Origin of the sequence: Rathayibacter sp. KR2-224, assembly GCF_049446075.1 — a bacterium.
Classification (GTDB): Bacteria; Actinomycetota; Actinomycetes; order Actinomycetales; family Microbacteriaceae; genus Humibacter.
The window spans coordinates 1,195,735-1,252,634 of sequence record NZ_JBMSEB010000001.1; the positions used below are offsets into that span (position 1 = coordinate 1,195,735).

A 56,900-nucleotide genomic window follows, 5' to 3' on the forward strand; every position below is an offset into this window, starting at 1 on the left:
GGTGTCGAACGGCACCATTCCCTGCGACCAGCGGGATCCCTCGAAGTTCGGGTACGAGCCGCGCTCCTTGGCCAGGTCGACGGACTCCTCGATCGCGTAGTACGAGATGCGCTCGGCGATCTCGTCGATCAGGTCGTATGCCTCCTCGGACTCGTAGCTGAGTCCGAGCCGCTCGACGACATCCGTGAAGCCCATGATGCCCAGGCCGACCGCCCGGTTGTTGATGTTCGCGTTGTCTGCCTCGGGCACCGACGACATCGTGATGTCGATGAGGTTGTCGAGCTGACGGATGGCCAGTCGAGCGCTGCGCTCGATCGTGGCCCAGTTGAATGTGCCGTCGTCTTGCAGGTGACGCGACAGGTTGATGGATGCGAGGTTGCAGACCGCGATGTTGTCGATGTCCTGCGGCAGGCAGATCTCGGTGCACAGGTTCGACAGGTGGATGGTGCCCGTGTTGTTGTTCAGGGCGCGGTTGTTGATGGTGTCCTTCCAGGTCAGCCACGGGTGGCTGGTGGTCTGCAGGCTCATCAGAATGTCCTTGAACACGGAGCGAGCGGTCGTGCGCTTGAACATGTGCAGGCGGCCGGCCTCGGCCTCCTCCACGTAGTGGGCGTAGCGCTCGGAGAACGCCTTGCCGTACAGCTCGTTGAGGTCGGCGACCTCGAGCGGGTCGAAGTAGTACCACGGCTCGTCGTGCTGAACGCGCTTCATGAACTCGTCGCTGATCCACACCGCCGTGTTGGCGGTGCGGGTGCGACGGTACGGGTCCCCGGAGTTCTGCCGCAGGTCGAGGAACTCGGGGAAGTCCAGGTGCCAGTTCTCCATGTAGAAGCACAGCGCACCGAACTTCTTGCCGCCCCGGCTCACGGCTCGCAGCACGGAGTCGATGGTGTGCATGAACGGGATGGGCCCGGTCGAGGTCGTGTTGTTGGAGCGGATGGGCGAACCCTGCGCGCGCAGCTTCGTGACCGAGAGGCCGATGCCGCCAGTGCCCTTGGTGATCCACATCACGTCGCGCACGCTCTTGGCGATGTGCTCGATGTCGTCGTGCATCTCCATGACGAAGCAGTTGGAGAGCTGCGGAAACTTGGTGCCGGCGTTCACCAGGGTGGATCCCGCGGCAAGGTAATCGAGGCGCGACATGGTCTCGTAGAACTCGATGGCGATGCCGGTGGCGTCTGCCTCGTTGAGCGATAGGCCCATGGCGATCCGCATCCAGAAGTACTGCGGCACCTCGAGCGGGTCGCCGTTGCGCGCCTTGATGCCGTACCTGTTGTTGAGCGTGACGAGACCGATGTACTTGAGCAGGCCGTCGTTGGCGGGCTCGAGCACCGAGCCGAGGCGGTCGAGGTCGAAGAGGTCGGGGAAACGCGGGTCGAGCAGTTCTTCACGCACGCCACGCTCGACGTATGCGCGGAAGTTCTCACGGTGCAGCCGCTTGAGCTCCTCTGCGCTTTCGTAGTCGCCGAGCACGCGCTTGTAGATGGTCTTGAGCAGGAGGCGGGCGGCGACGGTGTCGAACGCAGGGTCATCTTTGACGTTCTGCAGGGCGACCTGGATCACTGCTTCGTCGAGCTGCTGGGTGGTGATGCCGTCGAACAGGGTCAGCTCGAGTTCACTGGCGATCTGCGTCACCCACGTGATGTTCTCGTCGAGCCCCTCGGCCGCCTTCTCGATCGCCAGGTTGATCTTGTTCGCGTCGTACGGCTCCCGCTCGCCGTTGCGCTTCACGACCGTGATTGTCACTTCGCCTCTTCCTCTACTGCTTCCTTCGGCATCCGTCGCCGAATACCCTGGCCCCACCTCTGTGCGGGGTCGCCGAAGCTGCCTGGCCGGTCGCCTGTGCCGAATGCACCCGCGCCGGTCCGACGCTTCGTCTTCCCCCGTGTTTCACAGCCCCTGCCGGAGCCGTTTCTCCCGTACGGATTTGCACCCGCACAAGGCGCCGGAACTTCGTCTTCACTCATCGTCCGGCAGGCCGCCGACACCGGGACTCCCACAGTGTGGAGCGTCGGGTCGAAGCGTTCTGCCGGCCTCGGGAGCCCCCGATCGAGCCGGCGTGTGATCACTATATAGCGGGGTCACGGCCAGCGGTTAACCCCACATGTTGTAGGCGTGTCGTCCACAAAATGTGGAAAACTTCGCGGACTTATCCCCAGTTTCCACAGGCGATTGAGGGGCTGGAACGCGAGTTCGCTCGGGTTCCAGCCCCGATTGAGCTTGTTGAGCGGCGAAGCCGCGATCACAGGCGATTGAGGCTTCGGAATGGGAGCTTGCTCACATTCCCAAGCCGATTGAGCTTGTTGAGCGGCGAAGCCGCAATCACAAGCGATTGAGCACCCAAGTGCCTGATCGGCGAAGCCGCGACACACGGTATCGACCTCGGTCCACGCCAGCCACGAATACAGCAGCAACGGCACGAAGTAACCCGGTACAGCAGCTTTCCTGCTGTCCTCGACGACACCTGCTGTCTTCGCACCGGACGGGTTCCGAGCGCGCCGCTCGGGCCACAGAAATCTCCCGCTCGACCCATAGACTTGGTCGCTGGTGAGCGCATATTCGGATCTGCTGAAGACGCCCGGGGTCGGGCGCATCATCGCCGCGCAACTCACCGCCAGATTCCCGAGCGGGATGCTCTCCCTCGCGTTCCTCACGCACATCGAGCGGGTGCACCACAGCTACGGGGCCGCGGGTCTCGTTCTGGCAGCAGCGAGCATCGGGCAGGCCGTGGCGGGGCCGCTCACCAGCCGGCTCATGGGCCGCGTCGGCATGCGACCGGTTCTCGTCGTCACCACGGCCGTGTGCGCAGCAACAATCGCTGTCATCGCGCTCGTCGTGCTGCCCATCCCGATCACGATGGCGATCGCCCTGATCGGGGGTCTGGCCACGCCGCCGGTACAGCCAGCCGTTCGCACCATCTACCCGAAGCTCGTGAACTCCCGCCTGCTCACGCCACTGTTTTCGTTGGATGCCTCGGCGCAGGAGATCATCTGGATCGCCGGTCCGGTGGTCATCACCTTCATCGCGACGCAGATCTCGACCACCATCGGCTTGCTGGTCTGCGCTGCCGTCATGCTCGCCGGGGGTGCGTGGTTCGTGGCGTCGCCAGAGCTCGGGCGGGTGCGCATCCCACGCAGCAAGCGCCGGTTCGGTGCAGTGCTGCGCCGACCGACCGTGATGCTCGCCACCTCCGTCGGGTTCCTGCTCGTCGGCTCATGCGCCGCCATCGAGGCGGGCGTCATCGCCAACTTCGGCGACAAGGGGCCGGAGGCGGGCATCGTGCTTGCTATCTGGTCGCTCGGTTCGCTCGTCGGCGGATTCTCCCTCGGCTCGATTCCGATCGGTCCGTGGGCGCTCACGCGGCGAATGCTCATCGTGTTCGTCGGCGTCGTGCTTGCGAGCCTGTGGATCACGAACACGTGGTGGCTCGCCGCCCTCCTCGTGGTCGCCGGCGCGGGAATCGCCCCTGCGCTCGCGGTGATCTTCGCCGTCGTGTCGTCGAGCGTGAAGTTCTCCGACACCGCAGAGGCGTACGGCTGGGTGGGAACGGGACAGCTGATCGGTGCCGCGCTCGGCAGCGCGATCGCAGGCTTCCTCATCGACAGGTATGGCGCCATCGGTGCGTTCTGGGTCGCGGCGGTGTTCGCACTGCTTGGGGTGCTGGTGCCGCTGATCGGCAAGCGCTGGCATCCGGACCTTCGCGGCAGGGATGCCAGTCCCCTTCCCGACACCGAGCCCGTTCCGCTTCCGCCGAGCTGACCGGCATCCGCGGTGCTGACCAGCATCCGCGGTGCTGACCAGCCATCCGCATTCAGCCCGGAGTGCGCATGCGGGCATTCGCGCATCACACGGAACCGGGGGCTGGGGACGTTGTGGGCGGGTTTCGATACGCCGCCTTCGGCGGCTACTCAACCCACGGTGGTGGCGGTCTTCGGCGGCTACTCGACCCACGGTGGGCGCCTTGGGCGGCGCCTCAGCGCACGTGGGCTGCGCGAAGCGGCGCCAGCGCGTGATCGAGTGCGACGATCTCGTCGAGCTGGGCTGCGAACATCCGTTCCTGGTGTTCGTTCGGTTCGAATGCGCCCTCGTCGGTGATCTGCTTCGCCGCCCACGAGATCTCGACGTTCGACGTGGTGGGCACCAGCCCGACGGCTGTGACGGGCACACGTAGGGCTGCCACGCCGCGCGTGCCGCCGGAGATGCCCCCGTAGCTCACGGTTCCCAGAGGTTTGCGCCACCACTCCTGCGACAGGTGGTCGAGCGCGTTCTTCAGTGCGGGTGAGTAGCTGTAGTTGTACTCCGGTTGCACGAAGACGAAGGCGTCGGCCGCCGCGACCCGGTCGCTCCAGTCGATCGTGGCCTGCTGCGTGTACTGGTGCAGCCTCGGATGATTCGGCTCCGTCATGAGCGGCAACCCGATCTCTTTGAGGTCCGCCCAGTCCACCTCGAACCGGGCGTCCTTCTCGACGCAGTCGCGCACCCACTCGGCGATGGGCAGCCCGATGCGTCCATCGCGCACGCTGCCCACCACGATCATCAGCCTCGTCATCGTGTCTGTGTCGCCCTCTTACTCACCAGCGGTCGTGCACGCTTGCACGAATGTATTCGTCGTAGATCTCGTGCACAGCGCGATCGAACTCCGGTCCGAGCGGAGCGAGCGAACCGGCCGCAGCATTCGACCTCGCCTGGTCCAGGTTCCTGGCTCCGGGAATGACCGAACTGACGCCCGGCTGCTGCGCAACCCACGCGATGGCTGCCTTCGCGGGAGTCAGCTTGTCGGCGCAGTCGATGCCGAACGACTCCCGGACGGATGCCACGGCATCTGCGAAACGCTGCGCGGCCTCGACCCCTGTGTCGTAGTCCACGCCTGAGAACGTCTCACCCACGTCGAACGCTTCCCCGTGGCGGTTGTAGGCGCGGTGATCCTGTGGCGAGAACGTCGTCTCCTTGGTGTAGCGGCCGCTCAGCAGGCCGCTGGCAAGCGGTACGCGTGCGATGATGCCGACACCGGCATCCTGAGCAGCGGGGAGCACGCGCTCGAGCGGCTTGAGCCGGAACGCATTGAGGATGATCTGCACGGTCGCGACGTTCGGCCGGGCGATGGCGGTGAGTGCCTCGTCGCAGCGCTCGACGCTCACGCCGTAGTTCGCGATCGCGCTCTCGTCAACGAGCGTGTCGAGTGCATCGAACACAGCATCGCTGGAGTACACCGACGTCGGCGGGCAGTGAAGTTGCACCAGATCGAGCGTGTCGGTGCGCAGGTTCGCCCTCGACCTGTCCACCCACTCCCTGAAGTTCGCGAGCGTGTAGTTCTCCGGAACCTGTTCGGCGCGGCGACCCATCTTGGTGGCGACCGTGACGCCGGCATCTGGGTGCGCGGCGCGGAAGCGCCCGATGATGCTCTCGCTCCTGCCGTCGCCGTACACGTCTGCCGTGTCGAAGAACGTGACTCCTGCCTCCGCGGATGCCTCGAGCACGCCGAGCGCGTCGGCTTCGCTCACGCTCCCCCAGTCGCCGCCGAGCTGCCAGGTTCCCAGTCCGATGACGGAGACGGTGCGACCTGTTCGGCCCAGCGTTCGCGTCTCCATAGTGCGCTCCTGCATGGGGGCCACGATAGCGGCGGTGGCTCGGTGGCGCCGGGCGTAACCTGTGAGGCGTGAGCGAGTCGGCTGTACGGGTGCTGTCGGACGAACTGCTGGGGCGCATCCGCTCCCGGGCGGCGGGCTACGACCGCGACAACGCGTTCTTCTCCGAGGATTTCGCCGAGTTGACGGAAGCCGGATACCTGCGCGCGCTTGTGCCTTCGGAGTTCGGCGGACTCGGGCTCTCGCTCCGTGAGGTGGCGCGCGAGCAGGTGCGACTGGCATCCGCTGCGCCGGCGACGGCTCTTGCAGTGAACATGCATCTGGTGTGGACAGGCGTCGCCAAGGTGCTGCGCGACCGCGGCGACGATTCGCTCGAATTCCTGCAGCGCGAGGCCGGTGCAGGCGAAGTGTTCGGGTTCGGCATCAGCGAGGGCGGCAACGACCTGGTGCTCTTCGGCTCGCGAACGGATGCCCGGCCCAACGGCGAAGGCGGCTACACGTTCCACGGCACGAAGATCTTCACCTCGCTCTCACCGGCATGGACGCGTCTGGGCACCATGGGCCTCGACTCTACGAGCGACGACGCACCGAAGATCGTCTTCGGGTTCATCGACAGATCCGAGGGCGGGTTCGAGATCGCCGACGACTGGGACACGTTGGGCATGCGGGCGACTCAGTCGAACTCGACCCGCCTCGACGGCGCGCACGCCCGAGCCGACCGCATCGTGCGGCGCCTCGACCCCGGACCCAACGCCGACCTGCTCACCTTCGGCATCTTCGCCAACTTCGAGCTGCTGCTCGCCGCCGTCTACACAGGCATCGGCTCGCGAGCGCTTGAGCTGGCCGTTGAAGGCGCGAAGCGGCGGACCTCGATGAAGAACGACGGGCGCTCGTACGCCCAGGATCCCGACATCCGGTGGCGCGTCGCCGACGCCGCCATCGCCCAGGACGCGCTGTACCCGCAGCTGGATGCCCTCACAGGCGATGTCGACACGCTGGCCGATCACGGCTCGCAATGGTTCGCCAAGCTGGTCGGCATGAAGGTGCGGGCCACGGAGACCGCACGTGACGTGGTGGACAAGGCTATCCGGGTCTCCGGAGGCGGAAGCTACTTCGCCTCCAGCGAGCTCGGCCGCCTGTATCGCGACGTGCTCGCGGGCATGTTCCATCCCTCCGACGACGAGTCGGCCCACTCCACGGTGGCGACGGCCTGGCTCGGTCCGATCGAGGGCTGATCGTGGCCGGTCGTTCCCTGCAGCGGCGGTCTTCGAAACGGACCGGGCGGTTCACCGCGACCGATCAGCAGGGCAGCAGAAGACACACGCAGGAGGCCGCGCAGCCGAATCAGGATGTCGCGCTCCCCGGCCCCGACTCGATCGGTACCGGCCCGGACGTTACGGGCGCGGAGTCCACCGCTCGTTGGCCCCGTTTCGTCTCGCGCCTGCGCTTGGACTGGTGGTGGATTGCGATCCTCGTCATCTGCGGGTCGTTCCAGATCTACCGCGGCGCCCCCGTAGACGGCGCGTTCTTTCTCGGTGCGGGTGCAGCGCTACTTGCGGATGCCGGCGGCTGGCTCGCGAAGGCCGACCGCTACCGGCTCCCCCGCGTTCGCTTCGCGGCACAAGTGGCGCTCGGAGCGATAGCGGTTGCCGTCATCACCTTCGCTCCTCCGTGGGGAATCGCAGACGTGCTCGTGGTGGGCGTCGTCGGCGTCACGGCGCTCATCGTCGGGTGGCGCGACGACGAGCAGTTCCCGCCCGGCGCGTTCCGATCGGGCTCGTTGCCTCCAGGCTCGGCGGGCGAGAACCGAGCGGATGACCAGGCTGCGGAGTTGCGTCGTGCGGCACGACGGTCGGCCGTGCTATGGGCATGCGCCGGCGTCTTCCTGTGCCTGTGGGAGCTGTCGTCGTTCTTCCTGGCGATGCCGTCTGCTCAGGCGGAGGCCGACCACCCACCGCTCTCCGACCTCATCGGTCCCATCGTCGCCAACCCTGTCGGGCGTGCCGCGTGCGTCGCCCTGTGGCTCGCGGGCGGCGGGGCGCTGCTGCACAGGGGGAGGCATCCGTGAGCCGCATCATCACCGTTGTCGGATTCGTCGCCGTCGGCCTGTTCGCGCTCGTGCTCGCGTGGTACGGCCGCCGGGCGCCTGAGCGCGTCGCGCCGTTCGGCAGCCTGCTCGACGACGTGATGGCATCCAGGGCCGTGCGCATCACGATGATTGTGTTCTGGTGGTGGCTCGGCTGGCACTTCTTCGCCGTAGTGCCCCTGCCCGCATCGTCGTGAACACCTGCTGGTCTCGCATCGGCCTCAGCCGCGGCCTCGCAGGCGCTCGAGCTCGCGACGCTCCCGCTTGGTGGGGCGCCCGGCGCCGCGTTCGCGCACGACGGCCGATGGTTGCTCCACCCGTGGTGGCAATGCGGGCGTCTTGTCGAGATAAGCAGCCTGGGCGATGGGTGCGCCCACTCGCTTGGTGAGGATGCCGCGCACCTCGACGATGTGCTCGCGGTCCGTGGTAACACGCACCTCATCGCCCACCCGCACGACCTGGGCCGGCTTGGCCCGTTCGCCGTTGACCTTCACGTGCCCGGCCTTGCAGGCGGCCGTCGCAAGCGACCTGGTCTTGTAGAACCGCACGGCCCACACCCAGATGTCAGCGCGCGTCGTGCCCGTCGTGCCCGTCGCGGTGTGGTTGCTGTCGGTGCCACCGGCCATCGCTCCATCGTAGGCAAGCCGACGTGCTTCATCGCGCTCCCGGTCCACGGCGCAGCCAACTGATGCCGCACCCGGCGGATGCCCACCCAGCGGATGCCACGAGAGGTCATGGCTGCGGGATGAACGGTTGCGCTACGCTCGCCGCGTGCCGACCACGACAGAGACGAAGTGGAGCGAAAACCGATGACCGACCCCCACCAGCAGCAGACGCCCCCGGCCTGGTATCCCGATCCCGATCCGAGCAACCCGGGCGGTCAGCGCTGGTGGGACGGGACGAGGTGGACCGAGCACTCACGTCCGGCGGTCCCACCGGCAGGTCAGCCTCAAGCGGGCTACGGGCAGCCTGGGTACAGACAACAGGGCTACGGGCAGCAGGGCTACACCCAACAGGGATATCCGCAGCCCGGATATGTGCAGCCGAGCTATGCGCAGGCCCCCGTCGAGTATCCGAAAGTCGCGCAGGGAACCTCGTCCACCACGTGGTGGGTCTGGCTCGTGATCGTGCTGCCGCTGCTCCCGATTCTCGCGTACCTGTTCCTCGACTTCGACGGCTACCTGCACGAGATCATCCGGTTGAGTTCGTCGTCGGGCAATAGAGGATTCGTCGGCTCTGGCGCGCCCTTCGGCGGATTCACCGTCGCCGTACTGCTGATCGATCTGCTCGGACTGGTCGTCTATGGGCTGAGCGTGCTGTTCGCCTACCTCGACTGGCGCGAGCTGGAACGCCGGGGCTTCGCACGGCCGTTCCACTGGGCGTGGACCTTCCTGTCGCAGATCGTCTACGTGATCGGCCGCACGGTCGTCGTTCGCCGACGCGGCGGCGGTCAGGACACGCTCTGGCCGATCTGGGGTCTGATCGCCGTGACCGTGATCAGCATCGTTCTCGCCATCGTGAAGGTGGTCATGATCGTGAACGCGTTCTCCACCATGATCCAGGGCTCAGGCACCGGCGTGTCCTGAGCGCGTGCTCCATCCCGTCGCATGCGGGGCCAACGAGGTGGTGGACCGGCGCAAGGTAAAGCCTTGCAACGGTAAAGTGAGACCGGTCACGACGAGAGGAAGCACGCGTGGAGTACATCGTCTTCGCCGCCGGAGCGGTGATCATGGGCTTGTTCTGCGTCTGGACGCTGTTCGACTCGGCTAAGGATGCCGCGACCAGGCAGGCGCACCCTGAGCGCTCCGCGATCGTCGACACCGAGCACCACGAAGCCATCGAGCGCGCGCACTAGTTCGCGCCCGCACCCCGGTCTCGGTTTCTTGCTGGACGCCTCGCTGTTCACCGCATCCGTGCCTGGGCGCAAGCCCCACCGCTGAAGGCCGCCTCTGGGCAGACTGAGGCGATGAATCCACGCGCCTTCGTCGGCACCTCCGGTTGGCGGTACCCGTCGTGGCGTGGCGACTTCTATCCGAAGGGACTGCGGCAGAAGGACGAACTGAGCTACATCGCCAGCAGGTTGAACACGGTGGAGTTGAACGGCTCGTTCTATTCGCTGCAGTCGCCGTCGTCCTATCGCCGATGGCGGGACGAGACGCCCGAGGACTTCGTGTTCGGAGTGAAGGGCGGCAGATACCTGACCCATATGCTGCGGATGCGCAACGTCGAGCAGGCGATGGCGAACTTCTTCGCATCGGGCGTGCTGCTTCTGGGCGCCAAGCTCGGCCCGGTGCTGTGGCAACTACCCGAGCGGCTCGCGTTCGACGCCGAGCTGCTCGAGCAGTTCTGCTCGCTGCTGCCCGCCACGGTGGGTCAGGCGGCACGACTCGCAGAGCGGCACGACGCCAAGGTCAAGCAAGCGGAAGTCCCGGCTTTGCCGGCCGGCGCTGTGGAGCGCGACCGGCCCATGCTGCACGCGCTCGAGCCGCGGCATCCGAGCTTCGGGGATGCCAGTGCGGCAGACATCCTGCGCAGCCACGGCGTGGCGCTCGTGCTCGCAGACTCTGCCCGACGCTTTCCCGTGTTCGACGCCGCGACCGCCGATTTCGTCTATGCCAGGCTGCACGGCGGCGAGGAACTGTATACGAGCGGCTACGACGAGGCATCCCTGCTGAACTGGGCGGAGCGCATTCTGAGACAGTCACAGTCCGGCGGAGCAGGACGCGACATCTACGTGTACTTCGACAACGACGCGAAGGGTTATGCGCCGCACGATGCCGAAGCGATGGCCCGCCTGCTGGCCGCGCGTTAACCCAGCAAGGACGCAGATTTCCGGCCTAATCTGACGCCCGAGAGCCGGTCCCGATGACGCTCGCAACGGGATGCGTCGACGGCCCTCACCGAGGTGATTCGCGATGAAAAGACTTCTGAAGTGGTTGCCGGCAGTGCTGGCACCCGTCGTGGTGGCGGGCGCCGTTGCCACGCCGGCATTCGCAGCGCAAGCCGGCGGCGCCCAAGACACCGGGACCGCGGCGAGCGCGCAGGCATCCTCGCGCGCGTCCACACCGTCTGCGGCGCAGGTGCTCGCTCTCATGGCGAAGGCGACGAAGGCGCAGTTCTCCGGCACCCTCGAGCAGACCAGCGACCTCGGGCTGCCCCAGTTGCCTGCCGGTGCGACGAGCGGAACGGATGCCCAGGCATCCGGGATTCTGGAGCTCCTGACCGCGCCCCATAAAGCGCGTGTCTACGTGGACGGCCCGAGCAAACAGCGGCTGCAGGTGCTGGACAGCCTCGCCGAGCGCGATGTGGTGCGCAACGGGAAAGACGTGTGGACCTGGGATTCCAAGGCGAACAAGGCCGTACACGTGACGCTGCCGTCGAAGACCGCCAACGCGGACGGCGCGACGGGAACACCGACGGCGACGCCGCAGCGAGTCGCAGAGCAGCTCGTCAAGGACGCGGGCAAGGACTCGACGTTGACGGTGTCGAAGGGTTCGTTGGATTCGCGCAGCGTGTGGCGGCTGACGATTAGCCCGAAGGCGACCGACACGCTGGTGAGCAAAGCCGTGGTCTCGGTCGACACGAAGAGCGGGGTTCCGCTGGCTGCGGAACTCGACGCACGCGGCCAGTCCACGCCTGCGGCATCGGTGTCCTTCACCTCCGTCGATTTCGCCAAGCCTGCCGCGTCCAACTTCACGTTCACGCCGCCGAAGGGCGCGAAGGTGACCCAGCAGAAGCTGCCGTCGCATGCCGCTCATCCCGACAACCGGGTGCCGGGCTCGTTCGAGGGCCCGACCGTGATCGGTTCGGGCTGGACCTCGGTCCTCGCCGTGCCCTCGGGCGCTCTCGGAGCGGGGCTGTCCGGCCTCAGCGGCAGCCAGTCGAACCTTCTCAACGAACTCACGCAGTCGGTGGACGGCGGCAGGGGCCTCCAGACGTCGTTGTTCTCGGTGCTCATCACCAATGACGGACGGCTCTATGCGGGGGCGGTGCCGCTCAGCGCGCTGGAGTCGGCGGCGAAGTGACGGCGGAATGACCAACGCCCTCGGCTCGAGCCGGGCATGACGGCGATCAGTGTCAGGGGTCTGACGAAGCGGTTCGGCAAGCAGCTGGCCGTCGACGGCCTCGGGCTCGATGTGCCGCGCGGCGCGGTGTACGGATTCCTCGGACCCAACGGCTCGGGCAAGACGACGACCATCCGCATGATGCTCGGGCTTGCCACGCCCACTTCAGGCGACGTGGAGCTGCTGGGCGAGCGCATGCCGCGCGCCGCCGCCACGGTGCTGCCACGCGTCGGTGCACTCGTGGAGGGCCCGGCGTTCTACCCGTTCCTCAGTGGACGCGCCAACCTCAGCCGGCTCGACGCGGCGGATCCCCGCTCGGTGCCCAGCACGAGACGAGCCAGAGTGGCCGACGCCCTCGACCGCGTCGGGCTGACCCACGCCGCCGACAAGAAGGCCCACGCCTACTCTCTCGGCATGAAGCAACGCCTCGGGCTTGCCGGGGCACTGTTGCGCGAGCGCGACCTGCTCGTGCTCGATGAGCCCAGCAACGGGCTCGACCCGCAAGGCACGCGGGAGGTGCGGGCGCTCATCCGCCGTCTCGCGGACGACGGGGCGACCGTCTTCGTCTCCAGCCACCTGCTCAGCGAGGTGGAGCAGCTGTGCAGCCACGTCGCCGTCATGCGCGCGGGCCAGCTGGTGGCGTCCGGCTCGCTGGACGAACTGCGTGCGACGGGCGGGCGCGAGGCGGTGGTGCGCACGCCGGATGCCGGTGCCGCGGCATCCGTACTGGTCGGCCTCGGGCTGACACCGGTGGCAACCGGGGACATCGTGACGGCGGCGCTCGACCCGAATGCCGCACCGGAGGCGATCGTGGCGGCTCTCGTCGCCGCCGACGTGCGCGTGCGCGGCTTCGAGGTGACAGCACCTTCGCTTGAGGAGCGATTCGTGGCGCTGACCGGGGAGGGCTTCGATGTCGCAGGCTGAGGCTCGCGCCGAGGCACAGGGCGTTGCACCGAGCTCGATCAGAGAAGAGGTGCAGCCGCGCACCCGCGTCTTCGCTCTGCTCGGCTCGGAGCTCGGCACGCTGTTCCGGCGCCGCCGGACCATCGCGATGCTCGTGGCGCTGGCCGCCGTGCCCGTGCTGATCGCGATCGCCGTGCGGGTGACCGGCGCTGGGTCGAGCGGGCGCGGCCCCGCGTTCCTGGGTGCGATCACCGACAACGGCCTGTTCGTGGGTTTCACGGCGCTCGTCGTGTGCATACCGCTCTTTCTTCCGCTCACGCTCGGCGTGGTCGCGGGCGACACGATCGCCGGTGAGGCGGGGCTTGGTACGCTCCGCTACCTGCTCGTCGCCCCCGCAGGTAGGGCGCGGTTGCTCTTCGTGAAGTACGCGGGCGTCGTCGCGTTCTCGTTGGCGGCTACGGTCGTCATCGTTCTCGCCGGAATCGGCATCGGGGCATTGCTGTTCCCGATCGGGCCCGTCACGCTGCTCTCCGGCGACACGGTCGACGCAGGCGGGTTCTTCGCCCGTACGGCGCTGCTGGCCGGCTACGTCGCCATGTCGCTCACCGGGCTCGGCGCCGTCGGCCTGTTCATCTCGACGCTGACGACCGTTCCGGTCGGCGCCATGGCGGCGACCGTCGTTCTCGCCGGAGTCTCGCAGATCGCCGACCAGCTCCCACAGCTGGATTGGCTGCATCCTTGGTTGTTCACGCACTACTGGCTCGGTTTCGGCGACCTGTTGCGCGATCCCATCGTGTGGGACTCGTACGCACAGAATGCGGTGCTGCAGCTGGGGTACGTGGTCGTCTTCGGGGCGCTGGCGTACGGGCGGTTCGCGACGAAGGACATCCTGAGCTGACGTGCCGAGCGTGTGTCGGCGGCGCGGTGCAGACTGGGTAGGTGCCAGAACTGCCGGAGGTGCATGCGCTGGCGGCCGACCTCGACCGCCGGTTGCGCGGTCGTGTCATCGACCGGCTCGACGTCACGTCGTTCGCGGCGCTGAAGACGTTCGACCCACCCGTGTCGGACCTGCGGGGCACGCGCGTGGTCGGTGTCGGCAGGCACGGCAAGTTCCTCGATATCGCCGCGACCCTCGAGGCGGGCGATTCCGGGCGCGAACTACATCTGATCATCCATCTCGCTCGCGCCGGCTGGATCAGGTGGCGCGACACCGCGCCTGTTCCGTCGGCCCGGCCAAGGGGCCGATCGACCGGCCCACTGGCCGCGCGGCTCGTGCTCGAGCGGTCAGGCGAACCCGGCGACTCTGAGCAGACCGGCACTGCGGGCGACGGGTTCGACGTGACCGAGGCCGGCACGAAGAAGAGCCTCGCGATCTACCTGGTGCGTAGCCCCAGCGAGGTCCCGGGGATCGCCCGGCTCGGCCCGGACCCGCTCGCTCCCGAGTTCACGGAGCAGGTCTTCGCGGGCATCCTTTCCAGTGCCGGGCGCGCTCAGATCAAGGGCGTTCTGCGCAACCAGGCGAAGATCGCGGGCATCGGCAACGCGTACTCGGACGAGATCCTGCACGTGGCGAAGATGTCGCCGTTCAAGCCGGCGAACATGCCTGACGACGATGTGCACAGGTTGTACGAGGCGACGCAGACCACGCTGCGGGAGGCACTGGAGCGCGCCGACGGGCTGAAGGCATCCGAGCTGAAGGCGGAGAAGAAGTCGAACCTGCGGGTGCACGGGCGCACCGGCGAGCCGTGTCCGGTGTGCGGTGACACCATCAGGCAGGTGATCTACGCGGACTCCACGTTCCAGTACTGCCCGACCTGTCAGACCGGCGGCAAGCCACTTGCAGATCGCGTTCTGTCACGGCTGCTGAAGTAAGGGCCGCGGCCGGCACAAAGGCTCACGTGCGAGGTGTGAGCCGGAAGATGCGGAGCACGCGTCCGCTGGCGCGTTCGTAGCCGCGGTATCCGGGCCACTGCCGCTGAATGTAGTCCCAGACCGACTCCCGCTCGTCGTCGCCGATGAGCTCGGCATGCACCGTGATCGGCTTTCCCCTCACGACAGCCACGGCATCCGGATTCGCCATCAGATTCGTGGTCCACGCCGGGTGCACATTGCGGGCGAAGTTGCTGCCGGTGACGAGCATCCGCCCGCCCGGCTCCGGGCAGTACATCAGGGGCGTTTCCCGCTCGATCCCGCTCTTCGCGCCGATCGTGTGCAGCACCAGCGAGGGCACGAGCAGCCCGCTCAGCTGCACACGCCCTCGCGTGACGAACGCCGTTGCACGCTCCAGCGGCGGCATCACGATCGGTCCCACCTTGCGGAAGAAGCGCGTGCGAGAGAACCAGGCGACCGCCGCCCGGACCGCGCGCAGGAGTGAGAACCAAGGCGAGGACGGGGTCGGCGATGGCATGCGTCGATTCTTACGGATGTCACAGCGGCCGAGCCTGTTTCGTCTCAGATCACGAGGCTCGAAGCGAGTCGAGCGGCGCCGTCGCACGCCGATGCCTGGCCGTCGTGCGTGAGGCGATGGAGGCAAGGCGTGAGGACCGGCTCTGAGCGGCGGCCGGTCGGCAGCGTTAACTCCCTGAGTGCGGAGAGCCGCCTCGAGCTGCGGTTGACTTGAGGCATGACTGATCTGCAGCGTGTGACAGTGCTGGCCGGGGGCGTGGGCGGTGCACGATTCATCAGGGGCCTGCTCGCGCACCTTCGCGAGGTGTTCCCTGGCGAGAACGGCGGCTCCCGTGTCGCCGTCACCGTCGTCGTGAACACCGGCGACGACATGACGCTGAACGGCCTGCGCGTCTGCCCCGACCTCGACACCGTCATGTACACGCTGGGCGGGGGAATCAGCGAGGAGCAGGGCTGGGGGCGGGCGGACGAGTCACGTCGCGTCTCGGCGGAGATCGCCGCGTACGGCCGGGGATGGGATTGGTTCACACTCGGCGATCTCGACCTCGGCACGCACATCGTGCGCACAGAGCTGCTGCGCGAGGGCGCCACCCTCAGCGAGGCGACCGAATACCTGTGCAGGCGGTGGAAGCCAGAGGTGGGACTTCTGCCGATGAGCGATCAGCCCGCCGAGACGCACGTGCGGTTGGGCGAGGCGGCGGACGAGCATCCTGCTGGATCGCTCATCCACTTCGAGGAGTGGTGGGTGCGATACCGGGCGGGGGTTCCCGCCACCGAATTCGTCCAGGTCGGGCTCGACTCCGCGGCGCCGGCACCCGGCGTCCTCGACGCGATCAGCAGCGCGGACGTGGTCATCCTGCCGCCCTCGAACCCCGTCGTCTCGGTCGGGACCATTCTGAACGTGCCAGGGGTGCGCGACGCGCTGCGGCAGACCTCCGCCCGTGTCGTCGGGGTGTCGCCCATCATCGGAGGCGCCGCAGTGCGCGGCATGGCGGATGCCTGCCTCACCGTCATCGGCGTCGAGACCTCGGCAGAGGCGGTCGGCCTGCACTACGGTCCGCGGAGACCGGGCGAGGCGACCAGTGGTCTGCTCGACGGCTGGCTCGTCGACGAGGTCGACGCGGCTGCCGTGCCCGTGCTCGAGCGAGCGGGCATCGCCGCTCGCGCCGTGCCGCTGTGGATGCGCGACGTTCCCGCGACCGCTCGCATGGCGGCAGCGGCCCTCGACCTCGTCACAGCCTGACGAACCGGCCCACGGCGCGCGGCCGGTTGCGTAGCATCGCGACCGGCAGCAGCCACAGCCACAACACGACCGAAGCCGGCGGCGCCGGCGTGCGAACGACGAGGAGCCTCATGGCAGACCGCAACGACTACAACAAGCCGATCATCGACGAGTTCCGTGCCAACGGCGGCACGGTCTCGCACTTCGGCCGCGGCCTCGTGCTGCTGCATCACGTCGGCGCGAAGAGCGGCGTCGAGCGTGTCACGCCCGTCGCGGCGTGGAAGACGGGTCCGGATGCCTGGCTCATCGCGGCATCGAAGGCGGGCGCTCCCGAGAACCCGGCCTGGTATCACAACCTGCTCGCCCATCCGGATGTGGTCATCGAAACGCCGGACGACGGCGAGGTCGCCGTGCGCGCCACGTCGCTGCAGGGCGAGGAGCGCGATGCGGCGTGGCGTGATTTCACCGCCCGCAACCCCGGCTTCCTGGACTACGAGCAGAAGACCACGAGAACCATCCCCGTGGTGCGTCTGACCCGGCGCTGAGCGCCGCGCGCGGCGCCGGACACGCGGTGCAGCCGAGGCGCGCTCGCTAGTCTGGGCACGAATCAGCTGTATGGCCTCGTCTTTGGGCCGCATCCCCTTTTTGTCGCCGCTCACTTCCGTACGCAGACCCGTTCGTGCCTGCACGCCAGAGGATGCCTGTGCCCGCCAAGCTGCTGACCGTCACCGATGTCTCCTCCCGCGCCGGAACATCCGACGCAGTTCCGGGAAAGGCGACGTCGTCGATGCCCGGGGCGGACGGATCCGCCGCAGTGGCCCCCGCGCCCGCGCGGCTGGCCGAGGCGCTGGCGAACGCGCGGAAGGCGGCGGAGGCAGGCGTGCCGCCGGAGCCCGAGGACGCCGAGACCCTGCTGTTCGCACGCGGCGGCGACCTCGACGCGTTGCTGGAGCTCGCCGGCCGCCTGCGCGACGAGGGACTCGAACGTGCCGGGCGCCCGGGTGTGATCACCTACTCGCGCAAGGTGTTCATTCCGCTCACCCACCTGTGCCAGGACCGCTGCCACTACTGCATCTTCGTGCAGAGCCCCGGCAAGCTCGCCAAGGCCGGCATCTCGCCGTATCTCTCGGAGGAAGAGGTGCTCGAGATCGCGAGGCAGGGTGCTGCCATGGGCTGCAAGGAGGCCCTCTTCACGCTCGGTGACCGGCCCGAGAACCGGTGGGCGGTCGCCCGTGAATGGGTGAACGAGCACGGCTATGCCTCGACCCTCGAGTACATGCGGGCGATGGCCATCCGGGTGCTGGAAGAGACCGGCCTGCTCCCCCATCTCAACCCGGGCGTCATGTCGTGGGCCGAGTTGCAGCGGCTCAAGCCCGCCGCGCCGTCCATGGGCATGATGCTCGAGACCACGTCGGTGCGGCTCTGGGCCGAGAAGGGCCAGGCGCATTTCGGCTCGCCGGACAAGGACCCTGCGGTGCGACTGCGCGTGATCGACGACGCTGGCAGGTCGCAGATCCCGTTCACGACCGGCGTGCTCCTTGGCATCGGCGAGACCGTGACCGACAGGGTCGACGCGATGTTCGCGCTGCGCGACGCCCATGCCAGGTGGGGTCACGTGCAAGAGGTGATCGTGCAGAACTTCAGGGCGAAAGACGCAACGGCCATGATGCACAGGCCCGACCTCGCCGCTCACGAGTACGCGGCCGCCGTCGCCGTCACGCGGCTCGTTCTGGGAGCGGATGCCCGCGTACAGGCGCCGCCGAACCTCACCGATCACGACGAACTGGCCCTGCTCATCCGGGCCGGCATCGACGACTGGGGCGGCGTCAGCCCGCTCACGCCCGACCACGTGAACCCGGAACGTCCGTGGCCGCAGATCGACGAACTGGCAAGGCTCACCGCGCACTCCGGCTACCGGCTGCGCGAGCGTCTCACGGCGCATCCGCATTACGTGCGAGAGGGCGAGCCCTGGATCGACCAGGCGGTGCTGCCGCACCTCCACGCGCTCGCCGACGACTACGGGCTCGCCGACGAGTCCGCGCCCGTGACCGGCCGTCCGTGGTCGCTCCACGCAGAGACGGTGCAGGCAATTGCGCCAGGTGTCGGCGATCACGCCAGGAAACCTGGCGCAGACGCCGAAAGGTGGCGCGATCGCGAGGCGGTCCGAACCGCCGAGAGCGCGATGCGCACGCTGCTGGATGCCGCGCGGCGAGATCCGGCCGGACTCGACGACGCCGACTATGCCGCGCTGCTGGCCGCCGACGGCGACGACCTGGATGCCCTCACGCGGCTCGCCGACGACGTTCGCCGCGAACGGGTGGGCGAGAACATCACCTACGTGGTGAACCGCAACATCGACGCGTCGCTGCTTGCATCGGCTGCCGATGTGCAGGCATCCGGCGACGTGCTCACTCTCGACCTCGTCACCGCCATCGCCGACGAGGCTGCCGAGCTCGGGGCCACCGAGGTGTGCGTGCAGGGGCGCATCGGCGACGAGCTGCAGGCATCCGCGTACCTCGACCTCATCCGCGCGGTGCGAGCGCACAAGCGCGAGCTCCACGTGCACGCGTACCGGCCCATCGAGCTGCTGGACGGTGCCGCACGGTTGAACATGCCCCTTGCGGAATATCTCGGTCTGCTCCGTGCGGCAGGTGTCGGAACCGTGCCGGGAACCGGCGCGCGCATTCTCGACGACCGCATTCGGGGCATCCTTTCCGGCGGCTCGGAGCTGCCGGTGGCCGACTGGGTCGCCACGGTGGAAGCCGCCCATGCTGCCGGCCTGCGCTCGACCGCAACGATGGTCTACGGGCACATCGAGACGGCATCCGACCAGGTGAACCATCTCAGGAGGCTGATCCAGCTGCAGCGGCGCACCTGTGGGTTCACCGAGTTCATCGCCATGCCGTTCGTGCCGCAGGATTCGCCCGTCGCCGTGCCCGGCGCCCGGCCGGGGCCCACGCTGCGGGAGTCGCGCGCCGTGCACGCCGTGGCGCGACTCATGCTCGCGGGAACGATCGACCACCTCCAGGCCGCATGGACGAAGCTCGGTTTCCGCGGAACCCGTCTCGTGCTGCGCGGCGGTGTCGACGACCTGGGCGGGGTGCTCATCGACGGCGAGCTGGCGCCGTGGGCCGGGCCTGAGCAGGGCCGCGTGCTGAGTGTGACCGACATGCGCCGCATTGCGGACGAGGTGGTGCGTCCGCTTGTGCAGCGCACCACGACATACGAGCGGGTCGGCGCGTGATGTCTCCCGGGACCCGTTCAACCGACTCGAGCGTCGACGTCGACGTCGTCATCGTCGGCGCGGGCTTCGCCGGGCTCGGCCTCGGCATCCGGCTGAAGCGCCGCAATGGTGCCGCTGCTGTGGATCCCGCGATCAGCTCTTCAGGTGTCGCCGCTGCGCCGCAATCCTTCGTCATCCTGGAGCGCGCAGACGACGTGGGCGGAACCTGGCGCGACAACGTGTATCCGGGAGTCGCATGCGACATCCCTTCGCACCTGTACTCGTACTCGTTCCGCACGAAACCGGACTGGTCGCACGTCTATCCGACCGGCGCCGAGCTGCAGGAGTATCTGCGGGAGTGCGCGCGCGAGGAGGGCCTGCTTCCGCACCTGCGGTTCGGGGAACCTGTCATCGATGCCACCTGGAACGAGGATGCCGGCCGCTGGCGCGTCACCACGCCTCGCGGCGTCTATCGTGCCCGCGCTCTCGTCGGTGCGGTGGGCCGTCTGAGCGAGCCGCGCATCCCCGCCATCGACGGCCTGAAGACGTTCAAGGGACGCGTGCTGCACACCGCCGTCTGGGATGCCTCGCTGCCGCTTTCCGGCGCCCGCGTCGGACTCGTCGGCACGGGCGCGTCCGCCGTACAGTTGCTGCCGCACCTCGCGCGCGAAGCCGAACACGTGACGGTGTTCCAGCGAAGCGCGCCGTACGTCGTCCCGCGGGGCGACCGGGCGTACACCGCCGAGGAGCTGTACGCCTTCGCCGACCCGGACGAGCGAGCAAGGGTGCGCGAGCAGATCTTCTGGCACGCCGAGTCCGCCTTCCCGCAGCGGCTCGGCGTGCCCGAGGCGATCGAGGCACTGCGCGAGAGGGCACGTGCGCACCGCGAATCGCAGCTGTCGGATGCGCGACTTCTGGCCGCCCTCACGCCCGACTACGAGATCGGGTGCAAGCGCGTGCTGCTCTCCGACGACTTCTATCCGGCGATCTCGCGCGACAACGTGAGGCTCGAGCCGTCCGCGCTCGACCGCGTGGAGGGGTCGACCGCCGTCGCTGCAAGCGGAAGCCGGCACGACCTCGACGTGCTCGTCTTCGCCACGGGTTTCACTGCCACGCGACCACCGTTCGCCGACATGGTCACCGGGCGCGACGGCATCCTGCTCGCCGACCGCTGGGCGGCGGGGATGCGTGCATACGCGTCCACCGTGGTGCACGGCTTCCCGAACTTCTTCGTGCTCGACGGGCCCAACGCCAGCCTCGGGCACAACTCGGCCGTGTACATGATCGAGGCTCAGCTCGACTACGTGCTTGGCGCACTCGACCATCTCGCCGAATCCGGAGAGCCGCTCGAGATTCCACGCGAGGCCGAGGATGCCTACGTCGCCGAGATCGACGCCGCCGCCCGCGACACCGTGTGGTTGAGCGGCTGCACCAGCTGGTATGTCGACGAGCGCAGCGGGCGCCTCACACTGCTGTGGCCCGGGTATGCCCACACCTTCCGGGAGCGGAACGCCACCTTCCGGCCGGAGGTTTACGGCGTTCCTGTGGCCTAGCAGCGTCGTCAGGTCGCTTTCGTCACGCCTCCTGGCGAGTCCACGTGGCTGGAATAGCGTTGCGATATGCGCTTCGCCTACGTCGACGTCTTCGCACCCCGCCCTCTCACGGGAAATCCCGTGGTCGTCGTGCACGGAGCCGAACCCGAGAAGGATGCGACACTTCAGGCACTCGCACGCGAGTTCAATCAGTCGGAGACGGCTTTCGTGCTGCCTGGCGGCGGAACGGCCGACTGGCGGTTGCGCTCCTTCACCCCGTCGGGCGCCGAGGTGTTCGGCGCGGGGCACAACGCTCTCGGCGCGGCGGTCTGGCTCGCGGCTTCCGGGCTGTTGCCCGATGGCGCTTTCGGAAGCGACCGGCGACAGTACACTCAGACGATCGGCGACGACCGCTTCGCAGTCACCGTCTCCGAGGTGACTCCGGGCGGCGCGCACGTGGCGATCCGCCAATCGGCTCCGCGAATGCTCGGAAGGGTCGACGACCGCGCGGGCCTCGCCTCCGCACTTGGCGTGCGGCCGGCCGACGTGCTGCTCGAACGCGTTCCCGAGGTGATCTCGACGGGTGCCCAGCACCTGCTCGTGCCACTGCGCGATCGGCACAGCGTGGATGCCGCGCGCCCGGACGCGACGCTGCTCACCGCATTGCTCGCAGGCGCGGGCGCGGAGGGCTGCGCCGTGTTCAGCCTCGACCCCGCCGAGGCGGGCGCGCACGCGCACGTGCGATTCTTCAACCCGGCCATGGGCATCCAGGAGGATCCCGCGACGGGGACGGCCGCCGGACCGCTCGCCGTCAAGCTTCTGCGCGACGGGCTCGTCCCGCCGACGCCGACGGTCGTCGTCGTGCAGGGCCATGCGGTCGGTAGGCCGAGCCGCATCGCGGTCGACGTGGACGGCGACGACGTCACGCTGCACGGCGACGGCATCGTCGTCGCGGAGGGAACCCTGGTTGGTATTTGATCAACCACGTGAACGCGCGTCACCGCCGCTAGCGTCGAGGCATCCACTGGAAAGAGCCATGAGGAGAGCCATGCCCAGCACTCAGGAGAGCCCGATTCGCATCGGTGTTCAGCTTCAGCCGCAACACGCCGAGTACCAGACCCTGCGCGACGCGCTTCGCCGCATCGAAGACCTGGGCGTCGACATCGCGTTCAACTGGGACCACTTCTACCCGCTTTCCGGCGAGCGGGACGGCCTGCATTTCGAGGGCTGGAGCATGCTGGCCGCGTGGGCGGAGCAGACCGAGCGGATCGAGTTCGGCCCGCTCGTGACGTGCAACAGCTACCGGAACCCCGACCTGCTCGCCGACATGGCCCGTACGGTCGACCACATCAGTGCACAGGGCGGAACCGGCCGGCTCATCTTCGGCATCGGCTCCGGCTGGTTCGAGCGGGACTACGACGAGTACGGGTACGAGTTCGGAACGGCCGGATCGCGGCTCGACGACCTCGCAGCGGCCATGCCGCGCATCAAGCAGCGCTGGGAGCGGCTCAACCCCGCACCGACCAGGCAGATCCCCGTACTGATCGGTGGCGGCGGCGAGCGCAAGACTCTGCGCATCGTTGCCGAGCATGCGGATGTCTGGCACAGCTTCTCCGATCCCGAGACGCTTCGGCACAAACTCGGCGTGCTCGACGGATGGTGCGAGACGGTCGGCCGGGACAGAAGCGAGATCACGGTGTCGGTGGAGCCCGGCAAGCGAAGCGACACGGCAAGGCTCGACGAGTTCTACGGCCTGGGCGCCAGGCTCTTCACGGTCGGCATCAGTGCGCCCGACTACGACTGGGACAGCGTGCAGCGCCTGTTGAACTGGCGCGACGCGATCAACGGCTGACGCCCGGCCCGCGCTCTCGGCGGCGCTCAGTCGAAGAGGCCGCGCGTCTCCTCGCCAAGCGAGGCAAGGGAGGCGTGCAGAGCCGCCGCGTCGTCGATGTCCAGCCGCAGCGTCGACTCCCGCGGAACGTCCAGCTCGAGGTAGCCGGCGGCGGCGTGCAGTGCGCGCGAACCGGCGCCGAATCGCGATGACACGACGGCGCCGGGCGCTGCCATGAGTGTCGTCGTGCCGGTTCCCTCGCTGTCTGGAACGAACGCGTATGGATGCCCGCGCCGCGCCGCCTCGACCGCGAGGTCCAGGCCCGCCTGGAGGTCCATGGCGCCGAGTCCAGGCAGGTCGCCGACGAGCACGGCAACGAATGCATCAGGGTCGCGGTTTCGTGCGGCTTCGGCGCCCGCCGCCACAGCACCGTTCAGACCCGTTCCCGGGTCGGCGACGATTTCGTCGGCCAGGTCGTTCAAGGCCGTTTCCAGGCCTGGCGCACTCGAGACGACGAGGACCGCTGACACGGATTCCGCCTGACGAGCGGCACGCAACGTGTCGCGCAGGAACGCGAGCGAGAGCCGTCGCCGATCCAGACCTGCTAGACCACCCATGCGCGACTTCGCCCCGTCGCCGCCCTTGAACGGGACCACGACGACCCAGCGCGTCCCCTCGCCCGAGCGTCCGACTCCGGCGCCGCCTTCTGCGGCGCTTTCATGCCGGACGCCCCCATCTGCAGCGCGCAGGGCAAGGCCCGCCGCGAACCCGCGCCGATAGCCCTCGGCGAGCGCCTCGTCTGTGCCAAGGCGGAACATGTCCGTCGGTCCCGTGCGTGCCAGCGACCGTCCGGAGGCGAACGGCTCCGCCTCGTCGGACGCAACGACCACGAAACGGGAGGCGCCGCGCACCACTGCGACGGGGCATCCTTCGGCCTTGCCCTTCACAAGGTCGGCCAACCCGGCCAGTTCGTCGCCGACGGCCGGCTGGGTCACCGCGAGCGGTTTGCCTCCTCCATCGGTCTGCCCACGCAGGTCGTCCACGACACGTACGCCCGCGGCGCCGATCGCAATGTCCGTCTGCCCCAGCCGCCAGGCGCGACCGAGCGTGTCGCTGACGATCACGCCGAGTTCGACGCCGAACCTGGCGCGCACGGCGTCGCGCAGTGCGCGAGCCGACGCATCCGGATCCGCGGGCAGCAGCAGCACCTGTCCCTCCGGAGCATTGCTGGCGTCCACTCCGGCGGCAGCACCCACCACGCCCTGGCGGTTCTCGACGATGCGCGTGATGCCGCCGTCGTAGGCCCTGGTGGCGACGACGCGCACGGTCTCAGCAGTGATGGCGTCCTCGCGGTCTGCTGCAGCGATGATGCGTCCCTCGGCCTTGGAGACCACCTTGCTCGTCACCACCAGAATGTCGCCGGCGCGAGGCGCCCGGTCGGGGTGCTCGGCGCCATCCGCCTCGATGGCATCCGCGATGATGGCGGCGAGGTCGTCACCCGGACCGATCTCGGGAATTCCGGGCACGGCCCATCCGACGATCGGCTCAGGCCGCCGGTCAGCGGTCATCGATGGAGCTTGGGCAGCACGTCGCGGCCGAAGACCTCGATCCACTCCCGCTGGTTGCGGCCGACGTTGTGCAGGTAGACGCGGTCGAATCCCAGGTCGACGTACTTCTGGATGGCTGCCCTGTGCACGTCCGGGTCGCTGGAGATGACCATGCGGCCGTTGAAGTCCTCAGGCCGAACGAGCTTGGCGATCTGCTCGAACTCGAACGGCGATCGGATGTCTGCCTTCGGGAACTTCATGCCGCCGTTCGGCCACTCGCGCATCGCGTTCGCGAGCGCCTCCTCGTCGGTCTCGGCCCAGCTGAGGTGCAGCTGAAGCAGGCGCGGTGCGTCGTCGGGGTTCTTACCTACCTCTCGCTGGCCGTCGTCGAACTTGGCGAAGAGGCCGCTGATCTTCTCGAGCGGCGCGCCCACCGTGATGAGCCCGTCGACGCTCTGACCAGCTCGCTTGGCGGTCACCGGCCCGGCGGTCGCGATGAGGATCTCCGGCGCCTTCTCCGGCATGGTCCACAGCCTGGTCGATTCCAGCTTGAAGAACTGCCCAGAGTGCTTGGCGTCCTTGCCCGCCAGCGACGCCGTGAAGAGCTTGTTGATGATGTCGATTGCTTCGAACATGCGGTTGATGCGCTCTGGCGCCTCCGGCCAGTAGCCGCCGACGACGTGCTCGTTGAGCGCCTCGCCCGATCCGAGCCCCAGCCAGTGCCTGCCCGGGTACATGGCGGCGAGCGTGGCGGATGCCTGTGCAACGTTGGCCGGGTGCCACCTGAAGCTGGGCGTGGTCACGCCAGGGCCGAAATCGCCCTTGGTACGTTCGCCGATCGCTGTGAGCACGTTCCAGACGAAGGATGCCTGTCCCTGTGTCGGCACCCAGGGCTGGAAGTGGTCGGCGGCCATCACCCCCGAGAACCCGTGCTGTTCGGCGAGCGCGCTCAGTTCGACGGCCTCCATGGGGGCGAACTGCTCGAGCATCGCGGCGTATCCGACTTGGAGTTCACGCGTGGCCATTGATCCATTCTGCCGATCGCGCCTCTGCGGTGTTGCGACCGATGGCTTTGCTGGGAGGCACAGGCATAGTCACCGGCAGCGACCTGCGGACCGCGACGCGGGCATCATTGTCAGCCTTCTGACGGCTAGATCACCCCTCCTGGCGCTATGGTGGGTTCAGCGATCGGCGTTTTGCCCTTGGCACACGACCAGCCCCAGGGCTGCCAACGGACGGGCACTTTCTCATCGCCGCTTCCTCCGCACCGACAGCAACGCTCGAGAATCGACTCGGTGCCATTCGCACGACAAGCCCACGAAATCACGACGACGTGAACATCACGGCTTCCTACACCGAAGTTTCCCGCGCCGTGAAGGCCCAGGGCCTTCTCGCTCGAGCAACGGGCTTCTACGCGCTCGTCACCGCCGGCCTCGTGCTGGCAACCGCAGCCGACATCACGGGAATGATCCTTCTGGGCCACAGCTGGTTCCAGCTCATCCTTGCCGGCGTGCTCGGCCTCATCCTCACGCAGTTCGCGTTCATCTCCCACGAGGCGGCTCACCGCCAGGTGCTCAAGTCCGGCCCGGCGAACGACCGCCTCGGCAGGTTCATCGGCCCATTCGTGATCGGCATGAGCTACGCGTGGTGGATGAACAAGCACACGCGCCACCACGCCAATCCGAATCAGGTGGGCAAAGACCCCGACATCGCCGTCGACACCATCTCGTTCATCGAAGAGGATGCCGCCAAGCGCACGGGCGCGATGGCCTTGCTGACCCGCAAGCAGGGTTATCTGTTCTTCCCGCTGCTGTCGCTCGAGGGCATCAACCTGCACTGGCTGTCGCTCAAGCTGCTGTTCAGCAAGTCAGAGGTGAAGCACCGCAAGACCGAGATCACGCTCATCGTCGCGCGTTTCACGCTCTACCTGGGCGCGTTGTTCTTCTTCTTCCCGCCGGGCCTCGCTGCGGCATTCTTCGGAGTGCAGCTTGCCGTGTTCGGCATCTACATGGGGGCGTCCTTCGCCCCGAACCACAAAGGGATGCCCATCATCCCCGCCGACTTGAAGCTCGACTTCTTCTCGAAGCAGGTGCTCACCTCGCGCAACATCCGGGGCGGCTGGTGGGCGACGATGCTCTTCGGCGGTCTCAACTACCAGGTGGAACACCACCTCTTCCCGAGCATGGCCAGGCCGCACCTCGCCAAGGCCAGGATCATCGTTCGCGACCATTGCGCCGCGGCCGACGTGACCTACACCGAGACGACGATGATGAAGTCCTATGGCATTGTCATCGCCTACCTCAATAGGGTGGGGCTTGCGGCACGGGATCCGTTCGCGTGTCCAGTGGTCGCGCAGTACAGGCGGGTCTAGCGCCGCGCCTTCGCACATACCGGCGTGGATGCCGGTTCTGTGCAGACAGAGATGAGTATTTCGATTACCCCCCTTGCTTCACCGTTCACCCCTGAGGCGACGCCACGCTGGCTCAAAGCCGACGACGACGTGCATGTCGCCACGCGCGCGGGCGAGTTCGCCGGCTACACAGCCGCAGGCGAACTCGGATTCCTCCTGTTCGACGAGCACTCGATGCTCCTCGGCAGCTTCCCAACGGCCGAGGCCGCCGAGCACGCTCTGACCGAGCGCCTGCCCGCCTCGCCCCAGCTTGGTGATCTCACCGGAGCCAAGCACACCCCAGATCGTCGACGGTCGCATGGCCGCCGCACAACGGGCCGCGTTCGCGGCCCACGAAAGAAACAACGAAAGGAACACCACGACATGGCCACCGGCACCGTCAAATGGTTCAACTCCGAGAAGGGGTACGGCTTCATTGCCCCGGACGACGGCTCGGCCGACGTCTTCGCCCACCACTCCGCGATCGTGGGGACCGGGTACAAGAACCTCGAAGAGAACCAGAAGGTCGAATACGACGTCGAGCGCGGAGACAAGGGCCCTCAGGCCACGAACATCCGCAGCGCCCAGTAAACAGGGCACCGTTCCGGCGCGGACGGGCATCGATACCATCGATCGCCCGCCCGCGCCGCTCTGTGTCCGGGCATCCCGGCTATCGTGGCGAAGGATGCCTGGACGCACAGTCAGGCGCGTACGCAACGACGGGAAGGGTGAGCACAGCCATGCCGCTGACAGGTGAATGGGAGCCGGGAACTTCGGACTGGGCCCGTGAGCAGGTCGAGACCTTCGAGGCGTCGGGTGGGCGCGAGGCGAACACCCTGCGCGGCGTGCCTGTGGTGGTCATCACCTCGGTGGGCGCCAAGTCGGGCAAGCTGCGCAAGAACCCGGTCATGCGTGTCGAGCACGGCGGCGTCTACGCCGCAGTGGCCTCGAAGGGCGGAGCGGAAGAGCATCCGACCTGGTACTACAACCTCGTGAAGAATCCGCAGGTGGAGCTTCAGGACGGCGAAGACAGGCGAGACTACGTCGCCCACGTCGCCGAGGGCTCGGAGCGCGACGAGTGGTGGCAACGCGCCGTCGCGGTGTGGCCCGACTACGCGAACTATCAGAAGAAGACCGCCAGGCAGATCCCGGTCTTCGTACTCACACCGGTCGAGGGCTCCGCCGCCTGACCAGCGCCCGCCGGGCGCACCACGTCAGGGCAGCTTGGGAGCGCCTGCCACTATCGCGTCGCGAACGCGGTCCAGCGCCGAGCTGCGCAGGTTCCACTGCTGCCAGTGGAGCGGCACGTCGATGCCCCGATCGTCGAGCACGATGACACCGTCGCCGGCTCCAGGCAGCTGCACGGTGGGAATCATGCCCCAGCCGAAGCCCAGGCGCACAGCCGCGACGAAGTCGGCGGATGCCGGCACCTGGTTCCGCGGAGCCGTCGCCTCACCCACGCGGTGCTTCGCCAGATAGCGCCGCTGCAGCTCGTCTTTGCGATCGAAGTCCACGTACGGCGTGACGCGTAGGGCCGCCGCCGTCACGCCGTGCGGAAACCAGCGCGCTGCGAACTCCCTCTGAGCCGCGGGAAGGTAACGCATCGCTCCGAGCGGCTCGACGACGCAACCCTGCACGGGCGTCGATTCGGAAGTGATGGCGGCCATGACGGTGCCGTCCCGCAGGTAGGAGGCAGTGTGCTCCTGGTCTTCGCGGTGGAACTCGAAGTCCAGATCGTCGAGGTCCGCGAGCGCCGGCAGCACCCACGTGGCAAGCGAGTCGGCGTTGACGCCGAGGGGTATCGCGCGACGGGCATCCTCATCGCCGGCCAGGTCGGCGCCCAGCGCGCTCGTGAGCGCCCCGATCTGGCGGGCGACCCGCAGAGCGGCCGCGCCCGCATCCGTGACGGCGACGGGCTTCGAACGCACGAGCAGCACCCGTCCGAGGGATGCCTCGAGCGCGCGGATGCGCTGGCTCACGGCCGAGGGCGTGATGTGCAGCGCTCCGGCGGCGGCGTCCAGCGTGCCGTGCGTGACCGCCGCATCGAGGGCGCGCAATTGGGCGAGATCGAGATCCATCGAAAGCAATGCTAACGCTTCGTAAGAAACAGAAGCGTGACTTCACTTTCGGTGGCTCATAGTCTCGATGCGTGCCCTCCGCTCTGCTCTCCGCTCAGGCGCTCTCCGTGACGCCCCTCCTGCAGCATGCGCACGTGACCGCCCTGGCGAACGGTGCGGAAGCAATCGTTCGCACCGGAGCGTCGTCGTCGGCAGGCACGGTCTTGGCCGGCTTCGGCTTCAGCCTGTCGCTCATCGTGGCCATCGGGGCCCAGAACGCATTCGTCTTGCGCCAGGGGCTGCGGCGCGAGCACGTGCTTCCCATCGTGATCGTGTGTGCGGGCAGCGACGCCGTGCTCATCACCGCCGGCATCGCCGGCATCGGCGCCCTCGTGCTCACGGCACCGTGGGTCATCGCCGTGGTGCGCTGGGTGGGCGTCGGGTTCCTCCTGGTGTACGGGGTGCTGGCCGCGCGGCGCGCGGCTCGTCCGGGAGAGCTGGATCCGGCATCAGGGGCATCGCCGGCGGGGCTGTGGCCCACGATCGGCGCATGCATGGCCTTCACCTGGCTCAATCCGCACGTCTACCTCGACACCGTGGTGCTGATGGGCACGGTCGGCAACGGATATGGCCCGAACCGCTGGTGGTTCGCGCTGGGCGCGGCCGTGGCGAGTGCGGTGTGGTTCGCCGCGCTCGGCTTCGGGGCAAGGATGCTCCGCCCTCTTTTCCGCTCCCCCGTCGCGTGGCGAGTGCTCGACATCCTCATCGCGCTCACCATGTTCGCCATCGCCGTCACGCTGGGGATCGAGGCGCTGCACGACGGCGCCGCCTGAACGGCGCCCGATGCCGCGCACCGCAGATCCCGTGTCACTCGGTCGCGCTACGCTGTCCGAGCATCCGCCTCGACCTTCGAAACGACGTGATATCCGATGCTTCTCAGCATCGCGTTTGCAGTTCTCTCCTCGCTCTCGTACGGCTTCTCCGACTTCTTCGCGGGACGCGCCGCCGCCCGCCTGACGGTCATCCGCACGACGGCACTCGTCTACCTGTGCGCGACCGGCCTCGTGGGCGTCGCGCTCGCGTTCTATGGAGTCGGCTGGAGCGGGCCCGCGGTGCTGTGGGGCTCGGTGGCCGGCGTGTTCGCCATCGTCGGCTTCCTCGGCTTTTACGCCGGCATGGCCTTCGGACCGATGAGCCTCGTGTCGCCGCTCATCGCCGTTCTCGAATCGATGGTTCCGGTCGGCGTGGCCATCGTTCGCGGAGACGCGCTGCCACCGCTGGCCTGGGCGGCCATCGGGCTCGCCATCGTGAGCGGAGTGCTCATCTCCGTGCAGCGGTCGGAACGCCACGTTCGCATCACTCCGCGCACCCTCGTGATCGCCGTCGTCTCCGGCCTCACGTTGGGGCTGTCGATCACCGCCCTCGACTACGCTCCGTCAGATTCGCACCTCGTGCCGGCGTTCGTCGAACTCGCGGCCGGACTGGTGCTCGTGGCTGCGCTTATGGGCCTCGCCGCGATCGCGCCGAGACTGCGCCGAGCGCTCACGGGTCTGGACCCGGATTCCGGCACCTCGCATTCGCATCACATGGGAAGACGCGCGGCCGTGTGGATGGTCGTGACGGGAGGCGTGCTGCTCGGCGCCTCGAACGCGTTGCTCGTGCTGGCGCTCCAGCTCGGCGACCTCGCCGTGGTGTCGGTCATCGTCGGCATCTACCCGTTGGCGACGATCGTGCTCGCGCGTCTGGTGCTGAAGGAGCGCATGTCGGCGGTGCAGGCATCCGGAGTCGTGCTCGCCCTGATCGCCACAACCGTGCTGGCGCTCAACTCCATGTGAGCCGGCTCGCTCGGCTCTGCGCGAGCCGGCGGGGTCAGGCCTCCGCGATGCCGATCTTCGCGTGCAGCCGCTTCATCCAGCGCGGCGCCCACCACATGATGCGCTCCTGCCACGTCATGAACGCCGGCACGAGCAGGCAACGGACGAGAGTGGCGTCGATGAACACGGCGAACGCGAGAGCCACGCCCAGCTGCTTGATGAGAACCAGGTCGCCGGTGGCGAAGCCTGCGAAGACGACGATGATGATGAGTGCCGCCGAGGTGATGATGCGCCCGGAGCGCTGCAGCCCGAGTGCGATCGCCTCACGGCCTGTCAGCCCTGCATCCACCCGCTCCTTGATGCGGGAGAGGATGAACATCTCGTAGTCCATCGCGAGCCCGAAACCGAAGGCCAGGGCGAGAAGCAAGACGATCACGTCGACGCCGTACACGCGATCTGCGTCGAAGCCGAGGATGCCCGCGAACGCGCCGTCCTGGAACCCCCAGACGAGAACGCCGAGGGATGCCCCGAGCGAGAGCGCGCTCGCCACGAGCGCCTTCAGTGGCACGACGAGCGACCCGGTCATGAGGAAGAGAAGCACGATCGTCCCTGCCGCCACGATGAGGATCGCAAGCGGTGCGCTCGCGGCGAGCGAGTCCGCAAGGTCTACCGTGCCCGCGTCGATCCCCGTCACCCAGTGCCGGAAGCTCGGAGCGTCGCCGCGGATCTCCCGAACGACGGCGACGCCGTCACGCGCATCCACCTGCACGCGCGCCGTCCACGACCCGCCCGATTCGGCGGCATCGCCCACCGATCGCACATGTGCCAGCTTCGCCACACGGCCGGACCACTCCGCGAGGTCGGGGCGAGACGTCGTGACGAGCTGCACGCGCGCCGGTGCGGCATCCGGGAACTCGTCGGTGAGCGTGGTCTCGAACGTGTATTGACTGGACGCGCGTGGCACCGCGTCGATGCTCGTGTTCGCGAGCGTGAGCGAGACCACGGGGCTGCCGAGCAGCAGGAGTGCCACGACACAGCCGATGGTGACCAGTGCCGGATGCCGCTGGACGCGCCTGGTGAGCCGCGAGAAGAACCCCTCGTCTGGCGCCACGTCGCCGAACCGGGCGATCTGGTGTCCGACCAGCGGCAGCCTGGTGAGCGCTCCAGGCCGCAGCAGCTTCTGACCGGTCAAGCCGATGATCGCCGGTATGAGCGTTGTGGCGGACAGCATCGCGATCACGGTGACCGCGATGGCCGCGATGCCGACGGCGTGCACGAAAGCCGGCGCGAACACGAGCAGGCCGAGGCTCGCGATGGCGAACGTCGTGCCGGAGAAGAGCACGGTGCGACCGGCGCGGTCGAGCGAGAGGGCGACCGCCACGAGCCTCGTTTCGCGCGACGCGGCATCCGCTCCTGTCGCTACGGATGCGCGGTATTCCTCCCTGAATCGGCTCACGACGAGCAGTCCGTAGTCGATCGAGAGGCCGAGCCCCACCGCCGTGACGACGTTGATCACGGTGTTGGCGATGTCGGTCACGTACGTGAAGGCGAGCAGCACACCGAGTGAGGTGACGATGGAAGCGCCGGCTCCCAGCAGCGGCAGTCCGGCGGCGATGAACCCGCCGAACACGATGAGCATCACGACGAGCGCGATGGGCAGGGCCACGGTCTCGCCCCTGCGCAGGTCGTTCTCGCTGATCGACGTCAGCGAGTGCGTGAGGAGCTGTGCGCTGCCGACCTCCGCGGTCGTTCCCGGGTGGGCGGCGCGCAGGTCGCGTGCTGCGGCATCCATCAGCCGTTGCGCGTGGTCGAGGGTCTGCTGCGACGCCGGCGCGCCGTGGATGCCTGCGACGGACGCGGTGATCAGGATCCCCTTGCCGTCGGTGGCGACGAGCGGGGACACCTGCGGGTTGCCTATGCCGCCCGGCACGGCGAGAGGATCGGCGACGGTCGTGGCGGGCAGGGCTGCGAGGCTTTTCGCCAGCTCAGCGGTGCGGGCCGTTACCTCGGGATCGTCCGGGTCGACGCCGTGGATCAGCAGGGTGATGCTCTTGCCGGACGCCGATGCGAGGCGAGCGGCTCCCGCCGAGCTCTCACCGTGCACAGAGGGAACTGAACCTGCCAACCGGTCGAAGAGGCTCTGACCGCCGATGCCGCCGAGCGCCGTCGCCGCCGCAGCGGCGATCACCACCAACCAGCAGGCCAGCGTTATCCACGGATGCCGCGCCGCGTTCGCCCCGAGTCGGCCGATCGGCCCGATCCGATGTCCCGCCAGCTCCACCGTGCCTCCATGAGAATCGGATCTGCGCGACGGCGACCACGCGGGCACAGTCTAGAACGGGCCGGCATCCGGTCTTCGCCCCGGCAATGCGCACGGAGCACCAGGCCGCTCAGTGGCACCGAAGCAGCTCGACGAGCCGGGCATCCAGGCTCAGTCCCTGGAACTCGACCGTTTGGACGTCGAGGCGGCCCGTGTCGGCGACGCCGAACGGCCCACGGAAGTTCCACAGTCCCCAGCCGATGCCGTGATCGCCGAGTACACCGAGCGACGCCTCGAGCCAGGCCAGTTCGATGTCGTGCGGAACGCCCGTGTACGAGCCCATCTCGCTCACGTGCACCGCGCCGCCCGCTTCGACGATTTCGATCCACGGCGCGAGGATGCGTTCGATGGCCCCGCGGTCCCAGACCGCCTGTGTCTGTCCCTCGAGGGGGACGTAGCCATCGCGCACGCCATCGTCGAGGGGCTGCACCAGGGGCCACGCGGGCTCCGCCTTCACGGGTTCGACCCAAGGGCAGTCGTAGTGGGTGATCGCGAACGGCTTGTAGAGGTGCACCGAAGTGATGACCTGCGGGTGGCGCGTCCACTCCTCGGGCGGCGGACGAAGGCCGGCGTCCCATCCCTCGAGCAGCACCAAGCGTTCGGCAGTCCGGCGCCAGATCGCCTCTGCCGATGGCCCGAACACCGACGTGAACGTCGAGTCGTCGAGCTGCGGCGGCTCGTTGAGCAGGTTGAAGCTCAGCGCCTCGGGCGGCACGTCGGCGTAGCGCTCAGCGATCAGCGACCAGTACTGCAGGAACAGCGCCTGGCGTTCTGGATCGGAGAACAGATCCCCCGGCTCGGGCACATCGAAATGCGAGCGAGAGTTGACGCAGTAGCCGGGCGCACGGTGCAGGTTGAGGCAGACATGGATGCCGTACTTGCGCCCCAGCTCCACCGCGCGATCCAGAAGTGCGAACCGCGACGCGTCGATCGACTTCGAGAACGCGCCCTTGCCGAACCACAGGTACGAGGCAGGGATGCGCACCCAGGTGAAGCCGAGGTGCGCGATGGCTGCGAAATCGGATTCCTGGATGCCTTCACCCAGGCGGATCGGAAACTCCTCTGCCCACCGCGTGCTCGTGGAGAACAGCTCGATCAGGTTGAACCCGCGCCAGTGCGAGGTGGACCTCGACTGCTGCGGGATGACGGCGGCCTCCGACGTTCGTGAGGGTGTGCCGCGATGGCCTGGTCGGGCGGCGGAAGACGGTTCCATGGATCACGCTCGTTCTCTTCTTGCCGGGTCGCGCCGGCCGCGCAACTGTTTTCGCACACGATCATGGCCCATCTTTCTGCCTACCCCAAACCGGGTGAGCAGGCGATGGGCCACGGGTTGCGCACCCGCTGCAGGCGGACCCGCCATGGGATCATTGAGCCGGCCCAGGCCGCGATTCGCCTCGGTGCCGCGAAAGGGGCGCAATGGACAAGCGCGCAAGCATGAGCGATGTCGCGTTGGCAGCCGGTGTGTCGATATCGACAGCCTCGCGTGCGCTCCGCGGTGTCGGCAGGATCTCGGCCGAGACCAGGGCACGTGTCGTGGAGACCGCCGCCCGGCTTCAATTCGAGCCAGACATGATCGCGCGGTCGTTCGTCACGGGCAAGAGCTACATCGTCGGCGTGCTCGCCGAGCAGGCTCTTGGCCGCTTCAGCATGCCCATCATCATGGGTGCGACCAACCACCTCGGGCGCGAGAACATCGCGGCCGTCGTGCTGGACGCCCAGGGCAGGCCCCGCATGCTATCGAGCTATCTCAAGCGCCTGCGTTCCCGCAGAATCGACGGCATTTTGGTCGTCGGCGACGACCCGAACCGAGCGAGCCTCGTGCTCTCGGAAGAGTTCTCCGTTCCCGTGGTCTTCGCGTCGTCGTCGGCGACGCCCGAGACCGACTTCGTCGTGGCGCCCAACAACAACGCAGCAGGCCGCATGGCTGCCGAGCACCTCGTCTCGCTGGGGCGCCGCAATATCGCGCACGTGACGGCATCCCTCGGCGAGGCGGCCGTCGCTGCGCGCTCGACCGGATTCGAGGACGCCCTGCGCGCCGCCGGGCTGCGGCTCGCGTTCGACTCGCCCTTCTTCGGCGCATACGACCAGAGTTGGGGCATGGAGGCGGCGCGGCGCATCCGCTCGTCGAACAGGCCTGTCGACGCGATCTTCGCTGGCAACGACGAGATCGCGGTCGGCCTGTTCTCGGCCTTCCATCGTGAGGGGATCCGTGTTCCCGACGACATCGCCATCGTCGGCTATGACAACAGGTTGAGCGAGGTGCCCAGGTCGGGCCACCCGCTCACCTCGTTCGATCCGCAACTGTCGAAGGTTGGCGAGGGAGCCGCCGCACGCCTGCTCGAGGTGCTCGGCGGCGAAGGAGAGCCGGGCATCGAATACGTCGAGCCCGAGCTCATCGTTGGTCGCTCGTCGACGGGGCCGACCCTGGAACCGTACGACCTGCTCTGAGCCACTGGCGTGGGTGAACGGGCGGCCGGTGTCGGCCGCAGGCTCATTCATCCGCCCTCTTGCGCAAACGCTTGTGCACGGGCAAGAATGCCCTTGTAGCCCGGCGAGCCGCCACAAGCGTCCCAATCGCCCGCCGGACCTGGGCGAGTCCGATCAACCGGTTTCGCTCCGCGTATCCGCACAACACCCACCATTCCGAACGATGGAGTTCGCGCATGAAAAGGCGCTCGCTGTACCTCATAACCTCGATGATCGCGATGGGCACACTCGTGGTGCCGCTCTCCGCGCAGGCCGTTGCACATCCCAACGCGGCAGGCGCGCGGGCGGCAGCACCGTCGACCTCGGCCCCGCCAGGTGATTGCCCGGCCTCGACGCCGAACCCGACGAGCGACAACGTGACCGACTACCAGTTGGATACGAACACCGTCGCGCCCGGCAGGTGGTCGTACGAGGCGATCAACAGCGACGACACGGTGAGCATGCTCCAGAAGGGCGGGACCGGCGCCTTCGCCGCCGACGAATGGGCCCTCGACCTGAACAAGCCCGAGCACGCCTGGTACGTGAAGGCCGACGGCTCGATCGGTACGGACTGGCGTCCGATCACCGAGACGTACACGGTTCCGGATGCCGCCGACGGCAAGTCCGTGCACGTGACCGGGTCGTTCACCTCTCCCGGAGGCCGTTTCCGCGTGCTTCTCGCCCACGACGGCGACTCGAGCGCCATCTCGGGTCCGTATCAGGAGCTGTTCAGCTACACCGGCACCTCGACCACCTTCGACAAGACATTCACCGCGGCCAAGGGCGACGACATCCTCTTCGTGAGCGATTCGGTGCAGACCTGGTGGGTCGCCGGCCAGCTCAAGGCGACCGTCACCTCGGACGTGAACCAGCCTGCCGCCGTGGTCACGTCCACGCCGTCGCCGGGAACCATCGACGCCGGGAAGAGCGTCGCGCTGGCGAGCAAGACGTCGGATGCCTGCATCCGGTACACGACGGACGGCAGTGACCCGCTCACCTCCTCCACAGCAGCCGTGTACAGCAAGCCCATCGTCATCACCGACGACACGGACATCAAGGCCGTGGCGATCGGCAAAGGCGGAGCCCCAAGCCCTGTCGCCGACCTGCCGTTCGTGCTGAACGAGCCGTTCCGCGCCTTCGCGGGCGAGAACCAGGGGCCGACCTCCGGCGGACTCGTGGCCGGCATGCAGTGGGACAGGCAGGACTTCGACTGGGGAACCGTCGAGCCGGCCAAGGGACAGATCGACAAGGATGCCCTCGCCAAGTACGTGCAGCAGTTCACCGACGCAAAGGCGCACGGTGAGACGATCCTTCCCGTTCTCGACTACACGGCAGGCTGGGCGGCGAACACCACCGGCTACAGCTACGAGTTCCACGGTAAGACGTACATCTATGGACCGGTCCTGAGCACGGAGGGTTACAACTTCAACCGCGAGCTCATCACGAAGGACTCGTCGGGCAAGGTGCTCTCGGATGAGACGGTGCAGACCAACATCGGCCGTACTCCCCCGCAGAACCCGCAGGACTTCGCGAATTTCGTGAAGCTCGCCGTCGACACCCTGAAGCCGCTCGGCATCACGTACTTCCAGGTGTGGAACGAGGCCTACCCGGGCTCCGGCTTCTGGGAGGGCGGTATGGACCAGTACATGCAGGACATCCAGCTGCCCGCCTCGAAGGTCATCCATGACGCCGGCGTGAAGCTCGTGTACGGCGGATGGATCTGCGGTGCCCCGCTCAGCGAGTACATCGCGCTCCTCGACAAGTGGCACGCCTGGAAGTCGATCGACGTCTACGACATGCACTACATGCCGATCGGCACGATGCAGACGCTGTACGCCGCCGCCCAGAAGCGCGGGATCAAGAACCCCTCGATCTGGCAGACGGAACTCGGATTCACGACGGAAGACAAGTTCTTCGCCGACATCTACCCGCGGGTGTTCCACTGGGCGCTGTCCAAGGGCGGGCAGAACCTCGATCAGTTCAAGCTGCTCTACTTCGCCGACTGGGCTCCGAACGACCCCGCAGCGTTCGGGTACAACCGCGCGATCAAGAGCGGGAACGACCTGAGCACCAAGGGCAAGACGCTGGTCACGTTGGCCGGGCTGCTACGGGGCTCGAAGGCGACGACCTACGACAGCTTCACGACTGACCCCGGTCTGAAGCCGGAGATGAACGAGGCGCTGTCGACGGCCAACGGCTTCCTGCTCGACGACAAGCGCATCGTGCTCGCCATCGATCTGAAGCGTCAGAACCAGGCGGACATCTTCGAGGATCAGACGACGGGTGACACGATCCACCTCGACTTCGGAACGCCGACCATGTCGGTCACGCTCCGCAACGTGCACAACGTGAAGTCGTTGGATCGCGTCGACCTGCTCGGCAATCACACGCCGCTGACCTGGAAGAGCGTCGGGCACAACGCCATCCAGGTTCAGGTTCCGATCATCGACGCGGATCCGACCGTCCACGCCTTGAACCAGACCGAGAACGAGGACGTCTTCTACCTCTCCGTCAACCAGGGGTGAGACCCAGTAGACCGGTCGTCCGTTCGGCACGCTGCCGAACGGACGACCGGTCCATCCATGTACGCGCGCCGCGGTGCAGGGGTGTCAGTGTCCGACGGTGAAGCGCCTGTTCTTCGGTCACCACCACCTCCCCGCCGGTGCGATGCGTTCCGGTCTCCTCGCCGGGCTGATGGCGATCTTCGTTTCGGTCGCTCTCGTCGAGCGCTCTAGGCGACTGCTCTGCGCGAGTGCACGACGGCGAGCAGCGCACCCGTCACGCCCTCCCACTCGCCGGTCAGGATGCCGTCGCCGTCGTCCGGCTCAGCGTCGCCGGATGCGGCGAGATTGCGCACCACGCGCACCTGAACGTCGCCGGCGTCCACGACCGTGGCGGTGACGTCGGTGGTAGCGCTCACGGCAGCAGCGGATGCGGGAGTGGCAGGCACGCGCGCCTCCGGATGTCCGCTGCCGCGCGCGTGGGCATCCCCTGCCCGCGCGGTGCGCACGCCGTTCTCCTCGTAGTACAGCTCGACCTCGCGGTCGCCGGTGACCACAGTGCGGACCAGCTCTGCGAGATACACGGGATCACCCGTCGCGTCGTACACCCAACGCGTGCCGAGAACGCTGTGCTGCAAGGTGCCGATGAAGGCGGGCTCGCCGCCGTCGAGCGGTGCCTCCCGATACGTGAGCGGAATCTGCAGCAACGAGACGTCCCCGGCTGTGCTGCACCGAACGAGCAGCGTCTCGATGCCCACCTTTCCGGCAGGGTCGTCGAAACGGAACGCGGCTGCACGCTCTAGCGAACCAGGGTCCGCGCCTTCCGGCCAGAACGGCTGCGCCGTGATCCAGCCTGCGACGAGCTCGAGCTTCGAAGGAACCAGACTCGCGTGATGGATGAGGGCCATGCGCCAACCCTGGCACACGCGCGCCGTGGCCGGTCCTCGGCATGCTTCCGCGTCTCGTCCTACGCTCGAGATATGACGTCTACCTGGAGCGAACAGGAACTGCAGACCATCGGCACCGAGCACGACGTCGTGCTGGCGTCCCGCCGCTCAGACGGATCTCCGGGGCGCGGAACGACGATCTGGATCGTCCGAGTGGGCGACGATGTGTTCGTTCGCTCGGCACATGGGCGGGGCAACAAGTGGTTCGCGCGTGCAACCGCGGCCGGCTCGGGCCGCATCACGATCGGCGATGTCTCACGCGACGTCGTTTTCGAGGATGTGTCGAACGGCGCGTCGAACGCGGTGGACCATGCCGAGCTCGATCGTGCCTACCACGGCAAGTACGACGGCAAGTACCCCAAGGAGTACATCGACCCGGTCGTCGACGAGGAATCGCACGGCGCGACGCTTCGGCTCCTTCCGGCATGAGTCACGGCGCCGAACCGGGCGGTCAGCTGGAGGCGTCGCACACGCAAGCCCGCATGCACGACGGACAGGTGGACGTGGATGTCGCAACGGTGGCGGCCCTCATAGCCCGGCAGTTCCCTGAATGGTCGGGCCTGCCTGTACGGCCGGCGCCCAGCTCAGGCACGGTCAACGCGATCTTCCGCGTCGGCGACGGCCTTGCCGCTCGCCTGCCGCTCGTCGTGGACGATCCGCAGACGGCCGACGCCGTGATGCGCCGCGAAGCGGATGCCGCACGCGAGTTCGCCCTCGTCACGAGGTTCCCTGCGCCCATGACGACGGCGATGGGCGCTCCAGGAGCGGGCTATCCCGGACCGTGGTGCATCACCACGTGGATCGAAGGCGAGCCGGCGACACCGGATGCCCTCGCGCACTCCCCCGAGTTCGCCGGAGACATCGCCGCTCTCATCCGCGAGCTCCGCGCCGCACCCGTCGGCGGGACCAAGGTCGGGGCCGCGGAGGTGACCTGCGCGACCACGACGAATGGATGGCCACGTGCATCCGTCAAAGTGAGGGGCTGCTGGCCGTCGACCAGTTGGCCGCCACGTGGGCCGCATTCCGGGAACTGCCAAGAGACGCCCCGAACGTCATGTCGCACACCGACCTGATCCCCGCCAACCTGCTCGTGTCGAACGGGCGCCTGGCGGGTGTGCTCGACGTCGGCGGCTTCCAGCCCGCCGACCCGGCACTCGACCTCGTCGCAGCATGGCATCTGTTCGAGGAACCCGCGCGTGGTGAGTTGCGCGCTGCGTTGCGCGACGGCATCCGGCCCGACGGGGACGAGGAACTCGAGTGGGCACGCGGAGCCGCGTGGGCCTTCGAACAGGCGATGGGCCTTGTGTGGTACTACCGGAACAGCAACCCGGCGATGAGTGCGCTGGGCCGCAGCACGCTGCGGCGGATCCTGGCGTCCGGCATCGTTTCCAGGCTCTGACGCGCAGGCGCGAGACACGAACCACGACCCGAAGCGAACGGAGCAGCGATGGAGCTCGACGAGAAGCAGCGGACGTTCCTGGAGACCCACCACGCGGCCGCGATGATCACGATCGCCGGCGACGGCATGCCGAAGGCGGTTCGCGTCGGCGTCGCACTCGTGCAGGGGCGCATCTGGAGCAGCGGCACCGCCGATCGAGTACGCACCAAGAGACTGAGGCGCGACCCCAGGTGCTCGCTGTTCGTCTTCGACCAGGGCTACTCCTACCTCACCGTCGAGTCCACGGTCACACTGCTCGAGGGAGCGGATGCGGCGCGCCAGAACCTGCAGCTGTTCCGCGTGATGCAGCACAGGCCGGCTGGCACTCTGAGCTGGTTCGGCCAGGAGCTGGATGAGGAGGCGTTCGTCGCCCGCATGGTCGAGGAGGAGCGGCTCATCTACCAGTTCGAGCCGAAGCGGGTGTACGGACCGGCCTGACCCGGCGGCCCGCCTCCCGGCAGCGCTACGCTCGAACCATCCCGCCCGCCCGCACACCAGCCGGGCCCTTCGGCGGCGAAAGGATGCCATGGCCGAGACCACAGACAGCCGCGTGGCCGTCTACATCGACTTCGACAACATCGTGATCTCGCGGTACGACCAGGTGAACGGGCGCGGGTCGTTCCAGCGCGACCGCGTGCGGCAGCTCGATGCAAGCCCTGGGCAGCAACGCGGGGAGGAGCAGGCATCCGAATCGTCCATCACGGCCAAGCTCGCGGCTGCAACCGTCGATGTCGGGGCAGTGATCGACTTCGCCGCATCGTTCGGCACCCTCGTGCTCACCAGGGCATACGCCGACTGGTCGGCAGCGGTGAACGCCGAGTACAGGCATCAGCTGGTCGGCCGCGCCGTCGACCTCGTGCAGCTCTTTCCCGCGGCGGCGTATGCCAAGAACGGCGCGGACATCCGCCTGGCCGTCGACGCCGTCGAGGACATGTTCCGGCTGCCCGACCTCACGCACGTCGTGATCGTCGCAGGTGACAGTGACTACGTTCCGCTGGCGCAACGCTGCAAACGGCTCGGCAGGTATGTCGTGGGCATCGGCGTCGCCGGCTCGACGAGTCGCACGCTCGCCGCCGCGTGCGACGAGTTCTACACCTACGACGCGCTGCCAGGGGTCGAACGACCGGCACAGCCGAAACGCGCCCAGCCCGTGCAGGAGGCCGGCGAACCGAGTGCCGCACCGAAGGCATCCGGCGGCCGCGCCACGGCTGGGAAGGGCTCCCGCAAGAGTGCGACGACTCCGCCCGAACCGGTCGCCGAGCCTCAGACCCCGCAAGAGGCGCAGACCCAGGAAGAGGCGCGCGCCGAGGCGGAGGACGCCGAGGACGCAGCCCGCGACCCGCAGGAGGAGGCGACGCGCCTGCTCGATCGCGCGCTGCGCATCGGGCACGAGAAGGACGACTCCGAGTGGCTGCATTCCTCTGCGGTGAAATCGCAGATCAAGCGCATGGATCCTTCGTTCAGCGAGAAGCAGCTGGGCTACCGCTCGTTCTCGGACTTCATCAAGTCGCGCACCGAGATCGCCGAGCTCGACGACAGCAGCACCGCCCAGCTCGTGAGGCTGAAACCGCAACCAGAGCAGCAGCCGGAACAGCCGGCGGCCCCGAAGCGGCAGGCCAGGCGCGCGAAGGGCTGATCGCCGACCCGTGGCGGCGCCCGCACAAAACGGCGTGCACGAGGTGTCAACCCCTGCATCGCCGGCCGGATGGTCCGTAGACCTTTCAAGCGAGAGAACTCGTCACGAAAGGTGGACCATGACCGAGTCGGGGATGACCAAGCCGACACGCGGTATCGCGCTGCTCATCGTCGGCATCGTTCTGACCGTGATCGGCGTCGTCGCGATGTTCGCGTTCGGCTTCGGCACGCCGGGCAAGGACACCGCGCTCAACAATGCGGTCTGGGAGTCCTCGCTCACGATCGGATCGGCGATCCTCACCGGCATCGGGGTGCTGCTCATCCTCATCGCGATCGTGCGCAGGCGCAGGAGGTCGGCGCTCTCGCATCAGGGCAGGCTTCCCGCGGAGTTCGGCGGCAGTGCCCAGGACGGCACCGGCGGGACTGCCGAGGAGAGGGCCGCACAGGAGCGCGCGGCGCCTGACCGCGGGGCGGAGCACGGGCAGGGCTCGGCCGGGCGCTAGCACCGCGGACGACTCAGTGCAGACGACCCCCTGCAGACGAACCAGTGCAGACGACTCAGTGCAGAGTCTCGTCGAAGTGCTTGATGATGCGCGCCCAGTGCGCCGCGATGGGTACGGGGGCGTCGGTCACGGCGACGCGTGCGTCCGGAAGGCGGCGGGCGTAGTGGTGGGCGCCTCTCCTGCTCGCTCGCGTGTTTCTGGCGAGCACCAGCGCGGGAGCCTGCACCACTTCCAGGCTCTCGTCGAGCACCTTCTGCTTCATGGCCGCCCGGTCGGCGTTCAGACCGACATCTCCCTGCTCTGCGGCAGCGCCGAGCATGCGCTCGACGCGTGACCGGAGCCCCGTCGCGGTTGGAGGACCCTGAATGCCTGGGATGAGCCGCCGCACGTCCCACACATCCGGCTGGGCCAGCGACTCTGCCGCTTGTCGCAGCGTCATGGGTTCCACGAACGCGACGCCGGCCGTCTCATCGCCCAACGCAGCGGCGAGCGCAGCCGCGAACACGCATCCTTCACGCCAGCCGAGCACGCCGAGTCCCCGGTAGGCCACCCGTCCGATGGAGTCGGCAACCCTGCGGCTGTCGGCCAGGAACTCCTGCACGTCGAGCACCCAGCGCTGGGGCGAAGGCTGCGGAGGCACGATCCAGGGGTCGGACGACGAGTATCCGGGCCGGTCGAGGGACACGAAACTCAAGTCGCATCGCTGCGTCACCAGCGGATCGGGGTCGAAGCCGCCGCTCCCCGGGGCGGGGTGGCAGAACAACACCCACCGCACGCCGGCGGGAGCGCCGAAGGCCGTGATGCCTGCCCGACGTGCGTCCGAGAGCTGGAACTGGCGTTCGCTCACACTGCTTCCCTTCCTCACCCGCAGCCTTCACGGCCTCGATCGGAGGTCCGATCGGAAGCACCTGGATCCCTGGCACGCGGATTCTGCGACGGCCCCGTGAAGTCCACGTTAGAAGCACGCAGCCATGCGTGGGCAGGCCTTGACGATGTCGCCGCCACTCCCGAGCTAACGGATTTTCGACACGAGGTCTTCGGGCCGGAGGCCGAGCATGCCTGCGACGGCCCGAAGCGCGAGCGGCGTGCGCTCGGATGCCGCGCCCCAGTGGACGAGAGCCTGGGCGTTGAGCCCGTCGATCATGCCAAGCAACTGCCAGGAGACGGCGGCGGTGTCGCTCGCGTGGAACTCGGCAGAGGCGACACCGTCGTCGACGATGGAGCGCACCACCGAGTGCCAGGCATCCATCTCGGCCCGTACCGCACTCGCGAGCGGTTCGTTCCGCCTGCCGGCGGCCCACGCCTCGACCCAGACCACCGTGACGTCGCTGCGCCGGGAATCGAGCGCCGTCGTGAGCAGCAGCACGAGTCGTTCGGTCGGTGTCCGTCCCGCGGATGCCAACGTCGTCACCTCGTCGAGTTCCGCGCGCACGATGGTGGCGAAGGTGCGCGCGACCAGATCGTCCATGCTCGGCACGTAGTGGCCGACGAGAGCCGGCGCAACACCTGTGCGGGCTGCGACGCCGCGGAGCGTCACCGCCCGGAGTCCCTGCTCGAGGGCGAGGTCCACTGCCGCCCGAGCGATCTCGGCCTCGCGCTCGGCCGGTGGCTTGCGCGCCGCCCTCGACCTACTCGGATCCCTCGCCATCGCTCCCCCTGTTCGTTCTATTATTGATCACCTGACCAATACGCGTGCGTCACCCGCGCGCAGGGAGGAGCCCCGATGTCGTGGCGAATGCCGTCGGAGACCGCACAGCATGAGCGCACGTGGATGGCGTTCCCGCGCGCCGGTCTCACGCTCGGCGACGACGTCGTCTCAGCGGAGGAGGCCTACGCCGCATGGACGGCCGTAGCCCACGCGATCGGCGAATTCGAGCACGTGAGCATGGTGGTCGACCCCACCGAAACCGATCGCGCCGGCCGAATGCTCGGCTCGCACATCGAGCTCTTCGAGGCGCCGGTCGACGAGTTCTGGATGCGCGACATGGGTCCCACCTTCGTCGTCGACGACGACCGCCCTGGCGTGCTCGGCGCCGTGGACTGGACCTTCAACGGGTGGGGCGCGCCCGCGTGGGCGCGGTGGGAGAAGGCATCCGAGATGGCGCGCACTGTGGCGGCCGCGGTCGGTGCCGAACTGGTCAGCTCGCTGCTCGTGAACGAGGGCGGCGGCATTCATGTGGACGGCGATGGCACGGTTCTCGTCACCGAGACCGTGCAGCTCGACCCGCGCCGCAACCCATACGCGGATCGGGCCCGGGTCGATGCGGAGCTGAAACGTACGATCGGTGCGACGAAGGTCATCTGGCTGCCGCGCGGGCTCACCAGGGACTACGACGATTTCGGCACTCGTGGACACGTCGACATCGTGGCCGCGAGCCCCTCACCGGGAAGACTGCTGCTGCACACCCAGCGAGACGAGCGGCATCCCGATCACCCCGTCACGCGCATGCTGCACGACTTCCTGTCCGATCAGACGGATGCCGCGGGCAGGCACTTCGAGATCGTCGACCTGCCGGCCCCCGAGGTGCTGCGAGACGACGAGGGATTCGTGGACTACAGCTACGTGAATCACCTCGTGGTCAACGGCGGTATCATCGCCTGCGGTTTCGGCGAGGACCGCGCGGATGCCGCGGCGGCCGATATCCTCGCTGCCGCCTACCCGGGACGCACGGTCGTGACGGTGGATGCCCGGGCCATCTTCGCCCGAGGCGGGGGCATCCACTGCATCACGCAGCAGCAGCCGGCCGTCACAGCCGCCGGAGACGTGCCTCGCGCGTCGTCCAGCCGAGGACCGGTGCGATGACCGCCATCGACGTCGTCGAAGCGGGCATCGCCGACCTGCGCGCCGCACTGCAGAACGGCACGGCAACAGCCATCGGGCTGCTCGACGCCTACCTCGCTCGCATCGATGCGTACGACGGTCTTGCGACGTCGACCGCGCTGAACTCGGTGGTCGTGCGCAACCCTCGTGCCAGAGACGACGCACGTGAATCGGATGAGCGCAGGGCCGGGAGCCGCACGCTGAGCCCGCTCGACGGCATCCCCTACACGGCCAAAGACAGCTACCTCGCCGAAGGGCTCACTGCCGCCGCCGGCTCGCCGGCCTTCGCCGATCTCGTTGCACAGCGCGACGCCTTCGCGATCGAGCGGTTGCGCGGGGCGGGAGCAGTTCTCGTGGGACTCACCAACATGCCGCCGATGGCCAACGGCGGCATGCAGCGGGGGCTGTACGGCAGGGCGGAGAGCCCGTACAACGAACGCTGGCTGACGTCGGCCTTCGGGTCGGGATCGTCCAACGGCTCGGGCACGGCCACTGCTGCGAGCTTCGCCGCGTTCGGGCTGGCAGAGGAGACCTGGTCGTCCGGCAGGGCACCGGCATCGAACAATGCGCTGTGTGCCTACACGCCCTCGCGCGGGGTCATCTCGGTACGGGGCAACTGGCCTCTCGTGCCCACCATGGATGTGGTGGTTCCGCACGCGAGGACCATGGCAGACCTCCTCGAGGTGCTCGACGTGATCGTGGCCGACGACCACGAGGTGCGCGGCGACTTCTGGCGCGCGCAGCCGTGGGTGAGCATCCCGCGCGCCTCACGGGTGCGACCTCGCTCGTATCCGACCCTCGCGCCGCGCGGCCGCGCAGAGGCACTCGCGCGACTCGACGGCACGAAGGTGGGCGTGCCCCGCATGTATGTGAACGCAGACCCGGAGGCCGGCACGGGCGAGCATCCGGGCATCGGCGGCTCGACGGGGCAGCCGATCCTCACCAGGGAATCCGTAATGGCACTGTGGCGGGGAGCTCGCGCCGACCTCGAAGCGGCCGGAGCGACCGTGGTCGAGGTGGACTTCCCCGTCGTGACGAACTACGAGGGAGACCGGCCGGGAGCGTCCACGATCTTCACGCGAGGCCTCGTGTCACCTGAGTTCCTGCGGAGAGAGATCGTCGACCTCTCCGCGTGGGCGTGGGACGACTTCCTCGCCGCCAACGACGACCCGCACCTTGGCGACCTGACGATTGTCGACGGGGCGCAGATCTTTCCGCCTCCGCCTGGGGCACTGCCCGACCGCTACACGGGCTTCGACGACGACATCGCGACGTACCCGGAGGTCGTGAGGCGCCATCGATATTCGAGCTTCACCGAGATACCGCACCTGGCTGACGGCGTGCGCGGGCTGGAGCAGACGCGTCGCATCGATCTCGAGCAGTGGATGGACCGGCTCGGCCTCGACGTGGTGGCCTTTCCCGCCGTCGCCGATGTCGGCCCGGCCGACATGGATGTGAACCCGGCGTCCGCCGACCGCGGCTGGCGCAACGGCGTATGGGTTGCGAATGGAAACCTGGTGCCGCGACATCTCGGCATCCCGACCGTGACCGTGCCGATGGGGACGATGGCCGACATCGGGATGCCCGTGGGCCTCACGTTCGCCGGTCGCGCATACGACGACACGGCGCTGCTCTCCCTCGCCGCCGCATTCGAGGCCACGGGCGGACGGCGCACGGAGCCGCCGCGCACGCCGCGGCTGCCCGAGTAGCGGCCAGCCGGAGGTCATCGGTCAGACGGATGACGGGTGTGGGCTCGCGCCACTGGCCGCGAGCCCACACCCGTTCCTTCCCCCTATTGCCCAGGCGTCGAGTCGACGATCCACTCGAGCACGCCGACCGGCTGCGTGCTATTGAGATTCACCCGCAGTTTCGTGGTGGACACCGAGTCGTATCCCACCTGATTGAACGTGTCTTTTGCCGTGCCATAGGCCGTCGCGCCCGTGACGTCGGCCCAGGACGACCCGGTCCAGTACTGCACGTTCCAGGAGTCCGGGGTGAAGACGCCACCCCCGTCGTCGAAGAAGTAGAGCGCGGAACCGTTGGTCGTCACCGGCTGTGCCCAGTCGAGTTCGATCCACTGCGGCCCGGGGTTCGGCCAGGTTCCCCACCGCAGGTTGCCGGAAGTGTCATTCGACTGCGGCGGGTAGACACCGTCGTTGATCGCCTTCACGCTCTCCCACGGAGACGTATAGGACGCGCTCGGGGTCGCTCCCTGCAGAGCAAGATCCGTCGACCCAGCAGGCAGTGGCAGGGGCCGCTGAACGACCACGGACGGCGCGATGCCGACCGTACCGCTCGCGCCACCCGGGCCCGCGTACCTGACCGACAGCGCCAGCGAGGCTTTCCCCGCCGCCGAGTCGGGCGCGGTGACATTCCACGTGATCGTCGCGGACGCACCGGCCCGGATCGAGACAGCAGTTGACGACCCTCCGGTGACGGTCCAGCCGGCGGGGGCCGACAGCGTCGGGGTTGCAGAGATCGTCGCACTGCCAGGATTCGTGACGGTCAGCGACACCGGCGTTGAGTCACCGGCCTTCAGCACCGGCTGTGCTCCCGCCGGCGTGGCTCCGACCTGCGCGGCCAACGTGGGAGCTGCCGAAGCGCCGAGCGTGACGACGATCTCCTTCTTGTGCGGACGCACGGTGACGGTGTGGGAGGTTGCATCCCAGGTTCCGTTGACGACGGAGGTCACGCCCGCGGTGGCGAACGACGGCAGTTGCAGCTGCACGGCGTCGGTGGGCAGCTTCCCCGTGAGGTCTACCGTCACCTGGCGCGCCCCGCCTACCTTCTTGGTCGTGATGGACACCCCGTAGGTGCTCCGATGGCCGGTGGCGACGTCGTAGGAGTTCGTCAGGTTGCCGAGCGAGAGGGTCTGCCCATCGGCGACCCAGGCATCCGGGATCCCACGGCCCACATACAGCGTGCTCCCGAATGCAGGGCTCGCACTGGTGCCGGTCTGGGTGCGGCCCAGCACAGCGATCGACTGCTGCACGGTCTGCGTCTGGCTGGCGAGCGGCCAGGCGTATGGGACGGCCCCGAACTGAGGAGCGGCGTGGCTGCCTGCCCACGGGTTGTTCGGATTCGGTGCAGAGCCGTTGGCTTCCCACCATGCGTTGGGGCCGCCCGTCGTGTTCTGGATCTGCCAGGCATAGCTCGTCAGCGGCAGGTCACGGTACTGGCTGCCGTAGAGGCCGCCGGCGGCATAACCGGTGTTCAGGGCGACGCTGTAGCCCGGGTACGCACCGAACGAGGGGAACGGTATGCCCGTTCCGGCCGCCAGCCGGCCGTATCCGACGGTGTACAGGTTGTCCGTTTGGTTCGGATCCCCGAGCGTGCCGTTCAGCGCGCCGCCGGCGAGGAACACGTCCCAGACGTTCTGGCTCCACAGGTTCGAGCCCGCCCAGTTCGCGTCGTTCGCGGTTGCGCACCGGTCTGCGCTCACCGGCTGATTCACCTCGCACGGAAGGAACTGCTGGCCCGAGGCCTTTTCGTTGGCGGCCAGTCCGGCGTTCGTCGCGGCGAGCAGGCTGGCGTATTGCTGGCCCGCCCAGCTCGCCTCGGCCGTGTCCCCCAGCGTGGCGGCGATGTACTCGTACGAGGCGATGCCCGCCAGCGCTGCCTCGTCGTCGAAGAGCCACGTTCCCGTGCTGTCGTTGTCGAACGAGGTCTTGAGGTACCCGGTGCTCGGGTCCAGCTGCTGCTGGAGGTACGTGTGCATCATGGTGTAGAGACTCGGGCCCCAAGGACTGGAACCAGCGGCATCGTCGTGGAAGTACTTGGCGACGAAGGCGGTGTCACCTGTTCCTTGCAGGTAGTCCGCCCACGCGGTCGGAGTCTTCCAAAGGCCGTCCCAGTACCAGTTCGCGCCGTTCTCGTCGAAGTCCGGCTGCTCGGAGATCCGCGCCGTCAGCAGCAGATTCTGCGCATCCGTGAAGTCTCCCACTTGAAAGCGGTTGTCGAGGATGCTCGGCGCATCGTGGTTGAGCACCCAGTCGTAGTTGTTGGCGCCGGAGAACTGCGCCTTCCCGGTCTGAACCATGCGGGTGTAGATGTACGCCGCCTTGTACGCATTCGAGATCGCGTCGCCCGGCTTCGCGAGTCCGGTCGAGGGCAGCTCGGTGTTCGGCAGCGAAAGGTCGGGCGCGGTGGTAAGCATGGACTTCCAGTTGCCCGCCATGTGCTGATAGGCGGTGTCATAACTCGACACGTGAGCGAGGTCGGCCTGCCCGGGGAGCGGCGTGGTGCTGCTGAACGTGTCGACGGCGGAAACGTACTCATCGACCGCAGTACCGCCCGCGGGGACCGCGTCCGGCGACGAGTGCAACGTGACGAGGTTGGCGCCGGATGCACCGGGCGGGACAGACAGCGTTCCCGTCGTGGTGTTCTTGATGCTGATGCGCGTGTAGACCAGTTCGGTGAGAGCACCGTTCACCGTCTGAGCGTCGGCGAAGTTCGTGATCTTCACGTCGACACCGCCCCGCGAGAACGAGGTCGTCATGGCGGGAAGGTAACCGTCCGCTTCCGTCCATTGAACCGACCCGGCTGCTGGCGCCTTACCAGCGTCGAGCCCATAGGTGTACACGCCGAAGCTGTACATCGCGCCGCAGTAGGTGGTCCCACCCGCCGTGTAATGCGTGGGAACGCCCCTGGCGAAGTAGGAGCCCGATAGGTAGGTCAGCGGTGCGTAGTAGTTGCCTTGCCACCCCAATATCGACTCATTGGCGAAGCCGAATCCGTGCGGATCGCTGGGCAGCGGAGCGTTCGTTCCGACCTGCTTGGGGGAGGAGTCGCCGCAGACGTTCGTGGGGAGCGATGGCATCGGCTGGTAGTCGGTCGATGGCGTTTTCGCGGCGGCCGAAGCCATGGCGGGAGCCGAAACCGGAGAGGCTGCGAGGGCGACGACAGCGAGCGCTGCCAATCCAGCAGCGACCCAGGTTCGACGAAGACGATGACGCTTCATCCCAAATCTCCTCAGTGACGCAGCGCTGCGTCACAGTTGCACGAAACCGAAACACTGAAAGCGTTTCCGGTTCGTTGGGCTTGGCCACGCAACATTCAGCGCGGCGTTGGACTGTGCCATGCCATCTTGGAACAGAAAAGGGTTTCAGATTTTTCGAAATCACCGAATCCGGTGCGTGTTACCGTTTCGTTACCATCCGCTCGGCACGCGGGCGCCGTCGGCGTCGACCCTGCACGCGGGGGAGCAAGTCCTTCGCCACCGCCCTCCGATCACTGCTCGCGGCTGCGGAATTCAGACGGTCAGCGCGGTGGATTCCCGCGTGACGACGCGGCAGTCGACGTAGTGCAGGCCGCGGTCGGGCTGGCCGTCGATGGCGCGGAAGAGCAGCTGTGCTGCGAGCCGGCCGAGTTCCTTCAGATTCATGTCGATCGTCGTCAGCGGCGGCCGCGACTGGGTAGCGAGGGGCTCCCAATTGTCGTGACTCATGACGGCGATGTCGGCGGGCACGCCCTTTCCCGCTTCGCGAAGAGCGTCGATCACACCGCGCGCGATCTGGTCTGACCCGCAGAGAAGCCCGTCGACATCTGGGTAGCGGGCCAGCACCGCTCGTGCTCCCCCGCGTCCCCAATGCTCCGACCACGCGCCGTACATTGCTTCTCCACCGAGCAGTTCCAAGCCGGCCGCGTGCAACGCCTGGCTGGCACCTGCGACACGGTGGCGGGCCGCGCTGTATGTGACATCACCCGAGATGTAGGCGATTCGCGTTCGGCCGCATTCCAGAAGATGCTCGGCAGCCAGGCGCCCAGCGCTGATGTTGTCACTCGCCACGGAGATGTCTTCCGGGTCGGAAGAAGGCGCGTACGCGTAGACGACCGGCACCGGCAGGTCGAACGGGAGCGGCTGGCGCGGGTTCGGGTTGTCGCCCACGACGATCAGCCCGTCGATCCGCCTGGACATGAGCGCACGCACGTGATGCTGCTCGCGAATCGCGTCGCCGCGGGCGTCACAGAGGAAGATCGACGTGCTACCCGCACCAAAGGCATCCTCCGCGCCCATCAGGATCGGTATCGAGAGGCGCCCTTCCAGATCGCCGGTGATCAGCCCCACAGTTCCGGTACGTCCGGCCTGCAAGCTCTGCGCGAGCGCATTGGGCGTGAAGCCGAGCTCCTCAGCGGCCTTCAGCACGCGCGCTCGAGTGCGCTGAGCCACCTCCGCCCGGCCGTTGACGGCTTTTGATGCCGTTGCGATGGAGACCCCTGCCCGCTGGGCCACGTCTCCCAACGTCGCACTCTTCTGATGCTCGCGCTTAGGCATCGCACCCCGTTTCAGTGTTTTCGAAATCATAGGGGAGATTTCGTGATCGAAACTACACCTTGAGGCGTCGCCCGCGATGCCGCCCCACCACCACGGCCGCCAGAGCATGCGGGAGACCAGAACTGTTGACAGGCGCCAGTCTCGATGGCACCATGCACGAAAACCCTTTCGGTTTTTTCAAGTGAAGGACCCGCACTCGCGACGACGGGTGGTTCGCAGTCGAACCCCGCCGGTCCCGAGGCCTTCCTCGCTGCATGCCCAACCACCATTTGAGAGGCACTAAGCATGACCACTTCCTTTCGCGGCCGCGGCAAAGCCGCCGTGGCCGTCCTCGCCACAGTGAGCGTCATGGCGCTCGCACTGTCCGGCTGCGCCAGCAGCACAACCCCCACCTCAGGCAGTTCGTCGATTCCGGAATCCGGCACGGACGACGGCGCCACCATCACGATGTGGTCGCGCGCTCCGCTGCAGAAGCAGGCCACCAACGCCGTCACCGACTACAACAAGACGCACAAGAACCAGGTGAAGCTGACCCTGCTGCCCAACGACGATGTCGAAGGCAAGGTCGGGGCTGCCGTGCAGACCGGCAGCCTGCCCGATCTTCTGGCCGGCGACGTGGTCCGCGTTCCGTACTGGACCAAAGAGGGCGTCTTCATGGACCTGACCAAGCAGATCAACGCCCTCTCGAACAAGTCCGACCTGCAGTCCGGTCACATTGCGGCAGGAACCATCGACGGCAAGGAGCACACCCTGCCGTTCGTCTCCGACATCTCGGTCATGGTGTGGAACGAGGACCTGTTCAAGCAGGCCGGTCTCGACCCGACCAAGGGACCATCGAACCTCGACGACTTCGTCAAGGATGCGAAGGCGGTCGCGGGGCTCAACCAACCTGGGGTTGCCGGCACGTATGTGGCCGGCGAGTCCGGTGGGGCGCTGGCGTTCACGCTCTTCCCGATGCTGTGGGGCAACGGCGACGACGCCCTCGACAAGTCGGGGAAGAAGTCTCTGCTCGCAAGTTCCAGCGCGCAGAAGATCTACTCCGGCCTCCACGAGCTCGCCAACACCCCGAACGGCATCGGCGCGGGTTCCAAGACGGACACCGGGGCCACGTGGACGGCACCGTTCCAGAACGGGAAGATCGGCGTGATGGCCTACCCGTTCACTGCGGTCAGCGCCCTGTTCAAGAGCTCACCGTTCCCGATCGGGGTTGCACCCATCCCCGGCGTGAGCAGCGGCTCGTCGACGTTCCTCGGCGGTGACGCGATCGGCATCAGCAAGAACTCGAAGCATGCCGCGGAGGCATGGAACTTCTTGTCGTGGCTGATGACGGAGAAGGCACAGAAGACGGTGTTCGCCGATAACAACGACACCGCCTCCAACTTCAAGGTGCTGGAGAACGACTACACAGGTGCCGACCCGCGCACCCTGATCGGGAACGCCACGGTCAAGACCGGCAAGACGCCGATCGCGGAGAACTTCAACACCGCCTTCAACGCAGCAGGCAGCCCATGGCAGATCCTGATCCAGGACGCGATCTGGGGCGATGCGTCGAAGATCAAGGCAGACAACGACGCGATCACGGCGGCGCTGGGTGGCTGAAAGCACCACGGCTGTACGAGCTGTTCAGCCTCGTAGCCGGTTCTCGGGGCGGACGTCATCTGCCGCCCGCCTCGAGAACCGGCACGGCTGGCTCTTCGCCGCGCCCACGGCAGTTCTCGTCCTCGGCCTCTTCATCGCACCGCTCGTCGTCGTGCTCATCATGGCGACGGCGAACTGGACTCTCCTCGGCGGCAACCAAGGGGGCAACTTCCCGCTCAACTTCGTCAACGTCTTCAAAGACCCGCTCCTGCAGGGAGCGATCTGGTTCACCATCGAGTACACGATCATCACCACCGTGATCCTGATGCCGATCGCGTTCGGTCTCGCTCTCCTGGTGCAAGAGGCACGCAAGTGGAACGCCTTCCTGCGCACCGCGATCCTCATCCCTTCCGCAATGGGCATCGCTTCGGCCTCGCTGTTGTTCTACGCCCTGTACTCACCCCAGATCGGCCCGTTGACGCCGCTGTTGAACCTGATACCGGGGTTTCAGCAAGGCGAGTCCATCCTCAGCACGCCAGGCAGCGCGCTCTGGGCGACCGTGCTGCTGGTCGTGTGGCGATTCGCGGGCTTCTACATGCTGCTGATGATGGTGGGCCTGCAAGCCATCCCGGGAGACGTGTACGAAGCGGCCAAGCTCGACGGCGCGGGCCGGGTGAAGACGCTCACGAGTGTGACCATCCCGCTTCTACGGCCGACCATAGCCATGACGCTGATCATGTCGATCACCGGATCCCTGCTGGCATTCGACCAGTTCTTCATCCTGACCGAAGGTGGACCCAACAACTCGACGATGACGATCGTCCAGCTCATCTACCGGGAAGCGTTCCAAACGAACCGCGACCTCGGAATGGCCGCTGCACTGACCGTGATCCTGTTGGTCGCCCTGGTCATCATCAACGCCATCCAACTGCGGGTGTTGCGCGTCGGCGCAGACGAGGACTGAGCCATGACAACCAAGAAGGCTGCGACACAGTCGCCGTACTACGTGCTCACCACGGTTCTCGCCGTGGTGTTCCTTCTCCCCCTGGTCTGGGCGGTCATCGTGTCGGTCTCCCCGGCGCAGGGCACAGCGCAGATCCACGGGTTCGGTTTCGCGAACTACACCAGGATGTTCGGCTACGGCTTGGGACTGCCGACCTACCTGAAGAACTCGCTGATCCTCTCGATCACCGCCACCGCGCTCACCATCGTTCTGGCGGCCACGGGCGGCTACGCGTTCGCGCGGTTCAGGTTCTGGGGCAAGAACACCCTGTTCGTGCTGGTGCTGTCGATCATGATGATCCCGTACGCGGCACTCCTCATTCCGCTGCTGGTCTGGATGAACCAGATCGGGTTGCAGAATTCGTTGGTCGGGGTGGCGCTGGTTCTCACTCTGTTCCAGATGCCGTTCGGGATCTTCATGATGCGCAACTCGTTCTCGGCCGTGCCCCGCGAGCTCGAAGACGCCGCCCTCATGGACGGCTGCAACACCTTCCAGGCGTTCTATCAGGTGATGATTCCGGCGGTACGGCCGGCGATCGTGACCGTTGGACTGTTCTCGTACCTGGCAGCGTGGAACGACTTCATCATCTCGCTCTACCTCCTCGGTGCGAACAACTCACCGCTGCCCCTCGCGCTGGTCAACATGCGCCAGCAGACCATGGGCGTCATCGACTACGGTTCCACCACCGCAGGTGTCGTCGTTCTGACCATCCCCGCGCTCGTCCTCTTCCTTGCGCTGCAGCGCTACTACATCCGGGGATTCACGGACGGCGCGATCAAGGGGTGACCACCACTCGTCTGACCGCAGCACGTAAGGTTGTCGCTCAATCGTCTACACGCCCAACACCATCAAGCACGAGGCGCGGTGTCGCCGGTTTCGAGGAATAGCTCATGACAATGATCCGGCCGCGAGGACGAGTCATCACGCCGGTCGCGCCGGCCGCCCCATCACAGGGAGCCTTGCGCCCGCTCGGCCTCGGCGAAGTCCAGATCACCGGCGGCTTCTGGTCGCGAATGAAGCACGTGAATGCGAAAGCGACGCTGCCGCACATCGCCCACTGGCTGGAGCGAGAGGGCTGGCTGGCGAACTTCGACCTGGCCGCGGCAGGTGCGCTTACCGCAGGGAACCGGCGGGGTCGTGAGTTCTCGGATTCGGAGGTGTACAAATACCTCGAGGCTGTTGCGTGGCACCTTGGCAGCCATGACGACGAGGAACTCGAGGAACAGTTCCGCTCGATCGTCACCCGCGTCGCCCGGGCGCAAGAAGCCGATGGTTACCTCAACACCAACTTCGGCCGCGTTGGGCAGCAACCGAGGTGGTCCGAGCTGGATTGGGGACACGAGCTCTACTGCGCCGGGCACCTGTTCCAGGCAGCGGTCGCGCGCCTCCGCACCAAACCCGACGCCCACGACGGTCTCAGCACTGTCGCAACCGCCCTGGCAGACCTGATCTGCGACGTGTTCGGTGCAGACGGCATGCAGGCCGTGTGCGGGCATCCTGAGGTCGAGATGGCGCTCGTCGAACTCGGCCGCGCCACCGGGAACAGTCGCTACGTCGAGCAGGCGCGGCTGTTCATCGAACGCCGAGGAAAAGGTTTGCTCCCCGACATCGAATTCGGGCGCGCGTATTACCAGGACGACGTGCCGGTGCGTGACTCCGAGGTACTGCGGGGGCATGCAGTCCGCGCGAACTATCTCTCCTCAGGCGCGGTGGATGTCGCCGTCGAGACCGGGGACGAGAGCCTGCTCGGCGCACTGACCCGGCAGTGGGCCAACACCGTCGCACGCCGAACGTACATCACGGGCGGGCAAGGCTCGCATCACCAGGACGAAGCGTTCGGTGAGGACTTCGAGCTCCCCTCCGACCGTGCATACTCGGAGACCTGTGCCGGAGTCGCCTCCATACAGTTCAGCTGGCGACTCCTGCTGGCGCGCGGCGGCCCCGAGCATGCCGATCTCATCGAGCGCACGCTCTACAACGTCGTCGCCACCTCCCCTGCATCGGACGGCCGCAGCTTCTACTACGCGAACACGCTCCACCGCCGGGTCCCAGGAGAGCCGGCAGACCCGGACGCCGTTTCCCCGCGTGCGGAGGCATCCCTTCGTGCGCCCTGGTTCGAGGTGTCCTGCTGCCCGCCGAACGTCGCACGGACCCTGGCGAGCCTCGAGGCGTACATCGCGACCGCGTCGACCGATGGCGTCCAGGTTCACCAGTACGCTCCCACGCACATTGCGACCACGCTGGACAACGACGAGGACATCGAGCTGTCCATCGATACGGACTATCCGAATACCGGCACCGTCGACATCCGTATTCTGCGCGACGCAAGTGCTCCCTGGGCGCTGCAGTTGCGCGTTCCGAGCTGGGCCAACGGGGCCAGGCTGACCGTCAACGGTGAGGTGGTTCCTGCCGCACCGGGCTACGTCACCGTGCGGCGCCTGTTCAGAACGGAAGACCGCATCACGCTTCAGCTTCCCATCGAGCCTCGGCTGTCCGCGCCCGACCCGCGTATCGACGCCGTTCGCGGAACCGTGGCGGTCGAGCGCGGACCCGTCGTCTACGCGCTCGAATCCGTGGATCTGCCCGATGGGTGGGGCGACGTGTCAGATGTCGTCATCGACACAGCGGAGGCGCCGCACGACGAAGGAGATCGCGTGGTGGCGCGGCTCGCCCGCCACACCGCACCCGAGCTGCCCTGGCCGTACACCGGCGATGAATCCGCTGCCGAAACGCAAACCGCTTCCGTCGCCCTCGT

49 protein-coding genes and 1 pseudogene (2 of these 50 only partly in view) are annotated in these 56,900 nt (G+C 67.5%); 35 read left to right on the forward strand and 15 right to left on the reverse strand.

The window, feature by feature from the left end:
• On the reverse strand, positions 1-1,746 hold the 5' portion of the coding sequence (locus ACO2Q7_RS05555) for a ribonucleoside-diphosphate reductase subunit alpha (RefSeq protein WP_423354619.1). 738 nt of this gene lie to the left of the window's left edge; the window shows 1,746 of its 2,484 coding nt (coding positions 1-1,746); the start codon lies at positions 1,744-1,746; its stop codon lies off the left edge, out of view.
• 801 nt (positions 1,747-2,547) lie between these two features.
• Between ACO2Q7_RS05555 and ACO2Q7_RS05560 the strand changes: the two genes are divergently transcribed.
• Entirely contained in the window at positions 2,548-3,759 is a 1,212-nt protein-coding gene (locus ACO2Q7_RS05560; protein WP_423354620.1) for an MFS transporter, read from the forward strand.
• A gap of 214 nt (positions 3,760-3,973) precedes the next feature.
• Here ACO2Q7_RS05560 and ACO2Q7_RS05565 read toward each other — a convergent pair whose 3' ends face one another.
• Positions 3,974-4,549, reverse strand: a complete 576-nt coding sequence (locus tag ACO2Q7_RS05565; protein ID WP_423354621.1) for an NADPH-dependent FMN reductase — start codon at positions 4,547-4,549, stop codon at positions 3,974-3,976.
• Positions 4,550-4,571: 22 nt separating this feature from the next.
• A complete protein-coding gene (locus tag ACO2Q7_RS05570; RefSeq protein ID WP_423355975.1) occupies positions 4,572-5,588 on the reverse strand; it encodes an aldo/keto reductase in 1,017 nt (338 codons plus the stop codon).
• A 68-nt stretch (positions 5,589-5,656) separates the two neighbouring features.
• On the opposite strand from ACO2Q7_RS05570, the gene ACO2Q7_RS05575 reads away from it, so the two are divergent.
• Genes ACO2Q7_RS05575 through ACO2Q7_RS05585 form a run of 3 tightly spaced genes read left to right on the forward strand, consistent with a single transcriptional unit; the run spans position 5,657 to position 7,868 of the window.
• Positions 5,657-6,820, forward strand: coding sequence for an acyl-CoA dehydrogenase family protein (locus tag ACO2Q7_RS05575; RefSeq protein ID WP_423354622.1), 1,164 nt, complete (start codon positions 5,657-5,659; stop codon positions 6,818-6,820).
• A gap of 2 nt (positions 6,821-6,822) precedes the next feature.
• Positions 6,823-7,653, forward strand: coding sequence for a hypothetical protein (locus ACO2Q7_RS05580; protein WP_423354623.1), 831 nt, complete (start codon positions 6,823-6,825; stop codon positions 7,651-7,653).
• A complete protein-coding gene (locus ACO2Q7_RS05585; protein WP_423354624.1) occupies positions 7,650-7,868 on the forward strand; it encodes a DUF6186 family protein in 219 nt (72 codons plus the stop codon). The genes ACO2Q7_RS05580 and ACO2Q7_RS05585 overlap by 4 nt, the downstream gene beginning before the upstream one ends.
• 24 nt (positions 7,869-7,892) lie before the next feature.
• Here the strand turns inward: ACO2Q7_RS05585 and ACO2Q7_RS05590 are convergent, their stop codons facing one another.
• Positions 7,893-8,297, reverse strand: a complete 405-nt coding sequence (locus ACO2Q7_RS05590) for an RNA-binding S4 domain-containing protein (RefSeq protein ID WP_423354625.1) — start codon at positions 8,295-8,297, stop codon at positions 7,893-7,895.
• A gap of 183 nt (positions 8,298-8,480) precedes the next feature.
• Here ACO2Q7_RS05590 and ACO2Q7_RS05595 point away from each other — a divergent pair, with 183 nt between their 5' ends.
• From ACO2Q7_RS05595 to ACO2Q7_RS05625, 7 genes are all read left to right on the forward strand, one after another.
• Positions 8,481-9,257, forward strand: coding sequence for a DUF2510 domain-containing protein (locus ACO2Q7_RS05595; protein ID WP_423354626.1), 777 nt, complete (start codon positions 8,481-8,483; stop codon positions 9,255-9,257).
• Between the two features lie 107 nt (positions 9,258-9,364).
• Positions 9,365-9,526 (forward strand): hypothetical protein, encoded by a 162-nt coding sequence (locus tag ACO2Q7_RS05600; protein ID WP_423354627.1) that lies wholly within the window; start codon positions 9,365-9,367, stop codon positions 9,524-9,526.
• Positions 9,527-9,637: 111 nt separating this feature from the next.
• Positions 9,638-10,483, forward strand: coding sequence for a DUF72 domain-containing protein (locus ACO2Q7_RS05605; RefSeq protein ID WP_423354628.1), 846 nt, complete (start codon positions 9,638-9,640; stop codon positions 10,481-10,483).
• 103 nt (positions 10,484-10,586) lie between these two features.
• Positions 10,587-11,696 (forward strand): LolA family protein, encoded by a 1,110-nt coding sequence (locus ACO2Q7_RS05610; protein ID WP_423354629.1) that lies wholly within the window; start codon positions 10,587-10,589, stop codon positions 11,694-11,696.
• 36 nt (positions 11,697-11,732) lie between these two features.
• Complete coding sequence (locus ACO2Q7_RS05615; RefSeq protein ID WP_423354630.1) at positions 11,733-12,659, forward strand: ATP-binding cassette domain-containing protein; 927 nt, start codon at positions 11,733-11,735, stop codon at positions 12,657-12,659.
• Positions 12,646-13,536, forward strand: coding sequence for an ABC transporter permease (locus ACO2Q7_RS05620; RefSeq protein WP_423354631.1), 891 nt, complete (start codon positions 12,646-12,648; stop codon positions 13,534-13,536). The genes ACO2Q7_RS05615 and ACO2Q7_RS05620 overlap by 14 nt, the downstream gene beginning before the upstream one ends.
• A 41-nt stretch (positions 13,537-13,577) precedes the next feature.
• A complete protein-coding gene (locus ACO2Q7_RS05625; RefSeq protein WP_423354632.1) occupies positions 13,578-14,510 on the forward strand; it encodes a DNA-formamidopyrimidine glycosylase family protein in 933 nt (310 codons plus the stop codon).
• Positions 14,511-14,532: 22 nt separating this feature from the next.
• Here ACO2Q7_RS05625 and ACO2Q7_RS05630 read toward each other — a convergent pair whose 3' ends face one another.
• Positions 14,533-15,045: a nitroreductase/quinone reductase family protein gene (locus ACO2Q7_RS05630; protein ID WP_423354633.1), complete on the reverse strand. Its 513-nt coding sequence runs from the start codon at positions 15,043-15,045 to the stop codon at positions 14,533-14,535.
• A gap of 216 nt (positions 15,046-15,261) precedes the next feature.
• Between ACO2Q7_RS05630 and cofD the strand changes: the two genes are divergently transcribed.
• The 6 genes from cofD (at position 15,262) to ACO2Q7_RS05660 (ending at position 22,873) form a co-directional block, all read left to right on the forward strand.
• Positions 15,262-16,287: a 2-phospho-L-lactate transferase gene (gene cofD / locus ACO2Q7_RS05635; RefSeq protein WP_423354634.1), complete on the forward strand. Its 1,026-nt coding sequence runs from the start codon at positions 15,262-15,264 to the stop codon at positions 16,285-16,287.
• A 110-nt stretch (positions 16,288-16,397) separates the two neighbouring features.
• Positions 16,398-16,811, forward strand: a complete 414-nt coding sequence (locus ACO2Q7_RS05640; RefSeq protein ID WP_423354635.1) for a nitroreductase/quinone reductase family protein — start codon at positions 16,398-16,400, stop codon at positions 16,809-16,811.
• A gap of 158 nt (positions 16,812-16,969) precedes the next feature.
• Positions 16,970-19,510 (forward strand): bifunctional FO biosynthesis protein CofGH, encoded by a 2,541-nt coding sequence (locus ACO2Q7_RS05645; protein WP_423354636.1) that lies wholly within the window; start codon positions 16,970-16,972, stop codon positions 19,508-19,510.
• Positions 19,510-21,042: a flavin-containing monooxygenase gene (locus tag ACO2Q7_RS05650; protein ID WP_423354637.1), complete on the forward strand. Its 1,533-nt coding sequence runs from the start codon at positions 19,510-19,512 to the stop codon at positions 21,040-21,042. The genes ACO2Q7_RS05645 and ACO2Q7_RS05650 overlap by 1 nt, the downstream gene beginning before the upstream one ends.
• Before the next feature lie 66 nt (positions 21,043-21,108).
• A complete protein-coding gene (locus tag ACO2Q7_RS05655; protein ID WP_423354638.1) occupies positions 21,109-21,999 on the forward strand; it encodes a PhzF family phenazine biosynthesis protein in 891 nt (296 codons plus the stop codon).
• 70 nt (positions 22,000-22,069) lie between these two features.
• Entirely contained in the window at positions 22,070-22,873 is an 804-nt protein-coding gene (locus ACO2Q7_RS05660) for an LLM class F420-dependent oxidoreductase (RefSeq protein WP_423354639.1), read from the forward strand.
• 26 nt (positions 22,874-22,899) lie between these two features.
• Here ACO2Q7_RS05660 and cofE read toward each other — a convergent pair whose 3' ends face one another.
• Both cofE and ACO2Q7_RS05670 read right to left on the reverse strand, forming a co-directional pair.
• Entirely contained in the window at positions 22,900-24,420 is a 1,521-nt protein-coding gene (cofE, locus tag ACO2Q7_RS05665) for a coenzyme F420-0:L-glutamate ligase (RefSeq protein WP_423354640.1), read from the reverse strand.
• Positions 24,417-25,424 carry a TIGR03557 family F420-dependent LLM class oxidoreductase gene (locus ACO2Q7_RS05670; RefSeq protein ID WP_423354641.1) on the reverse strand — a complete coding sequence of 336 codons (1,008 nt, stop codon included), beginning with the start codon at positions 25,422-25,424 and terminating at the stop codon, positions 24,417-24,419. The genes cofE and ACO2Q7_RS05670 overlap by 4 nt, the downstream gene beginning before the upstream one ends.
• Before the next feature lie 224 nt (positions 25,425-25,648).
• Between ACO2Q7_RS05670 and ACO2Q7_RS05675 the strand changes: the two genes are divergently transcribed.
• The 3 genes from ACO2Q7_RS05675 (at position 25,649) to ACO2Q7_RS05685 (ending at position 27,978) form a co-directional block, all read left to right on the forward strand.
• On the forward strand, positions 25,649-26,770 hold the full coding sequence (locus ACO2Q7_RS05675; protein WP_423355976.1) for a fatty acid desaturase family protein: 1,122 nt from the start codon (positions 25,649-25,651) through the stop codon (positions 26,768-26,770).
• A gap of 402 nt (positions 26,771-27,172) precedes the next feature.
• Entirely contained in the window at positions 27,173-27,379 is a 207-nt protein-coding gene (locus tag ACO2Q7_RS05680; protein WP_423355977.1) for a cold-shock protein, read from the forward strand.
• 137 nt (positions 27,380-27,516) lie between these two features.
• Positions 27,517-27,978: a nitroreductase family deazaflavin-dependent oxidoreductase gene (locus ACO2Q7_RS05685; protein ID WP_423354642.1), complete on the forward strand. Its 462-nt coding sequence runs from the start codon at positions 27,517-27,519 to the stop codon at positions 27,976-27,978.
• 24 nt (positions 27,979-28,002) lie between these two features.
• On the opposite strand, the gene ACO2Q7_RS05690 is transcribed toward ACO2Q7_RS05685, so the two are convergent.
• Positions 28,003-28,866 carry a LysR family transcriptional regulator ArgP gene (locus ACO2Q7_RS05690; RefSeq protein WP_423354643.1) on the reverse strand — a complete coding sequence of 288 codons (864 nt, stop codon included), beginning with the start codon at positions 28,864-28,866 and terminating at the stop codon, positions 28,003-28,005.
• A 164-nt stretch (positions 28,867-29,030) separates the two neighbouring features.
• On the opposite strand from ACO2Q7_RS05690, the gene ACO2Q7_RS05695 reads away from it, so the two are divergent.
• Both ACO2Q7_RS05695 and ACO2Q7_RS05700 read left to right on the forward strand, forming a co-directional pair.
• Positions 29,031-29,678: a LysE/ArgO family amino acid transporter gene (locus ACO2Q7_RS05695; RefSeq protein ID WP_423355978.1), complete on the forward strand. Its 648-nt coding sequence runs from the start codon at positions 29,031-29,033 to the stop codon at positions 29,676-29,678.
• Positions 29,679-29,774: 96 nt separating this feature from the next.
• A complete protein-coding gene (locus ACO2Q7_RS05700; protein WP_423354644.1) occupies positions 29,775-30,680 on the forward strand; it encodes an EamA family transporter in 906 nt (301 codons plus the stop codon).
• 34 nt (positions 30,681-30,714) lie between these two features.
• Here the strand turns inward: ACO2Q7_RS05700 and ACO2Q7_RS05705 are convergent, their stop codons facing one another.
• Positions 30,715-32,940 carry an MMPL family transporter gene (locus tag ACO2Q7_RS05705; RefSeq protein WP_423354645.1) on the reverse strand — a complete coding sequence of 742 codons (2,226 nt, stop codon included), beginning with the start codon at positions 32,938-32,940 and terminating at the stop codon, positions 30,715-30,717.
• A gap of 109 nt (positions 32,941-33,049) precedes the next feature.
• Complete coding sequence (locus ACO2Q7_RS05710; RefSeq protein ID WP_423354646.1) at positions 33,050-34,192, reverse strand: glycoside hydrolase family 5 protein; 1,143 nt, start codon at positions 34,190-34,192, stop codon at positions 33,050-33,052.
• 203 nt (positions 34,193-34,395) lie between these two features.
• On the opposite strand from ACO2Q7_RS05710, the gene ACO2Q7_RS05715 reads away from it, so the two are divergent.
• Both ACO2Q7_RS05715 and ACO2Q7_RS05720 read left to right on the forward strand, forming a co-directional pair.
• Entirely contained in the window at positions 34,396-35,427 is a 1,032-nt protein-coding gene (locus ACO2Q7_RS05715) for a LacI family DNA-binding transcriptional regulator (protein WP_423354647.1), read from the forward strand.
• A gap of 215 nt (positions 35,428-35,642) precedes the next feature.
• On the forward strand, positions 35,643-37,970 hold the full coding sequence (locus ACO2Q7_RS05720) for a chitobiase/beta-hexosaminidase C-terminal domain-containing protein (RefSeq protein ID WP_423354648.1): 2,328 nt from the start codon (positions 35,643-35,645) through the stop codon (positions 37,968-37,970).
• A gap of 206 nt (positions 37,971-38,176) precedes the next feature.
• Here ACO2Q7_RS05720 and ACO2Q7_RS05725 read toward each other — a convergent pair whose 3' ends face one another.
• Positions 38,177-38,854 (reverse strand): maltokinase N-terminal cap-like domain-containing protein, encoded by a 678-nt coding sequence (locus ACO2Q7_RS05725; RefSeq protein ID WP_423354649.1) that lies wholly within the window; start codon positions 38,852-38,854, stop codon positions 38,177-38,179.
• Between the two features lie 72 nt (positions 38,855-38,926).
• Here ACO2Q7_RS05725 and ACO2Q7_RS05730 point away from each other — a divergent pair, with 72 nt between their 5' ends.
• The 5 genes and pseudogenes from ACO2Q7_RS05730 (at position 38,927) to ACO2Q7_RS05750 (ending at position 42,469) form a co-directional block, all read left to right on the forward strand.
• Positions 38,927-39,322: a DUF2255 family protein gene (locus ACO2Q7_RS05730; RefSeq protein WP_423354650.1), complete on the forward strand. Its 396-nt coding sequence runs from the start codon at positions 38,927-38,929 to the stop codon at positions 39,320-39,322.
• Between the two features lie 53 nt (positions 39,323-39,375).
• Positions 39,376-40,292 (forward strand): annotated as a pseudogene (locus ACO2Q7_RS05735) (phosphotransferase).
• Positions 40,293-40,340: 48 nt separating this feature from the next.
• Entirely contained in the window at positions 40,341-40,769 is a 429-nt protein-coding gene (locus ACO2Q7_RS05740) for a pyridoxamine 5'-phosphate oxidase family protein (protein ID WP_423354651.1), read from the forward strand.
• A gap of 88 nt (positions 40,770-40,857) precedes the next feature.
• A complete protein-coding gene (locus tag ACO2Q7_RS05745; RefSeq protein ID WP_423354652.1) occupies positions 40,858-41,967 on the forward strand; it encodes an NYN domain-containing protein in 1,110 nt (369 codons plus the stop codon).
• A gap of 118 nt (positions 41,968-42,085) precedes the next feature.
• Positions 42,086-42,469: a hypothetical protein gene (locus ACO2Q7_RS05750; RefSeq protein ID WP_423354653.1), complete on the forward strand. Its 384-nt coding sequence runs from the start codon at positions 42,086-42,088 to the stop codon at positions 42,467-42,469.
• Positions 42,470-42,524: 55 nt separating this feature from the next.
• Here the strand turns inward: ACO2Q7_RS05750 and ACO2Q7_RS05755 are convergent, their stop codons facing one another.
• The gene (locus ACO2Q7_RS05755; protein WP_423354654.1) at positions 42,525-43,316 is read right to left on the reverse strand and encodes a hypothetical protein; all 792 of its coding nucleotides are present in this window, start codon (positions 43,314-43,316) and stop codon (positions 42,525-42,527) included.
• 165 nt (positions 43,317-43,481) lie between these two features.
• A complete protein-coding gene (locus ACO2Q7_RS05760) occupies positions 43,482-44,117 on the reverse strand; it encodes a TetR/AcrR family transcriptional regulator (RefSeq protein WP_423354655.1) in 636 nt (211 codons plus the stop codon).
• Positions 44,118-44,192: 75 nt separating this feature from the next.
• On the opposite strand from ACO2Q7_RS05760, the gene ACO2Q7_RS05765 reads away from it, so the two are divergent.
• Both ACO2Q7_RS05765 and ACO2Q7_RS05770 read left to right on the forward strand, forming a co-directional pair.
• Complete coding sequence (locus ACO2Q7_RS05765) at positions 44,193-45,272, forward strand: agmatine deiminase family protein (RefSeq protein ID WP_423354656.1); 1,080 nt, start codon at positions 44,193-44,195, stop codon at positions 45,270-45,272.
• The gene (locus tag ACO2Q7_RS05770) at positions 45,269-46,999 is read left to right on the forward strand and encodes an amidase (RefSeq protein WP_423354657.1); all 1,731 of its coding nucleotides are present in this window, start codon (positions 45,269-45,271) and stop codon (positions 46,997-46,999) included. Before ACO2Q7_RS05765 ends, ACO2Q7_RS05770 begins: the two co-directional genes overlap by 4 nt.
• Positions 47,000-47,082: 83 nt before the next feature.
• Here the strand turns inward: ACO2Q7_RS05770 and ACO2Q7_RS05775 are convergent, their stop codons facing one another.
• Together ACO2Q7_RS05775 and ACO2Q7_RS05780 are read right to left on the reverse strand one after the other, a co-directional pair.
• Complete coding sequence (locus ACO2Q7_RS05775; protein ID WP_423354658.1) at positions 47,083-50,250, reverse strand: NEW3 domain-containing protein; 3,168 nt, start codon at positions 50,248-50,250, stop codon at positions 47,083-47,085.
• Between the two features lie 291 nt (positions 50,251-50,541).
• Entirely contained in the window at positions 50,542-51,564 is a 1,023-nt protein-coding gene (locus ACO2Q7_RS05780) for a LacI family DNA-binding transcriptional regulator (RefSeq protein ID WP_423354659.1), read from the reverse strand.
• 285 nt (positions 51,565-51,849) lie between these two features.
• Here ACO2Q7_RS05780 and ACO2Q7_RS05785 point away from each other — a divergent pair, with 285 nt between their 5' ends.
• From ACO2Q7_RS05785 to ACO2Q7_RS05800, 4 genes are all read left to right on the forward strand, one after another.
• Positions 51,850-53,163 carry an ABC transporter substrate-binding protein gene (locus tag ACO2Q7_RS05785; RefSeq protein WP_423354660.1) on the forward strand — a complete coding sequence of 438 codons (1,314 nt, stop codon included), beginning with the start codon at positions 51,850-51,852 and terminating at the stop codon, positions 53,161-53,163.
• Positions 53,156-54,106 (forward strand): carbohydrate ABC transporter permease, encoded by a 951-nt coding sequence (locus ACO2Q7_RS05790; protein ID WP_423354661.1) that lies wholly within the window; start codon positions 53,156-53,158, stop codon positions 54,104-54,106. Before ACO2Q7_RS05785 ends, ACO2Q7_RS05790 begins: the two co-directional genes overlap by 8 nt.
• Before the next feature lie 3 nt (positions 54,107-54,109).
• Positions 54,110-54,931: a carbohydrate ABC transporter permease gene (locus ACO2Q7_RS05795; RefSeq protein ID WP_423354662.1), complete on the forward strand. Its 822-nt coding sequence runs from the start codon at positions 54,110-54,112 to the stop codon at positions 54,929-54,931.
• Between the two features lie 104 nt (positions 54,932-55,035).
• Positions 55,036-56,900, forward strand: the 5' portion of a protein-coding gene (locus ACO2Q7_RS05800) for a glycoside hydrolase family 127 protein (protein ID WP_423354663.1). Its footprint extends 70 nt past the window's final position; 1,865 of the gene's 1,935 nt are visible here — the first part of the coding sequence; it begins with the start codon at positions 55,036-55,038; its stop codon lies off the right edge, out of view.

Coding starts and splice junctions, on each gene's coding strand:
- ACO2Q7_RS05565 (WP_423354621.1), bottom strand. CDS start 4,549: ATGACGAGGCTGATGATCGTGGTGGGCAGCGTGCGCGATGGACGCATC.
- ACO2Q7_RS05570 (WP_423355975.1), bottom strand. CDS start 5,588: ATGGAGACGCGAACGCTGGGCCGAACAGGTCGCACCGTCTCCGTCATC.
- ACO2Q7_RS05590 (WP_423354625.1), bottom strand. CDS start 8,297: ATGGCCGGTGGCACCGACAGCAACCACACCGCGACGGGCACGACGGGC.
- ACO2Q7_RS05595 (WP_423354626.1), top strand. CDS start 8,481: ATGACCGACCCCCACCAGCAGCAGACGCCCCCGGCCTGGTATCCCGAT.
- ACO2Q7_RS05605 (WP_423354628.1), top strand. CDS start 9,638: ATGAATCCACGCGCCTTCGTCGGCACCTCCGGTTGGCGGTACCCGTCG.
- ACO2Q7_RS05610 (WP_423354629.1), top strand. CDS start 10,587: ATGAAAAGACTTCTGAAGTGGTTGCCGGCAGTGCTGGCACCCGTCGTG.
- ACO2Q7_RS05615 (WP_423354630.1), top strand. CDS start 11,733: ATGACGGCGATCAGTGTCAGGGGTCTGACGAAGCGGTTCGGCAAGCAG.
- ACO2Q7_RS05620 (WP_423354631.1), top strand. CDS start 12,646: ATGTCGCAGGCTGAGGCTCGCGCCGAGGCACAGGGCGTTGCACCGAGC.
- ACO2Q7_RS05630 (WP_423354633.1), bottom strand. CDS start 15,045: ATGCCATCGCCGACCCCGTCCTCGCCTTGGTTCTCACTCCTGCGCGCG.
- cofD (WP_423354634.1), top strand. CDS start 15,262: ATGACTGATCTGCAGCGTGTGACAGTGCTGGCCGGGGGCGTGGGCGGT.
- ACO2Q7_RS05640 (WP_423354635.1), top strand. CDS start 16,398: ATGGCAGACCGCAACGACTACAACAAGCCGATCATCGACGAGTTCCGT.
- ACO2Q7_RS05650 (WP_423354637.1), top strand. CDS start 19,510: ATGTCTCCCGGGACCCGTTCAACCGACTCGAGCGTCGACGTCGACGTC.
- ACO2Q7_RS05655 (WP_423354638.1), top strand. CDS start 21,109: ATGCGCTTCGCCTACGTCGACGTCTTCGCACCCCGCCCTCTCACGGGA.
- ACO2Q7_RS05660 (WP_423354639.1), top strand. CDS start 22,070: ATGCCCAGCACTCAGGAGAGCCCGATTCGCATCGGTGTTCAGCTTCAG.
- cofE (WP_423354640.1), bottom strand. CDS start 24,420: ATGACCGCTGACCGGCGGCCTGAGCCGATCGTCGGATGGGCCGTGCCC.
- ACO2Q7_RS05670 (WP_423354641.1), bottom strand. CDS start 25,424: ATGGCCACGCGTGAACTCCAAGTCGGATACGCCGCGATGCTCGAGCAG.
- ACO2Q7_RS05680 (WP_423355977.1), top strand. CDS start 27,173: ATGGCCACCGGCACCGTCAAATGGTTCAACTCCGAGAAGGGGTACGGC.
- ACO2Q7_RS05690 (WP_423354643.1), bottom strand. CDS start 28,866: ATGGATCTCGATCTCGCCCAATTGCGCGCCCTCGATGCGGCGGTCACG.
- ACO2Q7_RS05700 (WP_423354644.1), top strand. CDS start 29,775: ATGCTTCTCAGCATCGCGTTTGCAGTTCTCTCCTCGCTCTCGTACGGC.
- ACO2Q7_RS05710 (WP_423354646.1), bottom strand. CDS start 34,192: ATGGAACCGTCTTCCGCCGCCCGACCAGGCCATCGCGGCACACCCTCA.
- ACO2Q7_RS05715 (WP_423354647.1), top strand. CDS start 34,396: ATGGACAAGCGCGCAAGCATGAGCGATGTCGCGTTGGCAGCCGGTGTG.
- ACO2Q7_RS05720 (WP_423354648.1), top strand. CDS start 35,643: ATGAAAAGGCGCTCGCTGTACCTCATAACCTCGATGATCGCGATGGGC.
- ACO2Q7_RS05725 (WP_423354649.1), bottom strand. CDS start 38,854: ATGGCCCTCATCCATCACGCGAGTCTGGTTCCTTCGAAGCTCGAGCTC.
- ACO2Q7_RS05730 (WP_423354650.1), top strand. CDS start 38,927: ATGACGTCTACCTGGAGCGAACAGGAACTGCAGACCATCGGCACCGAG.
- ACO2Q7_RS05740 (WP_423354651.1), top strand. CDS start 40,341: ATGGAGCTCGACGAGAAGCAGCGGACGTTCCTGGAGACCCACCACGCG.
- ACO2Q7_RS05745 (WP_423354652.1), top strand. CDS start 40,858: ATGGCCGAGACCACAGACAGCCGCGTGGCCGTCTACATCGACTTCGAC.
- ACO2Q7_RS05750 (WP_423354653.1), top strand. CDS start 42,086: ATGACCGAGTCGGGGATGACCAAGCCGACACGCGGTATCGCGCTGCTC.
- ACO2Q7_RS05760 (WP_423354655.1), bottom strand. CDS start 44,117: ATGGCGAGGGATCCGAGTAGGTCGAGGGCGGCGCGCAAGCCACCGGCC.
- ACO2Q7_RS05765 (WP_423354656.1), top strand. CDS start 44,193: ATGTCGTGGCGAATGCCGTCGGAGACCGCACAGCATGAGCGCACGTGG.
- ACO2Q7_RS05770 (WP_423354657.1), top strand. CDS start 45,269: ATGACCGCCATCGACGTCGTCGAAGCGGGCATCGCCGACCTGCGCGCC.
- ACO2Q7_RS05775 (WP_423354658.1), bottom strand. CDS start 50,250: ATGAAGCGTCATCGTCTTCGTCGAACCTGGGTCGCTGCTGGATTGGCA.
- ACO2Q7_RS05780 (WP_423354659.1), bottom strand. CDS start 51,564: ATGCCTAAGCGCGAGCATCAGAAGAGTGCGACGTTGGGAGACGTGGCC.
- ACO2Q7_RS05785 (WP_423354660.1), top strand. CDS start 51,850: ATGACCACTTCCTTTCGCGGCCGCGGCAAAGCCGCCGTGGCCGTCCTC.
- ACO2Q7_RS05795 (WP_423354662.1), top strand. CDS start 54,110: ATGACAACCAAGAAGGCTGCGACACAGTCGCCGTACTACGTGCTCACC.